The sequence below is a fragment of the Virgibacillus aidingensis genome (assembly GCF_010994035.1).
Classification (GTDB): domain Bacteria; phylum Bacillota; class Bacilli; order Bacillales; family Amphibacillaceae; genus Virgibacillus_N.
The window spans coordinates 1-57,671 of sequence record NZ_WIXN01000017.1; the positions used below are offsets into that span (position 1 = coordinate 1).

Annotated in this window: 60 protein-coding genes and 1 riboswitch; of the genes, 28 read left to right on the plus strand and 32 right to left on the minus strand. The window is 39.0% G+C overall.

Annotated features, from left to right (window positions below):
* Nucleotides 1–71: 71 nt before the first annotated feature.
* Both GHD25_RS13885 and GHD25_RS13890 read right to left on the minus strand, forming a co-directional pair.
* Nucleotides 72–188, minus strand: a complete 117-nt coding sequence (locus GHD25_RS13885) for a GapA-binding peptide SR1P (RefSeq protein ID WP_164217845.1) — start codon at nt 186–188, stop codon at nt 72–74.
* 448 nt (nt 189–636) lie between these two features.
* The gene (locus GHD25_RS13890; protein WP_164217847.1) at nt 637–1,503 is read right to left on the minus strand and encodes a polysaccharide deacetylase family protein; all 867 of its coding nucleotides are present in this window, start codon (nt 1,501–1,503) and stop codon (nt 637–639) included.
* A gap of 236 nt (nt 1,504–1,739) precedes the next feature.
* Here GHD25_RS13890 and GHD25_RS13895 point away from each other — a divergent pair, with 236 nt between their 5' ends.
* Both GHD25_RS13895 and GHD25_RS13900 read left to right on the plus strand, forming a co-directional pair.
* Complete coding sequence (locus GHD25_RS13895) at nt 1,740–3,266, plus strand: glycine betaine uptake BCCT transporter (protein WP_164217849.1); 1,527 nt, start codon at nt 1,740–1,742, stop codon at nt 3,264–3,266.
* A 329-nt stretch (nt 3,267–3,595) separates the two neighbouring features.
* On the plus strand, nt 3,596–3,973 hold the full coding sequence (locus tag GHD25_RS13900) for a pilin (RefSeq protein WP_164217851.1): 378 nt from the start codon (nt 3,596–3,598) through the stop codon (nt 3,971–3,973).
* Between the two features lie 215 nt (nt 3,974–4,188).
* On the opposite strand, the gene lpdA is transcribed toward GHD25_RS13900, so the two are convergent.
* From lpdA to GHD25_RS13925, 5 genes are all read right to left on the minus strand, one after another.
* Nucleotides 4,189–5,598 (minus strand): dihydrolipoyl dehydrogenase, encoded by a 1,410-nt coding sequence (gene lpdA, locus GHD25_RS13905; RefSeq protein ID WP_164217853.1) that lies wholly within the window; start codon nt 5,596–5,598, stop codon nt 4,189–4,191.
* A 4-nt stretch (nt 5,599–5,602) separates the two neighbouring features.
* Nucleotides 5,603–6,886 carry a dihydrolipoamide acetyltransferase family protein gene (locus GHD25_RS13910; protein ID WP_164217855.1) on the minus strand — a complete coding sequence of 428 codons (1,284 nt, stop codon included), beginning with the start codon at nt 6,884–6,886 and terminating at the stop codon, nt 5,603–5,605.
* 24 nt (nt 6,887–6,910) lie between these two features.
* Nucleotides 6,911–7,888, minus strand: coding sequence for an alpha-ketoacid dehydrogenase subunit beta (locus GHD25_RS13915; protein ID WP_164217857.1), 978 nt, complete (start codon nt 7,886–7,888; stop codon nt 6,911–6,913).
* A 3-nt stretch (nt 7,889–7,891) separates the two neighbouring features.
* Complete coding sequence (gene pdhA, locus GHD25_RS13920; RefSeq protein ID WP_164217859.1) at nt 7,892–8,974, minus strand: pyruvate dehydrogenase (acetyl-transferring) E1 component subunit alpha; 1,083 nt, start codon at nt 8,972–8,974, stop codon at nt 7,892–7,894.
* Nucleotides 8,975–9,510: 536 nt separating this feature from the next.
* A complete protein-coding gene (locus GHD25_RS13925) occupies nt 9,511–10,209 on the minus strand; it encodes a YkyA family protein (RefSeq protein ID WP_164217861.1) in 699 nt (232 codons plus the stop codon).
* 300 nt (nt 10,210–10,509) lie between these two features.
* Here GHD25_RS13925 and def point away from each other — a divergent pair, with 300 nt between their 5' ends.
* The 3 genes from def to rnjA all read left to right on the plus strand — a co-directional run bounded on the left by def (nt 10,510) and on the right by rnjA (nt 13,684).
* On the plus strand, nt 10,510–11,061 hold the full coding sequence (def, locus tag GHD25_RS13930) for a peptide deformylase (RefSeq protein ID WP_164217863.1): 552 nt from the start codon (nt 10,510–10,512) through the stop codon (nt 11,059–11,061).
* Between the two features lie 742 nt (nt 11,062–11,803).
* Nucleotides 11,804–12,013, plus strand: coding sequence for a DNA-dependent RNA polymerase subunit epsilon (locus GHD25_RS13935; protein ID WP_164217865.1), 210 nt, complete (start codon nt 11,804–11,806; stop codon nt 12,011–12,013).
* 3 nt (nt 12,014–12,016) lie between these two features.
* Nucleotides 12,017–13,684, plus strand: a complete 1,668-nt coding sequence (rnjA, locus tag GHD25_RS13940; RefSeq protein ID WP_164217867.1) for a ribonuclease J1 — start codon at nt 12,017–12,019, stop codon at nt 13,682–13,684.
* 192 nt (nt 13,685–13,876) lie between these two features.
* On the opposite strand, the gene GHD25_RS13945 is transcribed toward rnjA, so the two are convergent.
* From GHD25_RS13945 to cbpB, 6 genes are all read right to left on the minus strand, one after another.
* Nucleotides 13,877–15,607, minus strand: a complete 1,731-nt coding sequence (locus GHD25_RS13945; protein ID WP_462943811.1) for an ABC transporter ATP-binding protein — start codon at nt 15,605–15,607, stop codon at nt 13,877–13,879.
* A 111-nt stretch (nt 15,608–15,718) separates the two neighbouring features.
* On the minus strand, nt 15,719–17,470 hold the full coding sequence (locus GHD25_RS13950; protein ID WP_164217871.1) for an ABC transporter ATP-binding protein: 1,752 nt from the start codon (nt 17,468–17,470) through the stop codon (nt 15,719–15,721).
* A gap of 270 nt (nt 17,471–17,740) precedes the next feature.
* Nucleotides 17,741–18,181: a TlpA family protein disulfide reductase gene (locus GHD25_RS13955; protein ID WP_164217873.1), complete on the minus strand. Its 441-nt coding sequence runs from the start codon at nt 18,179–18,181 to the stop codon at nt 17,741–17,743.
* A gap of 398 nt (nt 18,182–18,579) precedes the next feature.
* Nucleotides 18,580–18,822, minus strand: a complete 243-nt coding sequence (locus tag GHD25_RS13960) for a YkuS family protein (protein ID WP_164217875.1) — start codon at nt 18,820–18,822, stop codon at nt 18,580–18,582.
* Nucleotides 18,823–18,994: 172 nt separating this feature from the next.
* Nucleotides 18,995–19,981 (minus strand): diaminopimelate dehydrogenase, encoded by a 987-nt coding sequence (locus tag GHD25_RS13965; RefSeq protein WP_164217877.1) that lies wholly within the window; start codon nt 19,979–19,981, stop codon nt 18,995–18,997.
* Between the two features lie 435 nt (nt 19,982–20,416).
* Nucleotides 20,417–20,869 (minus strand): cyclic-di-AMP-binding protein CbpB, encoded by a 453-nt coding sequence (gene cbpB, locus GHD25_RS13970; protein WP_164217879.1) that lies wholly within the window; start codon nt 20,867–20,869, stop codon nt 20,417–20,419.
* Between the two features lie 581 nt (nt 20,870–21,450).
* Here cbpB and GHD25_RS13975 point away from each other — a divergent pair.
* The 4 genes from GHD25_RS13975 to GHD25_RS13990 all read left to right on the plus strand — a co-directional run bounded on the left by GHD25_RS13975 (nt 21,451) and on the right by GHD25_RS13990 (nt 24,079).
* The gene (locus tag GHD25_RS13975; RefSeq protein ID WP_164217881.1) at nt 21,451–22,311 is read left to right on the plus strand and encodes a metallophosphoesterase; all 861 of its coding nucleotides are present in this window, start codon (nt 21,451–21,453) and stop codon (nt 22,309–22,311) included.
* Between the two features lie 97 nt (nt 22,312–22,408).
* Nucleotides 22,409–22,996 carry an SCO family protein gene (locus tag GHD25_RS13980; RefSeq protein ID WP_164217884.1) on the plus strand — a complete coding sequence of 196 codons (588 nt, stop codon included), beginning with the start codon at nt 22,409–22,411 and terminating at the stop codon, nt 22,994–22,996.
* Between the two features lie 302 nt (nt 22,997–23,298).
* Nucleotides 23,299–23,772 carry a YkyB family protein gene (locus GHD25_RS13985; RefSeq protein WP_164217886.1) on the plus strand — a complete coding sequence of 158 codons (474 nt, stop codon included), beginning with the start codon at nt 23,299–23,301 and terminating at the stop codon, nt 23,770–23,772.
* A gap of 82 nt (nt 23,773–23,854) precedes the next feature.
* The gene (locus GHD25_RS13990) at nt 23,855–24,079 is read left to right on the plus strand and encodes a hypothetical protein (RefSeq protein ID WP_164217888.1); all 225 of its coding nucleotides are present in this window, start codon (nt 23,855–23,857) and stop codon (nt 24,077–24,079) included.
* Between the two features lie 234 nt (nt 24,080–24,313).
* Here the strand turns inward: GHD25_RS13990 and GHD25_RS13995 are convergent, their stop codons facing one another.
* Nucleotides 24,314–24,523, minus strand: coding sequence for a hypothetical protein (locus GHD25_RS13995; protein ID WP_164217889.1), 210 nt, complete (start codon nt 24,521–24,523; stop codon nt 24,314–24,316).
* Nucleotides 24,524–24,750: 227 nt separating this feature from the next.
* Here GHD25_RS13995 and GHD25_RS14000 point away from each other — a divergent pair, with 227 nt between their 5' ends.
* Nucleotides 24,751–25,656 (plus strand): DMT family transporter, encoded by a 906-nt coding sequence (locus tag GHD25_RS14000; protein ID WP_164217891.1) that lies wholly within the window; start codon nt 24,751–24,753, stop codon nt 25,654–25,656.
* A gap of 83 nt (nt 25,657–25,739) precedes the next feature.
* A complete protein-coding gene (ric, locus tag GHD25_RS14005) occupies nt 25,740–26,432 on the plus strand; it encodes an iron-sulfur cluster repair di-iron protein (RefSeq protein WP_164217893.1) in 693 nt (230 codons plus the stop codon).
* 107 nt (nt 26,433–26,539) lie between these two features.
* Here ric and GHD25_RS14010 read toward each other — a convergent pair whose 3' ends face one another.
* On the minus strand, nt 26,540–26,695 hold the full coding sequence (locus tag GHD25_RS14010) for an FbpB family small basic protein (RefSeq protein ID WP_164217895.1): 156 nt from the start codon (nt 26,693–26,695) through the stop codon (nt 26,540–26,542).
* A 493-nt stretch (nt 26,696–27,188) separates the two neighbouring features.
* Nucleotides 27,189–27,350 (minus strand): aspartyl-phosphate phosphatase Spo0E family protein, encoded by a 162-nt coding sequence (locus tag GHD25_RS14015; protein WP_164217897.1) that lies wholly within the window; start codon nt 27,348–27,350, stop codon nt 27,189–27,191.
* A 313-nt stretch (nt 27,351–27,663) separates the two neighbouring features.
* Here GHD25_RS14015 and lepB point away from each other — a divergent pair, with 313 nt between their 5' ends.
* The 4 genes from lepB to GHD25_RS20200 all read left to right on the plus strand — a co-directional run bounded on the left by lepB (nt 27,664) and on the right by GHD25_RS20200 (nt 31,719).
* Complete coding sequence (lepB, locus tag GHD25_RS14020; RefSeq protein ID WP_164218015.1) at nt 27,664–28,194, plus strand: signal peptidase I; 531 nt, start codon at nt 27,664–27,666, stop codon at nt 28,192–28,194.
* Nucleotides 28,195–29,075: 881 nt separating this feature from the next.
* Nucleotides 29,076–30,143, plus strand: a complete 1,068-nt coding sequence (locus tag GHD25_RS14025) for a zinc ribbon domain-containing protein (RefSeq protein ID WP_240452371.1) — start codon at nt 29,076–29,078, stop codon at nt 30,141–30,143.
* Between the two features lie 166 nt (nt 30,144–30,309).
* Nucleotides 30,310–31,443, plus strand: a complete 1,134-nt coding sequence (locus GHD25_RS14030) for a S1C family serine protease (RefSeq protein ID WP_164217901.1) — start codon at nt 30,310–30,312, stop codon at nt 31,441–31,443.
* 156 nt (nt 31,444–31,599) lie between these two features.
* Nucleotides 31,600–31,719: a YjcZ family sporulation protein gene (locus GHD25_RS20200; RefSeq protein ID WP_164217903.1), complete on the plus strand. Its 120-nt coding sequence runs from the start codon at nt 31,600–31,602 to the stop codon at nt 31,717–31,719.
* A gap of 40 nt (nt 31,720–31,759) precedes the next feature.
* On the opposite strand, the gene GHD25_RS14040 is transcribed toward GHD25_RS20200, so the two are convergent.
* The 4 genes from GHD25_RS14040 to GHD25_RS14055 all read right to left on the minus strand — a co-directional run bounded on the left by GHD25_RS14040 (nt 31,760) and on the right by GHD25_RS14055 (nt 35,722).
* Nucleotides 31,760–32,521: a putative bifunctional diguanylate cyclase/phosphodiesterase gene (locus GHD25_RS14040; protein WP_164217905.1), complete on the minus strand. Its 762-nt coding sequence runs from the start codon at nt 32,519–32,521 to the stop codon at nt 31,760–31,762.
* A gap of 297 nt (nt 32,522–32,818) precedes the next feature.
* On the minus strand, nt 32,819–33,232 hold the full coding sequence (locus tag GHD25_RS14045; protein ID WP_164217907.1) for a YwpF family protein: 414 nt from the start codon (nt 33,230–33,232) through the stop codon (nt 32,819–32,821).
* A gap of 185 nt (nt 33,233–33,417) precedes the next feature.
* A complete protein-coding gene (gene moaA / locus GHD25_RS14050; RefSeq protein ID WP_164217909.1) occupies nt 33,418–34,440 on the minus strand; it encodes a GTP 3',8-cyclase MoaA in 1,023 nt (340 codons plus the stop codon).
* Nucleotides 34,441–34,453: 13 nt separating this feature from the next.
* Nucleotides 34,454–35,722 (minus strand): molybdopterin molybdotransferase MoeA, encoded by a 1,269-nt coding sequence (locus tag GHD25_RS14055; protein ID WP_276207831.1) that lies wholly within the window; start codon nt 35,720–35,722, stop codon nt 34,454–34,456.
* 212 nt (nt 35,723–35,934) lie between these two features.
* On the opposite strand from GHD25_RS14055, the gene GHD25_RS14060 reads away from it, so the two are divergent.
* On the plus strand, nt 35,935–36,255 hold the full coding sequence (locus GHD25_RS14060) for a hypothetical protein (RefSeq protein ID WP_164217910.1): 321 nt from the start codon (nt 35,935–35,937) through the stop codon (nt 36,253–36,255).
* 494 nt (nt 36,256–36,749) lie between these two features.
* Entirely contained in the window at nt 36,750–37,499 is a 750-nt protein-coding gene (locus GHD25_RS14065) for a hypothetical protein (RefSeq protein ID WP_164217912.1), read from the plus strand.
* A 436-nt stretch (nt 37,500–37,935) separates the two neighbouring features.
* Here GHD25_RS14065 and GHD25_RS14070 read toward each other — a convergent pair whose 3' ends face one another.
* Nucleotides 37,936–38,385: a hypothetical protein gene (locus GHD25_RS14070; protein WP_164217914.1), complete on the minus strand. Its 450-nt coding sequence runs from the start codon at nt 38,383–38,385 to the stop codon at nt 37,936–37,938.
* Between the two features lie 164 nt (nt 38,386–38,549).
* On the opposite strand from GHD25_RS14070, the gene GHD25_RS14075 reads away from it, so the two are divergent.
* From GHD25_RS14075 to GHD25_RS14105, 7 genes are all read left to right on the plus strand, one after another.
* The gene (locus GHD25_RS14075; protein ID WP_164217916.1) at nt 38,550–38,756 is read left to right on the plus strand and encodes a DUF1657 domain-containing protein; all 207 of its coding nucleotides are present in this window, start codon (nt 38,550–38,552) and stop codon (nt 38,754–38,756) included.
* A 132-nt stretch (nt 38,757–38,888) separates the two neighbouring features.
* On the plus strand, nt 38,889–39,359 hold the full coding sequence (locus GHD25_RS14080) for a YhcN/YlaJ family sporulation lipoprotein (protein ID WP_164217918.1): 471 nt from the start codon (nt 38,889–38,891) through the stop codon (nt 39,357–39,359).
* Nucleotides 39,360–39,374: 15 nt separating this feature from the next.
* Nucleotides 39,375–39,854, plus strand: a complete 480-nt coding sequence (gene spoVAC / locus GHD25_RS14085; RefSeq protein ID WP_164217920.1) for a stage V sporulation protein AC — start codon at nt 39,375–39,377, stop codon at nt 39,852–39,854.
* Nucleotides 39,855–40,871: a stage V sporulation protein AD gene (spoVAD, locus tag GHD25_RS14090; RefSeq protein WP_164217922.1), complete on the plus strand. Its 1,017-nt coding sequence runs from the start codon at nt 39,855–39,857 to the stop codon at nt 40,869–40,871.
* Nucleotides 40,868–41,218, plus strand: coding sequence for a stage V sporulation protein AE (spoVAE, locus tag GHD25_RS14095; RefSeq protein WP_164217923.1), 351 nt, complete (start codon nt 40,868–40,870; stop codon nt 41,216–41,218). Before spoVAD ends, spoVAE begins: the two co-directional genes overlap by 4 nt.
* Nucleotides 41,219–41,230: 12 nt before the next feature.
* Nucleotides 41,231–41,431: a DUF1657 domain-containing protein gene (locus GHD25_RS14100; protein ID WP_164217925.1), complete on the plus strand. Its 201-nt coding sequence runs from the start codon at nt 41,231–41,233 to the stop codon at nt 41,429–41,431.
* Nucleotides 41,432–41,455: 24 nt separating this feature from the next.
* On the plus strand, nt 41,456–42,313 hold the full coding sequence (locus GHD25_RS14105; RefSeq protein WP_164217927.1) for a DUF421 domain-containing protein: 858 nt from the start codon (nt 41,456–41,458) through the stop codon (nt 42,311–42,313).
* A gap of 57 nt (nt 42,314–42,370) precedes the next feature.
* Here GHD25_RS14105 and GHD25_RS14110 read toward each other — a convergent pair whose 3' ends face one another.
* From GHD25_RS14110 to GHD25_RS14135, 6 genes are all read right to left on the minus strand, one after another.
* Entirely contained in the window at nt 42,371–43,348 is a 978-nt protein-coding gene (locus tag GHD25_RS14110) for a zinc-binding dehydrogenase (protein ID WP_164217929.1), read from the minus strand.
* Nucleotides 43,349–43,392: 44 nt separating this feature from the next.
* Nucleotides 43,393–44,334, minus strand: a complete 942-nt coding sequence (locus tag GHD25_RS14115; RefSeq protein ID WP_164217931.1) for an ArsA family ATPase — start codon at nt 44,332–44,334, stop codon at nt 43,393–43,395.
* A 42-nt stretch (nt 44,335–44,376) separates the two neighbouring features.
* On the minus strand, nt 44,377–44,634 hold the full coding sequence (locus GHD25_RS14120) for a cory-CC-star protein (protein ID WP_164217933.1): 258 nt from the start codon (nt 44,632–44,634) through the stop codon (nt 44,377–44,379).
* A gap of 112 nt (nt 44,635–44,746) precedes the next feature.
* Nucleotides 44,747–46,483 carry a carbon starvation CstA family protein gene (locus GHD25_RS14125; protein WP_164217935.1) on the minus strand — a complete coding sequence of 579 codons (1,737 nt, stop codon included), beginning with the start codon at nt 46,481–46,483 and terminating at the stop codon, nt 44,747–44,749.
* A gap of 374 nt (nt 46,484–46,857) precedes the next feature.
* On the minus strand, nt 46,858–48,237 hold the full coding sequence (locus GHD25_RS14130; protein WP_164217937.1) for a Glu/Leu/Phe/Val family dehydrogenase: 1,380 nt from the start codon (nt 48,235–48,237) through the stop codon (nt 46,858–46,860).
* 88 nt (nt 48,238–48,325) lie between these two features.
* Entirely contained in the window at nt 48,326–49,747 is a 1,422-nt protein-coding gene (locus GHD25_RS14135; RefSeq protein ID WP_164217939.1) for a hypothetical protein, read from the minus strand.
* A gap of 147 nt (nt 49,748–49,894) precedes the next feature.
* On the opposite strand from GHD25_RS14135, the gene GHD25_RS14140 reads away from it, so the two are divergent.
* Nucleotides 49,895–50,239 (plus strand): YflT domain-containing protein, encoded by a 345-nt coding sequence (locus GHD25_RS14140; RefSeq protein WP_164217941.1) that lies wholly within the window; start codon nt 49,895–49,897, stop codon nt 50,237–50,239.
* A 132-nt stretch (nt 50,240–50,371) separates the two neighbouring features.
* Here the strand turns inward: GHD25_RS14140 and thiT are convergent, their stop codons facing one another.
* Both thiT and GHD25_RS14150 read right to left on the minus strand, forming a co-directional pair.
* Entirely contained in the window at nt 50,372–50,944 is a 573-nt protein-coding gene (thiT, locus tag GHD25_RS14145; RefSeq protein WP_164217943.1) for an energy-coupled thiamine transporter ThiT, read from the minus strand.
* An 89-nt stretch (nt 50,945–51,033) separates the two neighbouring features.
* Nucleotides 51,034–51,138: riboswitch (TPP riboswitch) on the minus strand.
* Between the two features lie 127 nt (nt 51,139–51,265).
* A complete protein-coding gene (locus GHD25_RS14150) occupies nt 51,266–53,053 on the minus strand; it encodes a M3 family oligoendopeptidase (protein WP_164217945.1) in 1,788 nt (595 codons plus the stop codon).
* Between the two features lie 404 nt (nt 53,054–53,457).
* Between GHD25_RS14150 and GHD25_RS14155 the strand changes: the two genes are divergently transcribed.
* Nucleotides 53,458–53,994 carry a YceI family protein gene (locus GHD25_RS14155; RefSeq protein WP_164217947.1) on the plus strand — a complete coding sequence of 179 codons (537 nt, stop codon included), beginning with the start codon at nt 53,458–53,460 and terminating at the stop codon, nt 53,992–53,994.
* 282 nt (nt 53,995–54,276) lie between these two features.
* On the opposite strand, the gene GHD25_RS14160 is transcribed toward GHD25_RS14155, so the two are convergent.
* Nucleotides 54,277–55,419 (minus strand): tetratricopeptide repeat protein, encoded by a 1,143-nt coding sequence (locus tag GHD25_RS14160; protein ID WP_164217949.1) that lies wholly within the window; start codon nt 55,417–55,419, stop codon nt 54,277–54,279.
* 206 nt (nt 55,420–55,625) lie between these two features.
* Between GHD25_RS14160 and GHD25_RS14165 the strand changes: the two genes are divergently transcribed.
* Both GHD25_RS14165 and GHD25_RS14170 read left to right on the plus strand, forming a co-directional pair.
* Entirely contained in the window at nt 55,626–55,766 is a 141-nt protein-coding gene (locus GHD25_RS14165; protein ID WP_164217951.1) for a hypothetical protein, read from the plus strand.
* Between the two features lie 49 nt (nt 55,767–55,815).
* Nucleotides 55,816–56,169 (plus strand): thiol-disulfide oxidoreductase DCC family protein, encoded by a 354-nt coding sequence (locus GHD25_RS14170; RefSeq protein WP_164217953.1) that lies wholly within the window; start codon nt 55,816–55,818, stop codon nt 56,167–56,169.
* Nucleotides 56,170–56,171: 2 nt separating this feature from the next.
* On the opposite strand, the gene GHD25_RS14175 is transcribed toward GHD25_RS14170, so the two are convergent.
* Both GHD25_RS14175 and GHD25_RS14180 read right to left on the minus strand, forming a co-directional pair.
* Nucleotides 56,172–57,038: a VanW family protein gene (locus tag GHD25_RS14175; protein ID WP_164217955.1), complete on the minus strand. Its 867-nt coding sequence runs from the start codon at nt 57,036–57,038 to the stop codon at nt 56,172–56,174.
* Nucleotides 57,039–57,106: 68 nt separating this feature from the next.
* Entirely contained in the window at nt 57,107–57,361 is a 255-nt protein-coding gene (locus tag GHD25_RS14180; RefSeq protein ID WP_164217957.1) for a hypothetical protein, read from the minus strand.
* Nucleotides 57,362–57,671 lie beyond the last annotated feature (310 nt).

A 57,671-nucleotide genomic window follows, 5' to 3' on the forward strand; every position in this document is an offset into this window, starting at 1 on the left:
AAAACTCCCCCTAAGATAGAAACAGATTTTTATTTTTAATCTGTCTACCTTAAGGGGAGCATATCAGCCCTTTATTTTTTGGATTTATTTTCATTGCAAGTTGGACAAGTACTATATAGTGTAGTTACCTTCACTTCATTATAATGTTCGATAACCTTTTGACAATCCTGACAAACGATCGTACCCATGGAGGCCAACTCCTTTTTAATTAGAATAGCTTAATAACATTATATGATGTATTATTATGAAAATCAACCCCGATTAGTGTATCACAATTAATATATATGATATTTTATTTACCTATTATAAATCACCGCTATTCCCGTCCGCCATAAACATTTGGGTTGCGGGACAGCTGTTCCTCGTCCCACCATAAACATTTGGGACTGCGGGACAGCTGTTCCTCGTCCCACCATAAACATTTGGGACTGCGGGACAGCTGTTCCTCGTCCCACCATAAACATTTGCTACATTGTTGCTATATTGTTGCTGTATTGTTGCTGAAATTTTATACTCCTTAGTGTTCAAATAAAAAACCGATGGGTATATAAAAATATTTCCCATCAGTTTTTTGGATAGATTCATTTCGGCTGTTGCCGGTTATGTTTATCTGATTTTCCTGATTACCCGGAAAAATCATTCAATTAAACCCGGGTCAACAATTTCATAGCCTTGGTCCCTGAGACCATGAACAATGTCACCAAGCGCTTTGGCTGTCCATTCTCTGTCATGCATGAGCAGGTTTGCACCGTTGCCCAACAGTTCTGTATTGACCATAATATCCGCTATAGCACCGCTAGACATATATTCCTCTTCCCAATCATATCCGTATGACCAGTTCATTAAAGTCATACCCTCTTCCTCGACTAAATCTATCACGTGCTCAGTGTTGGCTCCATTAGGTGCCCTGAAAAACCTCGGCCTCTCCCCAACAATTTCTTCAATGCGGTCACTCAGACCAATAATCTCTTCTGTCTGTTCACCTTCCGGAATATCAGGCAAAAATGGATGCGTGTTTGTATGGTTACCTATATGGAATCCCATATCATGAATTTTTTTTAGGATTTCCTCGTCTTCTGGTGTATTTAAGAAATGACCATTAACAAAAAAGATAGCATTTGCATCTAATTCGTATAAGGTTTCAGCCATTTGAAGTGCATGTCCATCAGGTGCATCATCAATCGTCAGCAATACCACTTTTTCCTCTGCATCATCTTTGGGAACAATGGACCAAGTATCTGAAACCATGTATTGCGGTGCAGCTGGACTTTCGCTATTATCATCGCTGTTTTTACTCTCTTCCGGCCCTTCATCGTTTTTTTCCTCTGTTCCTGAAACTTCTTCTTCCTCTGGGAACTCATCCGCATTCTCTTCACTTTGTTCCACAGTTCCTTGGTTTTTCAGTTCGGGAGACTTCCCCTTTTCCTGTTCTTGGGACGGGTTGGCGCAGGCTGCAATCGTAAGTCCTATAGTAAAAATAAGAATAAAAAGTAATTGTTTCATTGTCTTTCCTCCGATGTGTAAGTGTGAATGTGGGTCTTTCTACAGTTTACATCATTCTATTATTCTTTCATAATATTTTTCCGGAACTCATTTCCCATCGTTTCATTTTGATTAAAGCTGGATTGATTTTATTTATATGGGGAACAGTATGTATAGCACTTAGTTGAAGCACATTTTATCTTATGTTTAAATACGGAAAGGATTACATAAATAATTTGCAGAAAGGATGTTTAAATATGAAAAAAGTTACAGTTGTATTTTATATTTCAGCAATCATTGCTTTTCTTTTTATTATCTGGGGCATCATTCCTGAAAGCATACTCCCAAACGCAAATCTGGATAATGTAACAACTATCATTCAGGATTTTCTTGTTAGCGAATTTGGCTGGTTTTATTTAATGAGTGCTTCCATATTTGTCGTATTTGCAGTTTACTTAATTTTTTCGAAATACGGGAAAATTAAGCTTGGAAAGGCGAATGATAAGCCGGAGTATAATTATCTAACCTGGTTTGCCATGCTTTTTAGTGCAGGAATGGGAATTGGTTTAGTCTTTTGGGGGGCAGCTGAGCCTCTTTCACATTTTCATGATCCTCCTTATGGGGAAGCAGGTACAATTGAAGCTGCTAAAACAGCAATGCAATACAGTTTTTTTCATTGGGGATTTCATCCTTGGGCAACCTATGCCACACTAGCATTGGCATTAGCCTACTTCAAATTCCGCAGGCAATCATCCGGTGTGGTCAGTGCAACTTTGGAGCCCCTGTTTGGAAAACATATAAAAGGCGGCTGGGGAACAACAGTTGATGTCATTGTTGTATTCGCCACCATATTCGGTGTTGCTACGTCGCTTGGTCTCGGGGCTATTCAAATCAGTGGAGGTGTCTCCTCTGTATTTAATATAGAACAATCTTCTGTATTGCAATTAATTATTATTGCCATAGTAACCGTTTTATTTTTAACTTCCGCAATGACAGGTCTAAATAGAGGAATAAAGTATTTAAGCAACACAAATTTGGTCCTTGCATTATTACTCATGCTTTTTCTGCTGATTTTAGGACCGACAAATTTTATTATGAATCTGTTCACAAATACTTTTGGAACCTATTTGCAAAATCTGCCCAGCATGAGTTTTCGCATGACTCCTTTTAATGAGGACAATACCGATTGGATCAATGGCTGGACAATTTTTTACTGGGCATGGTGGATCGCATGGGCGCCTTTTGTTGGCACGTTTATTGCAAGGATTTCACGCGGGAGAACAGTCAGAGAATTTGTATCAGGCGTATTATTGGTACCAGCCATCGTTGGCGGGTTTTGGTTCTCCGTCTTTGGCGGTTCCGCATTAAATTTGGAGTTTTTTGAAGGCGCCAACATTATCCAACAGATTGAACAAACCGGGGAGGAAGCAGCTTTATTTGCTGTATTGGAATATTTTCCATTGAGTACATTAGTATCAGCCATTGCCATTCTTCTTATAAGCACATTCTTTATTACTTCTGCAGACTCTGCGACATTTGTGCTCGGCATGCAAACAACGGGAGGAAGCCTTTACCCTCCAAATAGTGTTAAGTTTGTTTGGGGGCTTATTCAATCAGGTGCAGCTGCCGTTCTCCTTTGGCAGGGAGGTTTGATTGCTTTGCAGACAGCATCAATTATTGTAGCATTCCCCTTTGCCATCATTATGCTGTTGATAATTATATCTTTAATGAAAGCATTCGGACAGGAAAAAGAGGCAATAGAAAACAACAAATCAAAAGGTTAGACCAGGTCTAACCTTTTTTTCAACTTAGGATTCAACGATAGAAGCCAGGCGTATAGTATAAGGATAACTACACACGGAGTGAATGTGAGTTTTCAGCCATCCATCCTTTTATGTTTATTCTATTTCCAACGCTACAATTGATTTTCAGTTTATTAACAGTTTGATAACAAGTCCTGCTGTTACCTTTTTTTCTGTTAAACTAAATCACATAATAACAGAGATGGTTTATCACAACCAGATACCTGACTTTACTCCAATTTCTAAATTATGAGCAATTATACAAGCTGGAGGAAGAAATTTTATATCGATTCTATAAAAGAAAGGTGACCGTGATGCTGCAGAAAACTGCTTTCCTTTTAGTCCTTTTTTTACTCTTTCTTGCCTCATGTCAGCAACCCGCTGAAAAAATTGAGATAATTACCTTTCATCCGTCAGATTACGATGTTATTCTTTTAACGGATCAATCAAAAACAAACATGGAGGAAATATACTTAGACGCAATTATTGAATTGAAGGCAAAATATCCCTCGGAATTTAATCAGGTTTCATCTAAAGCAACATCAACACATGAAACGAATTTCTCTGTCGGCAATGATGAAAATCCAACATTACTAATCACAAAAAATGGACAGACTGTGAAGGAATTGTCAGGAAAAACCCCAAAAAAAGAGATAATTAAGCATTTGGAACTGACGATGGAGAAATAGTAAGTTCTGTCCATTGTCATATACATTTACTCAGAGAAAGTCATTCCTCCAATACTGGTGTTAAACCGAAAACCATCCTTGAATTGGCTGTTTAAAGATATTTAACTGCCGCCATATTTAGCTATTTTCCAGGGTAAACGAAAAAACCGGTGAGAAAATAAAATTTTCCCGCCGGTTTTCATTTATTCTGATACTGCTGAACTAGTATTTATCATTTATTTCATTGTATGAATTGGCGTTCCCAGCGCTACTTCTGCTGCTTCCATTGTAATTTCGCCCAATGTTGGATGTGCGTGGATGGTTAGAGCAATGTCTTCTGCAGTCATTCCCGCCTCAATTGCCAGCCCGACTTCAGCAATCATGTCACTGGCATTAGCCCCTGCAATTTGGGCTCCTATTACCAGACCGTCTTCTTCACGGGTTATCAGTTTAAGAAATCCGTCAGTACTGTTTAGTGAAAGGGCTCTTCCGTTTGCAGCAAACGGGAACTTGGAAGCTTTCACTTTATACCCTGCATCTTTGGCTTCTTTTTCATTGTAGCCAACCGTTGCAAGTTCCGGGTCCGTGAATGCTACTGCAGGGATTCCGAGATAGTCGATCACTGATTTTTCCCCGCTGATCACTTCTGCTGCTACCTTCCCTTCATAGGAAGCTTTATGTGCAAGTGCAGGCCCGGCGACAACGTCACCGATAGCATAGATATTATCGACACTTGTACGGCACTGTTCATCTATTTTAATAAGACCTTTATCATCTTTTTCTATTCCAACCTGCTCAAGGCCAATCTCTTCAGTATTCGGACGGCGGCCTACTGTTACCAGTACGTAGTCGGCATCCACTGTTTCATCTTTTCCTTTTACTTCATACGTTACTGTGACACCGTCATCTTTTTCTTCTACACCTTTGGCCATGGCCTCGGTAACGATTTGAACATCTTTCTTCTTCAGATGTTTCTTAACAACCTGTGTCATTTGTTTTTCAAAACCGCCAAGAATATCTTTGGCACCTTCCAGAATAGTTACTTTCGTGCCAAAGTTTGCATATGCTGAGCCAAGCTCGGTTCCTACATATCCTCCGCCAATGACCACCATTTTTTCTGGAATCTCCTCCAGGTTGAGCGCACCTGTTGAATCCAGAACCCGGCCGGAGAACTTAAAGCTGGGAATTTCAATCGGCGAAGACCCTGTTGCAATAATACAGTTATTAAATGTATAGGTTTGTGAGTTTTTTTCATCCATTACTTTTGCTGTGTTTTTATCAACAAAATAAACTTCTCCATTTAAAATATCCACTTTATTTCCTTTAAGCAGGCCTTCCACACCGGAAGTCAATTTGTTCACAATGCCGCCTTTCCATTCCTGAACTTTTGCAAAATCAATGGTTACATTTTCTGTTTTAATGCCCAAATCTTCATTTCCAAAAGCATTTTGCGCCATATGACCTGCCTCAATTAAAGCTTTAGAAGGAATACATCCAACGTTTAAACAAACTCCGCCAAGCGCTTCCTTATCGACAATGGTTACTTTTTGTCCGAGCTGAGCAGCCCGAATAGCAGCTACATAGCCGCCCGGACCAGCTCCAACCACTAATGTGTCTACCTCAATCGGAAAATCTCCTACTACCATAATTTTACGCCTCCATCATTATTAATTGTGGATCGTTCAGCAATCGTTTAATTTGATTTAGAGCAAGTTGAGCGGTTGCTCCATCAATAATACGATGATCAAATACAAATGATAATGCAAGTACTGGTGCAACTACAACCTCACCGTTTCGGACAATTGGCTTCTCTGCGATACGTCCAATACCCAAAATAACAGCTTCAGGGTAATTCAGTACAGGCGTAAACCACTGCCCTCCTGCTGAACCAATATTTGTTATTGTATTTGAAGCACCTTTCATCTCTTCAGATGTTAGTTTACCACTTCGGGCTTTTTCTGCCAATTCATTGATTTCGCTTGAAATATCAAAGATAGATTTACGATCGGCATCTTTTACTACCGGTACTAATAATCCTCTATCTGTATCTGCCGCAATACCGATATTGTAGTAATGTTTATGAATGATTTCCTCTTTTTCATCATCCATGGCAGCATTAAGAATTGGATATTTTTTGGAAGCGGAAATCAGCGCTTTTACAACATATGGTAAATAGGTTAATTTAATGTCCTGCTCTGCTGCAATTTCTTTAAATTTCTTGCGGTGTGCCACCAGCTCGGTTACATCTACTTCATCAATTAATGTAACATGTGGTGCCTTCGTTTTTGAGTTAACCATTGCATTTGCAATTGTTTTGCGGATTCCTGACATTTTCTCACGGGTTTCAGGATATGCACCTTCTGGAACTGCAGCTGCCGCTGATGCTGTTTCTTTCTCTTTATCCGCTGCGTCTGAAACTGCTGCAGGTTTTTCTCCGCTCAGGAATTGATCTACATCTTCTTTTGTAATGCGGCCATTTTTCCCTGTGCCTTCTACTTCTTTAATATTTACATCGTTATCACGGGCATATTTTCTTACAGATGGCATGGCGATGACGCGTTTATCTTCCCCGTCGTCTGATTTGGGCTTGGATTCTGTCTCTTTTTTTGTATCAGCATCCGGTTCTTCATTTTTTTCTTCTTTTTGATCAGCTTCTTCAGATGCCCCCTCATCATCGGCGTCCTGATCTTCATATCCTTCTGCGTCAAAGGTGATCAGTGTGTCGCCCACAATGGCTACAGTGCCCTCTTCCACATGCAATTTTTCTACCGTTCCATCTACAGGGGAAGGGATTTCTACGACTGCTTTATCATTTTGCACTTCACACAGCACGTCATCTTCTTTTACTTCATCGCCTTCTTTGACGAACCATTTAACAATTTCACCTTCGTGAATTCCCTCACCGATATCAGGGAGTTTGAAATTAAAAGCCATGTTTTCTGCCTCCTATCTCATTTTTTAAAAGTTCATTACTGCATTGACTTTTTCTATGACGTCTTTGTGATTTGGCAGCCATACTTCTTCCGCTTCGGAAAATGCATAAACTGTATCAGGAGCTGTAACACGTAATACCGGTGCTTCCAGATGGAGAATTGCTCTTTCCTGAATTTCAGATACTACATTTGCAGCAACTCCCGCTTGACGCTGTGCTTCCTGAACAACTACAGCACGATTTGTTTTTTGCACAGATTCAATAATCGTTTCGATATCAATTGGTGAAACAGTGCGAAGGTCGATCACTTCTGCATCCACACCATCTTTTTCAAGCTCTTCTGCAGCTTTCAGGGCAGTATGAACCATTGCTCCATAGGCAATTAATGTTACATCTTTCCCTTCGCGTTTCACTTTTGCCTTACCAAGTTCAATAGTATATTCCTCTTCCGGAACCTCTTCCCGGAAAGACCGATACAGCTTCATATGCTCCAGAAATACTACCGGGTCGTTATCACGGATAGAAGATATCAACAATCCTTTCGCCTCATAAGGCGTAGAAGGAATGACAACTTTAATTCCCGGCTGCTGGGCTATAAGTCCTTCAAGTGAATCTGCATGCAATTCAGGTGTATGAACACCGCCTCCAAATGGAGAACGAATGGTGATTGGCGAAGTCCATCTTCCTCCTGAACGATAGCGCATACGGGCCATCTGTCCATTTATGGAGTCCATCGTTTCATATACGAAGCCGAAGAATTGAATTTCGGGTACAGGACGATAGCCTTGCAATGCCAAACCGATGGCCAAGCCATTAATGCCTGATTCAGCCAGCGGTGTATCAAAAACACGTTCTTCCCCGAATTCTTTCTGAAGTCCTTCCGTTGCACGGAAGACTCCGCCGTTTTGACCGACGTCTTCGCCAAATACAAGCACGTTTTCATCATTTTTCAATTCGGTGCGCATCGCATCCGTGATTGCTTGAATCATTGTCATTTGTGCCATGATTTACTTCGACTCCTTTTCTTTATATTCTTCCATTTGCTCTTCCAGATTTGCCGGAAGCTCTTCAAACATATTTTCGATCAGATCCGTTACTTTCTGTTTCGGATACTCATCCGCTTTTTTAATCGCTTTTTTAATATCCTCTTTCGCGCCTTCGATTACTTCATTCTCTTCTTCTTCAGACCAAAGATTTTTTTCCTCTAAATATTTACGGAAGCGGACAATCGGATCTTTTTTCTCCCATTCATTATCAAGGTCTTCTGTACGGTACCTTGTAGGATCATCCCCAGCCATGGTATGCGGACCATAACGATAGGTTAGAGTCTCAATCAGCATTGGACCTTCACCGTTAATTGCGCGCTCACGGGCGTGCTTTGTAACTGCATAAACAGCCAGCGGATCCATGCCGTCCACCTGAATGCCTTCTATACCTGCCGCTACAGATTTCTGGGCAAGGGTTTTTGCTGCTGTCTGCAGTTCTACCGGCACGGAGATAGCGAAATAGTTGTTCTGAACAAAGAAAATTGCCGGAGCATTATATGCACCTGCCATGTTAATTCCTTCATAGAAATCGCCCTGGGATGTTCCGCCATCCCCTGTATACGTAACAGCAACGTTTTTCTTGCCGCGTTTTTTCATGCCCAGCGCTACACCTGCAGCCTGTACATACTGCGCTCCGATAATAATCTGCGGGCTTAATGCCTGGAGGTCTTCCGGCATCTGATTTCCATGAAAATGCCCTCTGGAGAATAGAAATGCCTGATACAATGGCAGTCCTTGCCAGATTAGCTGGGGAACATCACGGTATCCGGGCAGGATAAAATCTTCTTTTTCCAAAGCAAACTGACTTGCAAGCTGTGATGCTTCCTGACCTGCAGTAGGCGCATAAAATCCGAGGCGTCCCTGACGGTTTAAAGCAATGGAACGCTGATCAAGTATGCGGGTATATACCATCCGTTTCATCAGCTCTTTTAGCTCATCATCACTTAAATCAGGAACATCCTCTTTATTGACTATTTTTCCATCTTCATTCAGAATCTGGTACATCTCAAATTGTTTTTCCACATTTTCCAATACTGGTTTCAAAATGGGTCACCTCTTCCTTTCTTTTACCTTATAGTGATATATTATTTTCTAGCTTCCCCAAAACCCGAAAAAATCTGTACACAATCCTTCTATTCTTTTACCCTTTTTCATTTTGCACTAATCCCGAATAGCTTCTCTGCATAAAACTGTTATATAAATAAAGCAAAATGAATTAGTACAATTTGAATCTAATTTTAATAGTAGTATATTCATCACAATAGGTCAATTAGTTTGATTCAATTTATTTACTTGCCAATTAAATATCGAAAGCGCTTTATTTTAACTGTTACAGCCGGTTTGTATGGCTGTATTAATATTTGACTAAAATTATTCCCATAGAAAAACTCGCCTTCAGCCGGCTTTAAATGAATGCGTCAATTTTTCTTTTTTTCTTATAATTGGGACCTGAAAATCCAGTTGCTTCGAGCCACTTCTCAGCTGGAATTTTACATATTTTTATTGTATAAAAAAAACGGATCATGGACGCTTCCTGGTCCTGATCCGAAAAAATATAAAGATACCGCTTCGGGAGAGGATTAATTTTCTTCCTCCTCTTCCGGTTCTTCAGTCTCATTTTCTTCATAGGTAACATTGAGATCTGCCTCGTCATAAAACTCCTGTTTTAATTCATTATATTCCACTGTATATTCATTAAACTGGTCATTATAATCAAGTACAGACTGATAGCTTTCATTAATGCTGTTAATCTGCTCGTTTAGCGATTCCTGTTCCGTATCTTCCTGCTGCAGCATTTCATACATTTCTCTTTCCAATTCGAGGGAGTTCATATAGGCATCAAACAGATTGTAATAAGCAGTATAACGGCTTTCCATCACGTTATACATTTCCTCCCCTTTTTCTTTTACATCTTCATCCAGTTCCGCAATTAAGTCTTCTGTCATTTGAAAAGTTTCATGTGAGGATGCTATACTTTCCCTTTCCTGGGTTATTTTGTCCGCACGTTCATCGATAACTTCAAGTGCTTCTTCTGAAAGTTCCTGAATTTGATCAAATTCTTCCATATCAAGCTGGATTATTTCATTGTATAATTCCTGTTCCCTCTGCTCCAATTCAGTAATTTGCCCTTGCTGCTCTTCAAATTCTGCTTCTTGAGCAACCGCTTCTTCTAAATGATTATGTATTTGCTCTTCGGTACTCTCGCTGCAGGCGGATAACAGAACAAACGCACCAGCTATGACCAACAATAAGATTTTCTTCAGTAAGGTTTTCTTCATATATTTTCCCCCTTTATTTCCCGCATACCCTAACTCATTTTCACAGTATAACATGTTTTTCCATGATATAATATAGAGAAATATATTGAAAATACAAAGCAGTTCTATTGCAAATCTGTAATTAATATATGTTTAATATGTTAGAATATGAAATGTTAAAAAGAAAGCAATTTGATGTTTTTATTTTTTCAAGAGAGAAAGTATAATTTTTTTAGGTCTTAAGTATAAGAACACATCATTAATAGATGTGCGAATGAAAAAATGTGCGAATGCGAAATTTCTGATCGGGAGTGACTTTGTATGATTACAATGGAAGATATTGTTCGGGAAGGACATCCTTCTTTAACAGCGGTTGCTGAGGAAGTATCAGTTCCTATAAGTGATGAAGATAAACATTTATTAGAGGAAATGCTGACTTTTTTAAAAAATAGCCAGAATGAGGAAATTGCTGAAAAATACAGTTTGCGCCCCGGAGTCGGACTGGCGGCGCCACAGCTGGGCATCAATAAACGGCTGATCGCTGTACATTTTGATGATTTAAACGGGAAGCATTACAGCTATGGGATGGTTAATCCGAAAATTATCAGTCATTCTGTGGAAAAGGCTTACTTGGCCGGAGGAGAAGGATGTTTATCTGTTGACCGCAATGTAGAAGGGTATGTTCCCAGATACGCACGGATTACAGTAAAAGCCACGGACCAGAACGGCGAAACAGTAAAACTCCGCTTAAAAGGTTACGCAGCAATCGTTGTACAGCATGAAATTGATCATCTAAACGGAATTATGTTTTATGACCATATAAATAATGAAACCCCTTATGCAGTACCGGATAATGCAAAACCGATTGAGTAGTAAAAACATCAGCAGCCGTTTTCTCTTTTCTTTTTGGAAGAATGGTGTATAAGAATCTTATCGATGTAAAAAATAAATATACAGTAGTCGAAATGCAGGTTTTCAGCGATAATTAATAAATTTTTATTACAAATGACGTGTTTTTATTTCCATATTCCACAAATCATACTATACTATATAGTAAGAGGGATTGGATCGGTAGAACGTTTTTGTTGCTTTTCTTAAAAAGTTGAAAGGAGCGTATGGTGATGCTAAAACGCCTGAAAGAAAAGCTCAAGAAACGCTGGAAAGATTTTATTGGCCGTGGACGGGTACCTACAACTTGTAAAAAAACTACCATGGATTTTACCAATCATTAAAAAACTCGGTTATTCGCTAAAAGGATTATTGAAAGTGTATTTACCTTTATGAAAAGACTTCATACGCTGGAGTGCGATTACAGCGAATGCCTTGTTTACATTCTTGCAGAAAGCAGGTCTTATGCTTTTTAACCGCTGCTAATTGGGGTACTATGATGATAGATGCTTACGGATGTGAATTAATAAACGGAAATTAATTCAAAGTCATGCGCAGCCAGTCATATTGATAATGCCCCTGTCTTTGCCATTTCAATTCAGGGGTGCAATTTAAGATGATGGCAGGCGCCAAAACAAAAATTGGTGCAGATGGGAAACAAATTTTCCATCTGCTAAATAGTATACCAATTTAAGAATACAAGAAATTTGTTAGGAGAGGGATAATTTTGATTTTTAAAGTATTATACCAGGAACTGAAAGATGAAATTCCTGTAAGAGAACGTACAAAAGCCTTTTATGTAGAGGCAGACACTATAAGAGAAGTCCGTGAAAAAATTAATGACCACAATGTTAATATCGAGTATATCCATGCATTAAATGACGCACATTTAGCTTATGAAAAACAATCCGAAAACTTTACCCTGGAGAATGTCTAGAAAATGAAATTTGTAAAAAATGATCAGGCAGCTGTTTTCGCGATTGGCGGATTGGGTGAGATCGGAAAAAACACCTATGGAGTTCAATTTCAGGATGAAATCATCATTATTGATGCAGGGATGAAATTCCCTGAAGATGAATTGCTTGGAATTGACTACGTTATTCCGGATTATACGTACCTCGTCCAAAATCAGGATAAAATTAAAGGTCTGTTCATAACCCATGGTCATGAAGACCATATCGGAGGTATTCCTTACCTTCTCAGAGAAATAAATGTGCCTATTTATGCAGGTAAACTCGCAATCGGACTAATTAAAAATAAACTCGAGGAACATGGATTATTAAGAAGTACAAAACTAAATACTATTCAGGAAGACGATGTCATTAAATTCCGTAAAACATCCGTTGGGTTTTTCCGTACAACTCATAGTATCCCAGATGCATTCGGCATTGTTGTTAAAACCCCACCGGGAAATATCGTGCATACCGGTGACTTTAAATTTGACTTCACCCCGGTCGGTGAAGCGGCTAATTTAACAAAAATGGCCGAAATAGGCAAAGAAGGCGTGCTTTGTCTGCTTTCAGACAGTACAAATAGTGAAGTGCCCGGTTTTACAATGTCTGAAAGAGTGGTAGGAGAAAGTATTAATGAAATTTTCAGCCGGGTAGATGGCAGATTAATATTTGCAACCTTTGCCTCAAATATTTACCGGCTTCAACAGGTTATTGAGTCCGCGGTAAAATATAACCGCAAAGTGGCTGTATTCGGCCGGAGTATGGAATCCGCCATTAATCTCGGACAGGAAATGGGCTATATTCAGGCTCCGAAAGACACCTTTGTAGACTCCAATGAATTGAACCGCCTCCCTGCGCATGAAGTAACCATCCTTTGTACAGGCTCTCAAGGCGAGGCAATGGCAGCACTTTCCAGAATTGCCAATGGCACGCATCGGCAGATCCAGCTTATTCCCGGCGATACCGTCGTATTTTCCTCATCTCCAATCCCTGGAAACACGGTGAGTGTAAGTAAAACGATTAATAAGCTGTATCGTGCTGGAGCAGATGTGATTCATGGCAAATTAAATAATATTCACACTTCCGGTCATGGAAGTCAGGAAGAACAAAAGTTGATGCTCCGATTAATGAAACCAAAATTCTTTATGCCAATTCATGGTGAATACCGGATGTTAAAGGAGCATACCAAGCTTGCCACAGCCTGTGATGTAAAACCGGAAAACTCTTTTGTTATGGATAATGGAGATGTACTGGCACTCGGGAAGGATCAGGCCATTATTGCCGGAAAAATCCCTTCCGGTTCTGTGTATGTGGATGGCAGCGGAATCGGTGATATCGGCAATATTGTACTAAGAGACCGGCGCATATTATCAGAAGAAGGTCTGGTTATCGTTGTTGTAAGCATTAATATGAAGGAATTCAAACTTGCTTCCGGTCCGGATATTATTTCACGCGGCTTTGTATATATGCGGGAATCGGAAGACCTAATAAATGAAGCACAAAAGCTTGTTCATTCCCATCTGAATAAACTGATGGAACGAAGAACCAACCAATGGTCTGAAATCAAGAATGAGATTACAGACACCATTGCACCATTTCTTTACGAAAGAACTAAACGCAGACCTATGGTACTGCCAATCATTATGGAAGTCTAAAATACAAAAATGGACCGGCTGACCAACCGGGACAAGATAAAAAAGTCACAGTATGCTTATTTGGCACTGTGGCTTTTTCTCTTTTTGAGAAGCCCATAATTTCCCAAATTATTGAAGGTGGGAGAAGTTCTATTCCCATGAAACAAAGCAAAAAAATAAGGAGCAGTCCTTTTTGAACTGCCCCTTTTTATTTTACATCGCATCAAGCATTTGAAATTGGGATTTAACCAACCCATAGTATTCCCCGCGTTTTTCCATTAGTTCAGCATGATTGCCGTTTTCCAGTATTTTACCATTTTCCAGTACATAAATATTGTCGGACTCTCTAATCGTGGACAATCTATGTGCAATAATAATTGCGGTTCTTCCTTTCAGCAGTTTTCCCAATGCTTCCTGGATTTTCACTTCCGTTTCCGTATCGATGCTTGCTGTTGCTTCGTCAAGAATGAGGATACTGGGATCAGCCAGCAAAGCCCTTGCAAAAGACAACAATTGTCTTTCTCCTGCAGATAGAATATTCCCTCTTTCCTCTACTTCCGTTTCATAGCCATCACCCATCCGCAGAATGAAATCATCAGCTCCTACAACTTTTGCTGCATTTATTACTTCCTGATCCGTAGCATCCGGTCTTCCGAAGCGAATATTTTCCATAATCGTTCCGGAAAATATAAAGGTATCCTGCAGGACAACACTTATTTTTTTTCGAAGACTGTCAAGTTTAACATCTTTTAAATCGTGACCATCAATTTTAACTGCACCTTTTGTAGGGTCGTAAAATCGGCTGATCAGATTTGCAATGGTGGATTTTCCGCTTCCCGTATGGCCAACAAGCGCAATGGTTTGACCTTCCTTTATTTCCAACGATATTTCATGCAATGCGATTCTATCTTGATCATAGGAAAATTGTACCCTGTCAAACGTAATTCTTCCCTGCATCTTTTTAAACACATGGGCATTTTCCTTTTCCTCTACATTTGGTTCTTCATCCAGAAATTCAAATATCCGCTCTGAAGCCGACATTGCCATTAACAGCTGATTATAAGCCTGGCCGAGACGGGAGATCGGCTCCCAGAACATACCAAGGAAAAATGCAAAGGTAACAAAGGTTCCGATTTCAATCCCGCCATTCAGAATTAAGTATGCTCCGTAGGAAATGAGGATGATGGTGCCAATGGCATTACTCATTTCCACAAATGGACGAAACATGGCACTTTTCTTTGTTGCAGTTTTCCAGCTGCTGTAATTTGCTTCATTTACGCCTGCGAAATATGCAGCATTTTCTTTTTCCTGCGTAAAGGATTGCGTAATCCGCATACCCTGTAGTCCTTCATTTAAATGGGAATTCATCCGGGATTGCTGGATGCGCACGTCCTGCCATGACCGGCGGATGTTTCTTCTCAGCTTGGTGGAAATATAAAACATTAATGGCAGCACAATCATCACTGCTATCGCGAGATTTGGACTAAGCACAAATAAAATAACAATAATCCCTGTCAAGGTAATAATATCCATCAGCAGATTAATGATTCCGTTAGTAAACAGCTCCTGCAATGAATTGATATCATTCATGATTCTTACTAATATGGAGCCTGCTGAGCGTGAATCGAAAAAACGATGCGACAAGTGCTGGACATGGGAAAATAAATGCTGCCTTAGATCATAAATTACATTCTGGCCGAGTATGTTGACCCATTTTATCCGATATACATTGCCTGCATAACTTATTAAATAAAGGATTCCTATGCCAATAACCAAATACGTAAGCATGGTTACATCTTCGTTCGCTATTGCTACATCGATAGCAACCTTACCAATTAATATTGGTACAACTAATCGAACAATGGTAGAAACGAGCATTGCAATAATTGCAGCGGGCAAGTAGGTTTTGGAATAAGGTTTTAAATAAATAAGCAGCCGCCACATTTGCTGCCAGTTAAATGGCTTTTCTACGGCATGATCCAATGTATAGTGAAACCGTTCAAGATGTTTGCTTTCATTTGATTTATTTATCCTTTGAGCCAATTATATCCCCCCTTAAAGTGCTGCTGTATTCATAATTTCTTTCCTGTCCTGATATTGAATATTATAGATCCTTTCATAAGTCCCATTATTATGAATCAGTTCTTCATGCGTTCCTCTCTCCGCAATGCTTCCTTCTTCCAGTACAAGGATTTCATCCGCATGCTTTAAGGAAGAAATTCGGTGAGCAATGATAAATGACGTCCGCCCTTTCATTACTTCTTTTAATGCTTTTTGTATTTTAAATTCTGTTTCCATATCTACAGCAGAAGTAGCATCGTCCAGCACTAAAATACTCGGATTGATGCATATAGCTCTTGCAATGGCAATCCGCTGTTTCTGACCGCCGGATAACCCCATCCCCCGCTCGCCCAGCATGGTATCATAACCTTTTGGCATTTCCATAATGAACTCATGAGCCTGTGCCCGTTTTGCCGCATCAATAATTTGTGCATTTGAAGCTTCAGGATTTCCATAAGCAATATTTTCCTTAATTGTAGTGGAAAATAAAAAAGGTTCCTGCAATACAAAACCGATTCCATTACGCAAAACTTTTAAATCATATTCTGCAACAGGGTTTCCATCGACAAGCACTTCGCCCTTTTCCGGTTCATAAAAGCGGGTAATAAGCTGGGTAATACTTGTTTTACCAGCACCCGTAGCACCAATCAACCCGATTACTTTTCCCGGCGGTGCATCAAAGGAGATATTTTTTAAAGCTGCATCATCATCTTCGGTATATGTCAGTGTAACATCGTTAAAGGTCACATGACCTGTAATCGGCTGACTGATGGCATTTTCTTTTTCCACAATATCTTCTTTGGCATCCAAAATTTCAAGCAGCCGTTCTGCCGAGGCTTTTGCCTGGGAGAACAAGTTAATAATAAACCCAAGGTTCATCAGCGGACCTAATATATACCAAACTAAGCTAAAAAAGGCCACTAATGCGCCGGGAGTAAGCCCCCCGCTAATCACAAGATATCCGCCATATGCCAATAATGCAACAGCACACACATTACCGATAAATTCCATTAACGGAAAATACCTCGACCATATTTTTGCTGTATTTAAATATTTCTGCCGGTAATGATCATTACTTGAAGAAAAGCGGTCTATTTCAAAATCCTCTCTGGATAATGATTTCACTGTGTTCATGCCGCTGATGTTTTCCTGTACGCGTGTATTCAGTTGCCCCATGGACTTTCTGATCTTCCGGAATGCCGGATGAACCCGTTTATCAAACCGATACACAACCAACGCCAAAAATGGCATTGCGGCCATTGTTACAATCGCAAGCGGTACGGAATAATAGAACATTACACTCAGGCTTATCAGGATTAATAACACAATCCGCAACAGTTCTGCAAAGCCAAGTGAAAGAAAAAACCGAAACCCTTCTACATCCTGTGTAAGCCGTGACATAATATCACCAGTTCTGGCGTTGTCATAATATTTAAAAGACAGGACCTGGAGTTTATCATATAAAGCTTCCCGCAATTTATACACTGACGTTACACCAAATAAATCACCCAAATACTGATGATAAAATGTTGCAATCCCTTTAATAAACATTAAAACAAAAAAGATACCGGAAATATAAGGTATTAATTCGTATTGATCTGCAAGTACAACGTTATCGATTGTCTGCTGCAATACAATGGGATATACAACAGTAATTGAGGTTATAAATAGTAAAAAAAACAAAGATAAAAAGAAATACTTTTTATAAGGCCAGTAAAATTCTTTCAGTTTTTTAAATGTATCCAAAGAGATTTCCCCCTCCGATGCTTATACGTAATTACTAATATAACGGTTTCCGAAATAAATATCTATAGTTTTTGCTAAATTTTTTTAATTTTATTTTTAAATGTGCATGTACATATTTTCACAAAAGAAATATACTTAATTATCCAATGCCTGTACCGCTTTTGCAAGTAAAATTATATTTATCTTTTACATGCTGGTGAAAAAGTTATGATCTTTAAACAGGCAAACACCAGTGTTTTTAAATAACACCGGTGCCAATTTTAAGCGTATTTATTTGACCAGCCGTTCCAGACGATTCTTTAACATTTGAACGTTCCCGCTTCCCTTTTGAAGATAGCGCAGGCTTCCCCCGGCATCAAATAAGTAAAAGGAAGGTACCTGGCGATTTGCGAATGCTTTTGTAAGCTTTTCTTCCCCATCTACAAATACCGGTTCAGTCATCTTATTTGCTGCTGCTGTCTGTTTAATGAGATCCATATCCAAATCTTTCTCGGATCGCGGCATATGAACAGCTATGACTGCTAAATCATCCTTATATATGTTTCGCAGCTTTTGAATCCGTGGGATTGATCTTTTACATAAATCACAGCTTACAGACCAGAAATGAATTAATACCGGTTTATTTCCGATAAGCTCATCTTTTTTAATTTCTCTACTATTTAGCCATGCAGTTGCACCCGTCAAAGCAGGTAATTCATCTCTCAGTTTCATCCGTAACCTCCTCGTTTCCATTTACTTCTCTATTCCATTCATATTTATATATGTTTTTTTAAATAAAAAGTTTCTTCTATTCTGTATGGAAGAAAGGGGTTAAAGATATTGTTTTCTTTATGGAATAAGCTTGAAAAATTTCATGTAAATTAAACCTGCAGACCGCTTTCGGCAGAAGGCAGAATGCTTTTCTATATTTTTACACCGGATACGTATATCAATTTTGCTTTTTCATTCAATGATCCGCCTGAGAATTCCACCTGACTAAAATATGCTTGTGGCCCTTGTACACGACGCATCCAACCATCCTAATAACAACATTAAAAAATAACAGAAGGAATCCTCCTGTTATTTTTTAATGTTGTTCTCTATGTCGTTTTACAGGCAAACTTTTTTGTTTAACTCAGTTTGTCATTCACCATGTCGCATACTTCCTGAGCACTCGCTCCCTGCGCATTTATAACTGGTCCGGCAATGCTTGTGTCAGCCATACCCATCATATCTTTATCCTGGCCGGTAATAATACAGCAGTCACAGTAAGCTGCATCTTCACTGGAACGCAAAATAACCACTTCATGTCCCATTTCCATTAATGCTTCCTTCACATCTGTCAATGACTCCTCTATGCCTATACGTGCCATTTTATTGCCTCCTCTATACATGATTACCTATAGTTTTTACATTCATGCAGAAGATATACAATAACGATAATGACACTTTTTAATCAGGAGATGTATTCAAATGCAGGCATATATATCTTCCTTTTAATGTGTCAATCTATATAAGATAAAAGGGAGACTGCAGAGAATTTATTTACAGCAGTTCTTTCCTGAGCTGTTCCGGCGTCTTAGGTGATAATAGCCCGATTGGAACATCAAAAACGGTTTTCGCACCCTCGTCTCCGGATTTATTTAGTTTGTAGGCAGCCCGGGCGTAAGCTGCAAGCACGCTGGCCGTAAATTCCGGATTACTGTCAAGGTTTAAGGAATACTCAATCAGCTGGTCCGTATCCTCCCCGGTTTTCCCGCTGCGGATCACAAATCCGCCATGCACTTTTTTCCAATGATTTTCTGCAAGCTCTTCTTCTGTAATAAAATTTACTACAGTATTATATTCATCAAAATAATTCGGCATAGTTTTAATTTCTTCTTCAATTCTCTTTACATCTGCACCTTCTTCCGGTACAACATAGCATTCACGCAGATGTTTATCTCTTGTTGATAATTCCGGTTTTTCGCCATTTCTAACGCGGTCAACTGCTTCTTCAATTGGTATGGTATACTGAACAGCATCCTTTACACCATTTACCCTTCTGACTGCATCCGAGTGTCCCTGGCTAAGTCCTTTGCCCCAAAATGTATAAGTATCCCCTTCCGGAAGGATAGCTTCTCCCAGCAGGCGATTCATGGCAAACACGCCCGGATCCCAGCCGACGGAAATAATACTAATTTTATTTCCTGACTTTGAAGCCTCATCCATTACAGGGAAATATTCAGGTATCTTTGCATGAGTATCATAGCTGTCAATCGTATTAAACAGTTTTGCAAACTCCGGACCCTGTTCTGGCAGATCTGTTGCAGAACCCCCGCAAAGAATCATAACATCTATTTCATTTGTGTATTTTTCCGCCTCTGAAACATGCACGGCTTTCACTTCCGGATCCAGCAATTGAACTGTCTCAGGGTCTCTCCTTGTAAATACGGCAACAAGCTTCATATCGCTATTTTGCCGGATAGCCAATTCTACCCCTCTCCCTAAATTACCATAACCGTTGATTCCAATTCTTATTTTTTCTCCCATATGTCTACCTGGTTATCTAAAAGTGTTATAAATTATTTCGGACCGACTTAATTTAACCAGGTTTCACCTCCCATAAAAAATTTATAATCCGTAATCCCTGACGAATCCCGGAAAACTCTAGCCGAATTCACAACTAAATTCATAAATAAAAATAACAGCTTGTACAAATTTTGGCTAATCATTTTACTTGAAGCTTTGAAAACTGTTTTCCCGAGACCATAATGCTGTGGTATTTACAATGCTGATTGCGGTAATCCGGCTTGCCGCTAAAAGAGTTATTTGCCTTGTTTTTGTGTGTAAAACGTAATGGCGGCAAGCATTTGCTCAACAATTTTTACTGTGCAGTGCTGCTTTCGAAGCTTTTTTGTCCAAGTTTAGGAAGAGTACTCCTATATATATGTTTAAAACTTTATGAATCAGCAAGTATGCAACATTTTATTCTGTCTCTTTTTTTGCAGTATATATATCCTTTTTAATTTGTTTTAAGATTGCTCTTCTGGTCAAAATGCCATCAAAATAGCCATCTTTGTCCCGAACACATACAAACGGGTAATTGATTAATGTGTTCATGCCTTTCACCAATGTATCCTCTTTTGTTAATTGTGGTATATCCTTACTCATAACTTCATGTACACGCATATCCGAGAGCTTTTCAAATTCAAAACGTTCCAGTCCCAGTATTTGATTTAATATAACCGTTTTTCCGATAATGCCTACCAGCCGGTAGGAAGAATCCAGAACCGGTACAGCGGAATAGCCAGATTTAACAAGTACCAGAAGTGCATGCTCCAGAGGATTATTCACTTGAACATGCGCAACTTTTTCCGAGGAGATCATTAAGTCTCCAACCATGGTGGATGCTAAATGTTGTTCCTGTAACGTACTCATCATAAGCGCCCCCTTATTTTCTTTCACCCATCTAAATTTGTATTTGGACACAGATTAAATAGCGTGATTACCAAAGTACATATATTTCAATGAACAGATTTAAGTATTTTTTTATCACCATATTTAGTTTACCATATATCATAGGTGAGCAAAAAAATAATGAGTGATTTTGGATGAATTTTGTCTTTATTTTAAGGAGATTGATTCAAGCAGATAACCAAATTTATCACCCCCTCAGACTTCTAAAAAAGAAAAACTTAGAACTTTTTAGAAAGCTGCCCAAAGTTAATTTTATTTACACAACAGCAGCTGACAGAATATGTATTTTTTACGGCAGTATTGCTCTGCCCCATTAAATATAAAAGAAATCTGCTTTACAGAAGTCTTACATTATTTGTTACAGATAAATTTCCTTTTTTTGTGACTTTAAATGTAATTTACCAAAATGATGCTTTTCACATGGATCATCTGTTTGTAATTAATATATGCTTAAACGGATAAATGGATACTGGGCAAACAATGCTGGTTTTGATCAATTCATGTTATAATTTTGTTTTATGGACCAGGAAAGGACTGAAATTATGAATAGACGGTCTTTCTTAAAAAAGGCTTTGGGAAGTGTGCTTGCCGTGTTTGGCTTAAGTGGATCAACTTATTATTATGCCAGGGAAATCGAGACTGGATTATTACATGTAAATGAAAATATAATTTCCTTCCCATCTATTTCACCGGCGTTTAATCAATTTAAAATTGTACAGTTTTCGGATACCCATCTTGGTTTTCAATATTCCCTGGATCAATTAAAAGAATTGGCAGGAACCATTAATGACCTGCAGCCGGACATAATCGTTTTTACTGGCGACCTGGTCGATTCTCCTCATTTGTATGACTGGAATCCCAGGCTCATTGATATTCTGGGATCACTGCGGGCGGGACATGGAAAGTATTGGATATACGGAAACCACGATCATGGCGGATATGGTACAGAAATTGTCCTTGATGTAATGAAGCAGGCTGATTTTACACTATTGCAAAACAGCCATGTGCTTATCGAAAAAGAAAATGAACGATTTATATTGGCAGGAATTGATGATGTACTGCTCGGCAAACCCGATATAGAAAAGGCCTTGCAAAATGGAAACCCTGATCTATTTACGATATTGCTGGCCCACGAACCGGATTATGCCGATAAAACCATAAAATTTCCCGTGGATGTCCAATTGTCGGGACATAGCCATGGCGGCCAAATACGCTTTCCCTTTCTTGGACATGTATACACTCCTGCCTATGCCGAAAAATATGTGGAAGGAAAATACACACTCCAAAATGGAAAGCTGGATTTATATGTAAATAAAGGAATAGGTACGACCAGGCTGCCATACAGATTTTTATGCCAGCCGGAAATTCACTTGTTTACACTGGAAAACAGCAGCTCATTGTAACAGTGCGGCATTACTAATTGTTAACAATTTATACATAGTATTTCCGGCCATTACATGATAAACTATGATAAAAATTTTACCGCGGAGCTGATAGAATATGATAAATAGAAATTTTTTCTCTATATTATTGCTGTTTCCCGGCATACTTCTTTTGTTAACCGCCTGTGGAGGCGAGCAGTATGAAGGTGAAATATCCTTTGAAATAGAAGATTTCACCTTCATTAATCAGGATAATGAAGAAGTAAGCAAAAGCGATTTGGATGGTGAATTTTGGGTTGCCAACTTTATCTTTACAAACTGTGAAACTGTTTGTCCGCCCATGACCTCCAATATGGCCAGTTTACAATCACAATTAAGTGAAGCCGGATTGGATGATGTTAAGCTCGTATCTTTTACAGCTGATCCGGAAAGAGACACACCGGAAGCTTTAAAGGAATTTGGGGAATCGAGGGGGGCGTCCTTTGATAATTGGCATTTCCTCACGGGTTACGACTTTGAAGAGATTCAGTCATTCTCCGTAGATAGTTTCAAATCTTCATTGGAAAAAGAACCGGATTCTGACCAAATGATGCACACAATACGTTTTTTCCTGATTTCACCGGAAGGCAATGCCATTAACATGTATACAGGCACGGAGGCTGCAGCCATGGAGCAAATTGTAGAAGATATCAGCAGTATGTATTAACTTTTCTTGACTATTCCATTGTATTTTTGGGATAGTCTTTTAAAATAGATTTTCCGGAACTGCCTTCAGGGGAATGCACCTCTTAATTTTTTGTTCAAATCATCTTTCCGGCAGCAAACTTTGATCAATTCAGTTTTTCGAACAATTTTCCGTAACTTTTGATAGGTACTTGCATAAGTAAACGCTTTACGATAGGATAAAGACAAGCTATGCCGTCATATTTTGATACTTCGGTAAATAAAAGCGGTTTGCCTCAAATATATTGGAAGGCTGACAGCTGAAGAAGGAAGGGGGATAACTGTATGTCGGAGGAAACGGCACTAAATGACATAGCTAAAGCATTATATACCATTAACCGTCACGCAAAAACAGCGCCAAACCCAAAACATTTATATTCCATGAAAAAAGAAGCAATAAGTCAACTGTTAAAAAAGAATCAGGCGGTAAAAATAGGACTTCACTTTTCCAATCATCCGAAATTGAGCAATCAGCACTCCACCCTGCTAGTTAAAGTAGATGAATATTATTTTCATATACCTCCAACAAAACAAGATTTTAAAGACCTTGACCATTTGGGATCTCTTGATAATAATTATAGAAATCCGCGAGCTAAAATGTCCTTGTCACAGGCAAAACGAGTAATCTACGACTATATCGGGTGGACTCCCCCAAAAACACAGGGTACGCAAGGAGCTAAGAAGCAATATTCTTCAGCATATTTTACTCCATCTTCTCTTGGCAAAATGGAATGGCCGCCAAGAAAAACTCATCGATAGACTAAAAGTATGACAAACCTTCCGAAACTGCATGTTTTACTTCTGTTGTTTTAGGTAATATACAGTAAAAGGAGGTAGCCATATGGAGGAGTTAAATGATTTTCTTTATGAGCTGAAAAAGTACGCGGGTCAGACACATACGCTTAAAGACAAATACGAAAAATTGAATGAAGCAGAAAAGAAAAAAGTAATGGATGCTGCACCGGACAACTTAAGTGCTCCGGATCAATTTTTCCAGCCGGTATTTGAATGGCTGGAGGCGATGTATGAATCTATGGATGTCAGAGAAGAAGAAATGAAAGGGTAAGATGCACTTATAGCAGCAGCAAACTGCCCTGTTTATTCTTAAGAGGAAATAAAACGCATGAGAAATTAAAATTCCATGCGTTTTTTTCTTGCAGTTTTACACCGTCGGAAATCGCTTTATTGTTGCTTTTTTATAAATCTTGTAAAAATAGAATGTCCCAGCAAAAAAATGCCAAGTACACTAAAACACTGGAGAGATATTTTCAATACGAGGTGTAATGACAGTCCTAACCTTTCATTGGTTATCGCTGCCGTAAAGATCAAAATGAGAAAGAGAAAACTGCTCATCATGTAGCTTAATAGTTTTGGTGACTGCAGAGAAATAAGCCAATGAACGAAAGGGTTCAAAACAAAATACAGCAGTCCCAGCAGAAATAGCAAGATAACGAAATAAATATGTTCCTCTTTCACTCCTAAAATATAAAGCTGTGTTAAATTTAACCACATAACTGTAAGCAAATTTAGCCCCCCTCCTCTATTTGTAAACTTAATAATAAGTCTCTACCTCTGTAAGTAAGTATATACGTAGAATAGGAATATCTTTTTCTTAAGGTGAATGATAAGGCTTGACTTTCACCCGATTGCTTCAGAAAATGGGGAGTATAATGAACTATGCTTTACTGTTTTAATAGACATTTCATTTTAACATATACGAAGAAAGGCGGGGATAAGTTGAATAAAGCTTTTTTATTCATCATTACCGGTGCTGCGCTATGGGGGACGATAGGCTGGTATGTAAATCATTTATATGATTATGGATTTACCCCAATGGAAGTTGTTACATTGCGGGCATGGACGTCAGCGATTTTGCTGCTCATATTCATGCTTATTGCTGCACCGAAAAAGATGAAGCTAAAATCCTTTACAGATATCAGATATTTTATCGGCACAGGAATATTCAGCATTATATTTTTTAATTACTGTTTGTTTACAGCTATAGAACTATCCACAATACCTATGGCAACTGCACTATTGTATACAGCTCCGGCATTTGTGATCATTATTTCCTTTTTCGTCTTTAGGGAGCCGCTTACCAGAGTTAAAATTATTTCTTTAATACTTACTTTATTTGGTACCGCATTGGTTGTTGGTCTTATACCGATAAATCTGCAAGCCATTCAGATCGGCAGCATTCTATTTGGTCTGGGATCCGGAATCGGGTATGCGCTTTACAGTATTTTCAGCAAGTTTGCTTTAAAAAAATACAGCAGTCTTATTATTACTACATATACTTTTACAGTAGCTGCTATTGCTTTGACCCCTTTTTTTCCATACAGTGAAAAAGGGCATTTATTAATGGATCCGACCGTCCTTCTTTATGCATTTGGTTTAGGTTTTCTTCCGACTGCGTTTGCCTATATTATTTATACATATGGTTTGAATCAGACGGAAGCATCGAATGCATCCATTTTATCGACAATCGAGCCTGTCGTTGCTTCACTGATAGGTGTATTCATATTCCAGGAAGCCTTTACTTTCATCCAGATGATTGGTATGGGCTGTATTATCGGAGCTGTGATCCTTGTTCAGTACAGAAGAAGACCTGAAGGCCGGAGTAAATCATATATGCAAAATTAACTTTCCTCACAGTGATGCATTTCACGGTATAGTTAAATGAAAATAGTTATCATTTAATTATACTGAAAATAGGAGGAATTAGCATGCAGTTATTTACAACTGAACATACACCGGCTGAAATTGTAAAATTATTTCCAAAAGCAAGCGATTTGTTCAAGAGCGAGAGAATTGATTTTTGCTGTGGAGGAAATCGTCCGCTTTATGAAGTCTTTGCGGAAAAAGACCTGGATCAAACAGTGATTATGTCTAATTTAAATAAAGCATATGAAGTATGGAGCAAAGAGGAGAATGAAACAATTGATTGGGATAAGATCCCTTTAGCCGACTTGGTGGATCATATTGTAGAAAGCCACCATGCTTATTTGCATGAAGAGCTCGCACCATTGAGTCAGTTCGTCACAAAGGTTTTCCGAAGGCATGGAGCAGACCATCCGCATCTTAAAGAATTACATCGTCTCTTTAACAATTTTAAAGTGGATATGGAAGAACATCTTGTGAACGAGGAAGACAATGTTTTTCCACTCATTAAAGAATATGAGAAAAGCCCGAGCGAAGACCTTAAGCAGCGGATTATTGAAGCAAATGGCGGTCTGGAAGACGATCATCAGGCTTCAGGAGATTTGCTAAAGCAGATGAGAGAAATTACTGAGGATTTCACCCCTCCATCCGGCGCTTGCAATTCTTATCGAATTACCTATGCAAGACTGGAAGAATTGGAATCAAATACTTTTCAGCATATCCATCTGGAAAACAACATTCTGTTTAAACGAATTTAATGCTGCTTAAACTAAAAACGACTTTATGTTAAATAGTAAAAAGGTCTGACCTTACAGACGAATTTAAATTCCTTTCGCCTGAAATGCCAGACCTTTTTTACTAGCCATTACATGCTCAGTTCCCTATTATTTTCTCTTAAAGCAGCTTCTTCCTGCCTTTTCTCCAAACGCATTTCTATATTGGAGATGCTCTTTTCATCCCGCATAAGTTCCTGTTTATTTTGCTGAACAAGCTGTTCAAAATTTAATGTTTTTGGTCTCATGTAATACACTCCTTTTAGGTATTCATTCTTACTATACCCCAATTTTCAGGTTATAAATCAAAACTGTTTGAACAATTTATAACATTTTCAACTTGTAAGTATGAATTTGTTTAATAAAACTTACAAATAAAAATATGGTAGTGTTTCTCGCATTCCGGGCAGGAGCGTGAATTTTGAATGTTTAGGTCATACCGCTATTTTTATACGTGAAGAAATATACTTCAACTTATTGTGAAATGTTGGAATTGGAAAGAGTAAAACCATTATGCTTCATGGTTATGTGATAAAACAGGGGCATATTTCACTTTCCCCAAAGCCTTGTCAGTCGTGGGGTAAACGTATCTTAAAAAAGGGTATCATGGCCATAGATCCTGGTCTCTACTTAAGACGAAGGATATATACGGCTTACATATACCTGTTTTTAACAAATCACTTTTGGGAAAGACTCAATCAATCGGAAGCTTTTAGCAGGAGAAAGAGATAAGAATTATCATTAATTTTTTTGCTTCATATCTTCATACAGGTTGAGCAAACGGTCCAATTCCTGACTGATTGCTATAGATTCAAAATCATTCAGGCCTTTTTCCATGGCCACCGATGTCATTTTGTTTCGCAAAAATTCTATACGTTGTAATACTTGATCAATTGCACACATGAGGGTTACGCTGACCTCCTTATTTAGTTAGATATACTAAATATAACATATTTTTGCAAAAATCAACAAGTTTTTATGTGTTACTTAGTACCTAATATATCCCTTTCTATAACAGACTGCGATTTTTATCTAAATGTTAAACTTTCTTCAACGTTTGACCAAGTACATGTTTCAGAATATATTGAATGTAATATCGAGTGAGCATAACCAACTAAAGCTCGAATAAATCTTCATGATGTGCTACTATAAAATAGTAATCAGCGGTATACTTAAATGAATACTACACTTGCTGATGAAAGATTTTCTGGAAGGGATGTCTCTGGTGAGTCAAACAAAGAAAAAAGAATGGCTTGAATGGACTAAAGCAATCATTATAGCGTTATTAATAGCTTTCTTTATAAGAACCTTTCTTTTCGCTACTTCTATTGTAGAAGGTGAAAGTATGGAGCCAACACTGGAAGACGGAGAAAGAGTGGTTTTTAATAAGCTTGTTTATTTTATTGATCAGCCCGAACGGGGCGATATTGTCATCATAGAAAGGCCAGTTCAAAACTATGTAAAACGAATTATTGGATTGCCCGGTGAAACAATCGAAGTAAATGATGGCAATTTATATATAAACAATGAAAAGTATGATCAAACTTTTATTTCAGATGAAACCAAAAGAAACACTGGAAGCCTGGGCCCCATCGAAATTCCTGAGGGCAGTTATTTTGTAATGGGCGATAACCGCGCAATCAGTTTAGACAGCAGAAATGGTCTCGGTTTTGTGGAAGAAGATAATATCATTGGAAGATCCGAATTTGTTATTTTCCCTTTCGATCAATGGGCAAGAACAAAATAGCCGGAGAAGCAGTCTGTTTGATTTCGTCCTCATGGTTTACAAAGTACATTGACTGAAACCGGCACCATACCGGCATCTCATTATATCCGGTGCTCAAAAAAACTGTCCTCCTGCTTTTTGGAAAAACTCGCATTCGCACATATTTTGGTGAATGTGTTAATGTTTCTTATCCTTAAAACTTAAAAGTTACCGTTTCCTCGTCCCACCATAAACATTTGGGACTGCGGTACGCCGTTCCTCCTCCCACCATAAACATTTGGGACTGCGGTACGCCGTTCCTCCTCCCACCATAAACATTTGGGACTGCGGTACGATCGTTCCTCGTCCAACCATAAACATTTGGGACTGCGGTACGATCGTTCCTCGTCCCACCATAAACATTTGCTGGAATTTTGATTTGCTTTACGGTAAAAAGGCTTGGTACCTTGCCAAGCCTTTTTGGCTGAACTGATGATCATCTAAATCACTTCAGCATGTATTTATTTTTCCCTGTCAAATATCATATATCCTATATTTAAAACAATAATTGCCAAAGCAGCTACCCCCAATGCCAATTCCCACATAAATATGCACCTCCTTAACAGTATCTATGTACAGATGTTTAAAATAGCTTAGCAAGATAGTAAAAACAAAGGGTAAATCATTATAACAATGTTCTTATGATCACTCATCCTTACACTATTATGGAACATTCTCTTCTATATCATACCAATTAATCCTCCCTAAATAAAGCAAAAATATGATATTATAAAGTGAAACATATTTTGATAAAGCAGGTGTTATGCCTTATGCATTGCCCTTATTGCGGTTCCTCCATAAAAGAGAATGAAAGCTTCTGCGTTATATGCGGCGAGAAGCTTCCTGAGGACTTAGAGCATCGGATGAATCCGAACAACAGGAAATTTAATAAACTTTGGCTTGTTCCGATAGGTGTTTTCACCTTTTTCCTGTTATCTTCCATCATCTTTTATATTTATTTGGAAAACCGTTCAACACAAGCTCAGGAACTTTATAATCAAGCCGAGGAAAAAGTGCTGCTTGGAGAATTTGCAGCTGGTGAACAATTTTTGAAAGAAGCACTGGACCTTAAGAGCAATTTCTCCCAGGCTGATACTTCATTGCTTTTCACCAGAAGAGCAATAGAGATACAATCCTCTTTGGCGGAAGCTGATAGCCTGCTTCAGGAAAAGAATTATTCAGAAGCATTATCCATCATTAATGGTGCTGAAAATAATATAGAGAATTTTTATGGACCGGCTGCCAGTGATCTAATCTCCGTAATTATCAGCCAAAGGAACGAGGTCAAAATGGAACAGTTGCAGGAAATGCTGCAAAATGATCCATCCATTGATGATTTAAAGTTATTATTATGGGAAGCAGATGCCATTGATGAAGAAAATGCCGAAGAGATAGCGAAATCTATCCGAAGCCAGATTGTCGATTATACATTTTCCAAGGCAAGTGAACAACTAAACGCAAAGCATTTTAATGATGCACTCCTCATTGTGGAAGATGGCTTAAAATACGCACCGGATTCGGAAAAGCTTCAAAGCCTGGAAACAACCATTAATAATGAGCAATCTTCCTTTGAAACTGCACAGCAGGAGCGTTTGGAACAGGCGATGAACACAGCCCAGGAAGAACGGGAAATGAATGAGTCCGATGCAGTGAATCTATTGGATATAGTTGTTGAAAATAATGAACAGGGAAATATCATGGTTAAAGGCGAAGTAAAAAGTGTTGCTACGGTTCCTATTAACTCTATTATTATTGACTACGTAATATTAAATAAAAATGAAGCAGAGATAGATTCAAATGAAGTTTTCGTTTATCCGGACAGATTATATCCAGATGAAAACGGCAATTTTGAGTTTACACATTTTGATATAAATGAAAGCAGTCAAAACCTGCAAGTTGAAGTAAACAAAATTACGTGGTATACAGATTAAATTTTAAATATGCTTGTTCATAAAGGATGACAAAAGGATCTTTCGGCTTAATGTTCCGGAAGCTGCAAATATTGTCGTCCATCATAAAGGGATGGGACTTGCTAAACGGTCGACATGTATTTTTAACTTTTTGGATTATCCTTATTAGGAAGAAGGGTGAACAAATTTGCGTGCAAAGCGGTATCCGCCTCTGCTATTATCCGTGTTCCTTTTTATAGCTGGAATCGTCAGCATTGCCTGGATTTATAATCACTGGCATGATGATGAATTGACAGTAAGAAATCCGGCTGTATCAAAGGCAGTGGTATCAGAGGAACCTGATTTAAAAACCATTATTCACGAGGCGGAAAAAAATGTGATTCAAATTGAAGGACAAACGGAATATAGTACGATTACAGGGTCAGGTTTCCTTTTTAATAATAAAGGAGATATTATCACGAACGCCCATGTTATTGAGAAAGCTGATTCGATATATGTACGGACTGCAGGTGCACAAATTTACCCGGCTGCCGTAATTGGAATTAGTAAAGATGTTGATATAGCTCTCCTTCGGGTTCCACAGCTGGCGAATCAGAGTTTAGATATGGCTGATGAAGCTTTTACAGAAATAGGGGATGAAGTCATTGCTTTAGGAAGCCCACACGGATTTCAAAATACTGTAACATTAGGAATAATTTCAGGTATGGAAAGACAATTTTCTGTTGATGGGTATGACTATTCCAATGTATATCAAATATCCGCTCAAATTACTCAGGGAAACAGTGGAGGACCCTTGATCGATCGAAAGACCGGGAAAGTAATTGGCATCAATTCCGCCGGTACGGAGGATGGTTTAATTGGTTTTAGCATTCCAATAAATGATGTCATCGAACAACTTGAACAATGGTCAAATGAAGCGCAAAATGATCAGCTGGATTTCCCCAGCACATCAGACATCATTCCCGATAACGATATAGAGCAGTTAACAGAGGATGCCAATTATTTAATCAGTTATTTTCTCGACAGCATTCAAGTTAGGGACTATGTAAGTGCGTATACTTTACTTGGAAGCAGCCTGCAGGGAGATATCTCCTATAGCGAATTCAGGGAAAATTACATTGATACTATATCACTGCATTACTCCGATTACTCCATCGGGACAGATGAGGAAAATGAAGTAACAGCAGATGTACAGGTGACTATAGAGAGCAACCTCCAAAACGAAGAAGATACAGAGGAAAACTTATATTTATACCGGTTTAATATCGGATATGAAAACGACCAGCTTAAAATTTTAAATATAAGCATGAATGAGGAATGAGTTCTCCTGAAAACAGGGGAACTTTTTTATGGAATAAAAAAGTGGGGTTTTGCTCCTTCCGTTTGCACATTAGCTGGGCAGAAGTCCATAAATTTCGTGATATATATCATAAATTATTACATAAGCACCTGGGGGTGAATTATATGGGCTACGGATATGGAGGGGTGGCGGCAGTGGTTTTCCTATCCGGCTGCCGGGAGGTTCAACAGGAATTTTGCCTTAATTGTTGTGCTTTTTATTTTGTTAATTATCGCAGGTGCAGCTTTCTATTACTAGTGCACCATGGAGGCTGCGCCCGCGGGACAGCCTCACTCCATTAACCGCTTCTAAGGAAAAATTGATTTAATTCATCTGGCGGCAGTGGTTTACTGAAATAATAACCCTGAATTTCATCACATTTTTCCCTTTCCAAAAATGCAAATTGCTCCTTCGTTTCTACACCTTCCGCAATTACTTTCATATTAAGGGCATGGGACAAATGAATAATCGATTTAACAATCGTCTTGTTATGCTCCCGGCTGCCATCTATAAACATTTTGTCGATTTTTATCTTTGTAATTGGATACAGGCTTAAATTCTTTAATGATGAATAACCTGTACCAAAATCGTCGATTGAAACACTGACACCGAGTTGATGAAAGCCATTAATTGTCTCTAATATGTTTTCCTCATTTGACATGGACATGCTTTCCGTTATTTCCAGTTCCAGGTACTCAGGATCCAAATCCGTGTTCTTTAAGATACATTTCACCTTTTCGATAAGGTTTGTTTGATCCAGTTGTACAGCGGATAAATTTACACTGACAACCATTGGATCATATCCATCTTCCTGCCATCTTTTATTTTGCCTGCAGGCCTCGTAAATAACCCATTCGCCTATTTCATTTATTAATCCCGTTCGTTCTGCAAGCGGAATAAAGTCCATTGGCGGAATGCTTCCTTTATCTGGGTGTTTCCAACGCAATAAAGCTTCCAAGCCCACGATTCTCCCGGATTTAACACTCTTTTGCGGCTGGTAATGAATCTCAAATTGTCTTTTCTTTAATGCATTTCGTAATTCATTTTCCATTGACTGCATGGATTATTCTCCTCTATAGACAGGTCAATTAACTTATAAATGTCTGGTATTTTGCCTGCAATCTCATGGAGCTTTTTCACAACAATCGAAGGGATTTTCCCCAATAAATGGGATTCGCTTTGGTTTAATATTGACCATTACTATTTTTTATATAACATAATTTTGTTTATCTATTGTTCTGCTTTACTTCATTCTATTACTAATACTCAAGCCCCTTTTACCCTTCTTCCTGTTATATCGGATTATATTGGAAATTTTCAAGGGTATCGGACAGATAGTGAACCGTCAGTTTTATTTTCAGGAAATTAAATCTTTAAACTTCTCCAGCAAATCATTTCCCTGGTACCCTTTCTCTATCAGGGAGGTAAGCATTTCTTCAATTTTATTGATCCGCCTGTCTACAATGGTGCCAACAAATAAAATGTTCATATTTTCCCCAATCTCATTAATACCCATGATAGAGGTAATAAATGTTGCTGGTTCATTGCTTTCCTTCGTTATTTTTACCTGGAGCATGATTTCCTCAGCTTCTTCCTTTAATTTCTCAAAAAAAGATAGATGAGATTTGTCTATAAATGCTTCTATCGTCCATTGATCCTGGTCATCTTCTCTGTTTATGATCAAACCGTCCAGCAATGGGATATTATGCTGCATAATTTCTTCTTCTTTTTGATCAAATACTTCCAGAGATTTTAATTTAAATGTTTTCACCTGTTGCGCCCCCCTTTTATCTTTTTAAAAAAACCTGCTAAGATTGATGGCTCACAATGCAGTTAACAGCTATGGACCTTCATTATTTTTCCTTTTCGGCTATAGACCCGTTCAATGGTTATTGACAGCGTTTCCTGAGGGCATTTTTCACATGTATTAAAATCATGGAAAATAACATATTGACATTATCCGCCAATATAGGACATCTCAATTTTCTTCTTTCTTACATAGTTTTCTCCATTCCGTTCATCTGAATACCGGTCTTTTCTGCTGCCCCATAAACCTGCCAAATCATCATTTAATTGTTTTTCAGTCAAGCCGCTCCGTATTTTTTCCTTTATATCGTAGCCGCCTGAAGCGAACAGGCATGTATAAAGCTTTCCATCTGCGGATAATCGAATGCGTGTGCAAGTACCGCAAAATGAATCTGTTACAGAGGAAATAACACCAATCTCCCCTCCCCCATCTTTATAACGGTATCTTGAGGCTACTTCGCCATAATAATTTTCCTCGGCAGGTTCAAGCGGCATCTCCTCATGAATCATATTAATAATATCTTTCTTGGAAATGACATGCTGCAAATCCCAGCCATTATGATTTCCTACATCCATAAATTCTATATACCTTAAAATAATATCTTTATCTTTAAAATACCTTGCCATTGGCAGGATTTGGTTTTCATTCATTCCCTTTTTTACAACCATATTCACTTTGATTTTCAAGCCTGCTTTTCTGGCTGCCTCAATTCCTTTTAAGACGGGAAGCGTGACAACTCCTCTCCCGTTTATTTTCTTAAATGCCTCGTCCTCTATTGCATCAAGACTGATGTTTACCCTTTGTAAACCGGCATCTTTTAACTTTTTAGCACGTTTTGGCAAAAGTATGGCGTTTGTCGTTAATGCAATGTCTTTTATTCCGGGGATTTCAGTAAGTCTTGCGATTAACAGGTGCAAATCTCTCCTCATTAACGGTTCCCCGCCGGTAAGGCGGATTTTTTCCACACCCAGCTGTGCAAATGAATTGGCCAGTCTTACAATTTCATCAAAGTTCAGTAATTCACTCTCCGGAAGAAAAGGATAATCCTCTCCAAATATTTCCTTTGGCATACAATAGGTGCAGCGCAGATTGCATTGGTCAATAACTGAAATACGTAAATCCTTTAGTGTTCTGCCGAAATGATCCTTAATTGGTGTAACTGTTCCTTCCATGCCATCACTCCTCTCATAGAAAATGCTGCTCTCCATCTGTATCATTCAGCAGCAGTACATCTACAATATCGTTACGCTTAAAACCTCTCGTGCCTCCAGGCAGGACCATTAATGCAGTAGCATTTGCCAGCGAAGATATTACATTCGATTTATCTATGCCGGACAAATGGGCATGCACTGTGGGACCATCATAAGAGATATAACTGCGTACAAACCTGGTAAAAGGGTTAGGCTTGGGGAAATCCTCCGCCAATACTGCTTTAATCCGTTTTAAGTATATATTCCTGTTGTATAAAGCATGCTGGATTACCGGCCGTACAAATAGTTCAAAACCAACATAACATGCTGATGGGTTGCCGGATAATCCATATAAAAGTTTCGATCCTTTCACCGCTGCCGTAGTCACACTTCCGGGGCGCATGGCAATTTTGTTAAACAGTACTTTTGCTCCAAGTTTTTTGTATATCTCTGGCATTAGATCGTAATCCCCAACCGATACACCGCCGGTAGTAATTAAAATATCCGCCTCTTCCAGTGTCAGTTTAATTTTTTCAAAACTTTCATCCAATTCATCAGGCAGCTTTCCAATATATTTTGCAGTTCCTCCTGCCCGCTCTATCTGCGAGGTGATCATATAAGCGTTGGAATTGCGGATTTTCCCCGGCTCAAGCGGCTCATTTACCTCAAGCAGCTCCGTCCCTGTAGCAATGACAGCAATGACTGGTTTTTTTGCAACCTTTACCATGTTATAACCAAATGTTGACAGAAGCGCTTTTACACCTGGGTTAATCCATGTACCTTTTTCCACTAGAACCTCCCCTTCAATTATTTCAGATCCTTTCTGTATAATATTTTGACCCGTTTGCATCTTCCGTTTTATGGACATATATGGTTTAGCATTCTTTTCATAAGATTGGCAGACTTCAAACATGGCAACGCAATCAGCGCCTTCCGGTATCTGTGCGCCTGTCATAATTCTTGTTGCCTGCCGTGGCTTTAACCTCTTTTTTGGTACATGTCCTGCGCCAATATGCTCTATAACTTCAAATTCGACCGGGTTATCCTGTGTAACATTCATGGTATCTTCAGATCGTAGCGCAAAACCATCATAAGGCGATTTATCAAAGGCAGGAACCGGATGTCTTGCCATTACCGGCTCAGCCAGCCTTCTATGATCACACGCTTGAATGGGAATGGTTTCACTGGAACCCTCCACCCGGTATCTCATCACCTTTTCTATTGCTTCTTCTACCGGGATCGGTTTACGTCTTTCTGCTTCCACCTGTTCCACTCCTTTATTATGTTGTTTGCATAAAATGTATCGTCATGCAAAGAAATGATGGTGTTCAGGCAAAACATTATGATATAGCCTTCCTATACTTCCCTAGTTTAACAAAAATTACTGACAATTGATATTATTTTCTAATGTTTCACATACCGATTTGGAGGGTATGGATTATCAAAACATCAATCCTACAGCATGAGGTGATTTTCATGGAAGAGATTTCTTCCTATAAAATTAAACTTAACAGGAAATTAGAAACCAAGGATATAATAAAAATCCATGAACTCGCTCTGAAATCCAACTTTTCTATTTATGTATATCGTGAAAGTTCTATTGCAGATGCAGAAAACCTGCCAAAACTTTTATCATTCTTCTTTTTTGCATCCAAAAATCATTCGCTTGTAATGATTATTGACGGACAACATGCGGAAAAAGGGTACCATCAAATAAAATCTCTCTTACGCAACACCATTAAAGGCGAATGGAGAGTCACCCATAAAATACAAAGTGATATTTCCGTCGCCATTTAAGATGTATAACTAAATAAAAAAGTGGTGCAAGCAAATCAGGACTAGAGTTTATCCAAAATACAACCTATCATCAGATTTCCCTTTGAAATATTTCAGCATGTTTTCCTTTGCCGCAGGGGGCTGAACCTTCCCCCTGCAGAAACCCCATATAAACAAAGTTATATCTGAGCCCCTTTTTAGCTTGTTAACCAATATAATTTGCCGAATATAGTTTAATAACCGCGAGTGTCTTACGACTTTAAGATCGAACGCTGCATTTTATCGGCCATTATCCATCAGTCGATACCTTCCATAATTCACTTCTTTGTCTGGCAAACCCGTACTTCGCTGAAAGGACAATAACCTCTTTATACTTGCCAAAATTAATAAAACTTTCTTATTTTAATATAAATTGCTATAAATTCATGTATAATTAATACAAAGATAGGAGTGATTTACCCTCATTCCGCTGAAAGGAGGAACTTCCCCTGATCTATTCAGGCCAGTAATTTAAAATGAAAAAACAACTACGTTTTACGGTGATTTTTATTATTATTTTTATCGTATCCTGTTCCAATGTGGAATCTGACATTGAAAATGTGATTCCTAATCCGGAAAACCAAAAGAGTGAACCGGAACTGATTGAAGAGATAACTGACGTGGAAGAGCCGGAGGAATATATTGAATTCTTTTTGGATGATGAACAGGTAACAATTAATTTGAAAGGGATGCCTATATTAAATAATTATCTAAAAGGTACTGCCAGCCGGAAACAATCCTTGGAAGAAATGGAACTTTCCCGAATCTATTCAGAGAATGAAAATATTTATCTGCTTGAATTTTCCTGTAATAACAGCTTATGTTCTTATATTTTACTTAATCAAAGCAGAGATAACCCATCCTTTCTTATTGCTGATTTGGCAAAACTATTGGAAATAAAGCCGTCACCGGATGATTCAAAGTTACTTTTCCTGTTCGAAAGGGATTCCGGCCCGTCCCAGGGGCTAAAGGACATCGCAGTCATCGATATCAAAGATTGGCAACAATTGCCATTAAGGAATGAAACAACTGATGATCAGATACTCGGCTACAAATGGCCGCTCGCCGAAGTTAAATGGCTTGATAATAACTCTATTAACGTTACTAAACCCGACTCAATTGAGCCGGAAGATCCGTCTGACAGACACGCCACTGAGGACACACCGGTAACTGACATCATTTTAAATATTGTGAATGAAGATGAATACACCGATATTCCGCAGTAACTTTTTTAATGCAAATAAAGCGCCTAAGACGGATAAGCATAGAAAAGACGAACAATCCATCATATTAGCTCCGGAAATATACGTAGACTCCTGGGACTATGGTACAGCGATTCCTCGTCCCACCGGAAAGATTTGCGGGAGCAAAGGCATCGGTAAGACCCTTAAAGACGAGTTAGCAATCTTTACTTGCAAGGAGTCCTGCACCACTTAGATAATTGCAACACGAAGCGCGCGAGGAGGCTTACCAGCCGCCCGCGGCAAAGCAGACACCGGGAAAACGACCAAAGGGAGTTTGATCGGATGTCGCACTTGTGAAAGTGGTAAAAGCGTAGTATATTTCCGGAGCGGGTTTTTAGCTTAGTGTATAAGGATGTTCGGGTCTGTTTACTAAAATTGTTTTGTACCGGCCACTTTTATTTTGGTTCAAACTCAGGGATTATTTAAATTCTAATGCCTCTACATGGTTAATAATTTTTATTTCTCCATCTACTTCAAATTTTGCCTTAATATATAGATTGCATTCATTTTTATTTGGGGAAGATAAAACGGCTGCTTTCTGGGGATGATATATATTTCCTTCTTCCATTTCTTTTTTCACGTAGCTTCCTGTGAAATCATGACCATGGTCAAAAAAGGAAACTGAAACCAGCGGGGATTGATGTTGGATTTCTACCCTCTCTTCACCATTATATTGAATAGAATATAGCACCTCTATCCCCTTCTCATCATCGTTTATCTGCACATGCAATATAAAGTCATCCGACTCTTTGGAAATCATCTTGTTTTCAGTTAACGTATTAGCATTTGACTTTTCAAATTGCCCGTATGTAAGCCCTAGTGAAATAATAATAATTAAAAATAAAAGCAATGCCACGCTCTTTCTCATCATATTCACCCTTGTTTTTATCCTATATTTATAAAACGAAACTAGAGGTTATTTTGTTTCACTTTTCCCGCATTTTTTTACAGGAAGGAAAAAAGTAGAAAGTATAAATACGTTTGTAAATATGAATGATAAAGAATGAAGTTAATCAAAAGGAGGATACTCTTATGACTGTGGGATCACAGGTGAAACAGACTATTGCCGGACTTAAAAGTGCACAGGCAAGCTTTGAACAATTTGCATTGCAAACAGAAAACAAACAAGCAAAACAGCTATATGAAAATGCCGCAAAACAAACTATGGCTATTTTACAATCCGTTGAACCGAGAATTCAGCAGATAGAACAGCAGGAACCGCAGTATAAAGGTTTTTAGTTTTTCATCATGTACTCGTTTCACCCAAATTCCTTAAGCGATTAAATATCCTAATTTTGTCTCTATATGTGATCTAAGACGGGGCGGGGGAACCTGCCTCCTTAAAAACCAGAAGAGAAATGAGTGAGGAATATGCCTGTAAAGAGATGGCTGCTCATTGCCAGTATGATTGCAGTAATTGCCGGGTGCAATACAGACGATTCGGTTTTGGAACCGGCAGGCTCACCAAATAATGATATTGAATTGATGAAAATATCAAAAGACCATCAACTTGATCAGCATATTTCCAATCAGGCAAAAGACAGTATGCGTAAATATGCTGAAGTAACTGCAGCTAAAGCAGTAAATACGGACAAAAAAATGCTTATGGCTGTAGAAGTAAAACATAATGAACGTTTTAATCTGGCTAACATAAAAAAACAGCTCAAAAAAGAAATGGAAGAACAATTCCCGCACATCACAGTAGAATTTTCCACAGATAAAAAAATAATTCTTGAACTTGATAGGCTGGAAAAAGAAATACAAAAAGACATTGCCTATTCCCCCAAAAAACTGGAAAAAGAACTGGATAAATTAATCAGCTTATCGAAAGAACAAACATAAAGGAATGAAAGCATTATGGCAGATAAAAAGAAAAAAAACTTGCCTCCTGATGCACAGGAATACCAGACATTTCATGATAAAAGAGAAGTAAAAAGACCTATCCTTAAAAATTGCATAAAAGCATTTCTTGTCGGCGGTTTTATTTGTTTTATCGGTCAGCTGATCACTACTTTTTATATTTATTTCTTTAACTTTACCGAACAAACTGCAGGAAGCCCGACTGTTGCCACACTAATATTTATTACAATGCTGCTGACAGGGTTTGGCGTGTATGACAGGATTGGACAATTTGCCGGCGCAGGAACTGCTGTCCCTGTTACCGGTTTTGGAAATGCAGTAATTTCTTCAGCTATTGAGTACCGCACAGAAGGATTTATTCTCGGGGTGGGCAGCAATATGCTTAAACTCGCCGGCCCGGTTATCGTATATGGTGTCTTTAGTGCATTTGTCATTGCGCTTATTAAAACAATTCTCATCCAATGGGGTGGACTATAAATGCTGACAGGTCATCAAACATGGACTTTTGCAAATAAACCGGTCATTATTTCCACTGGTACTGTAGGCGGACCATTTGAAGCGAAAGGAAATATCGCCAATGATTTTGATCTTTTGCATGAAGATATGTGGCTGGAACAGGATTCATTTGAAAAATCCCAGCAAACATTAATGGAGGAAGCATGTCAAATTGCTGTCAAAAAAACCAGCATTGAAAAAGAAGATGTTCAGTTTTTTATCAGCGGAGATTTAATAAATCAGATAACACCAACCAGTTTTGCTGCAAAAACAATGGGACTGCCGTATTTAGGCTTGTTTAGCGCATGTGCTACATCAACGGAAAGCCTAGCACTTGCTGCAGCCATTATTAACGCCAATGGAGCAGATTATATTTTAAGCGGAACTTCGAGTCATAATGCAGCAGCAGAAAAACAGTTCCGCTACCCGACTGAATATGGCGGACAAAAGCCGCCTACAGCCCAGTGGACTGTAACTGGAGCTGGCTGTGCACTTGTGGCTAAAGAAGGCAAGGGGCCTGTTATTACTTCAGCCACCATCGGAAAAATAGTCGACATGGGTATGACCGATCCATTTAATATGGGAGGTGCTATGGCGCCTGCAGCAGTCGATACCATCGAAACACATTTTAAGGAAACAAATCTGGATCCATCCCACTATGATTTAATTATTACAGGGGACCTCGGTCATATTGGCAGGGAAACTTCACTCGACCTGTTAAATAAAAGGGGACTTGTAATCCCGGAAGATAAATATGTTGACTGCGGACTGACAATTTATAGAGAGAGCCAGCCTGTATTGGCCGGGGCAAGCGGTCCGGCATGCTCTGCAATCGTTACATTCGGCCATTTTTTGAACCGCATGAAAAAAGGAGAGTTAAAACGAATACTTGTTGTAGCAACAGGCTCTCTTCATTCCCCATTAAGTGTACAGCAGAAAGATCCCATTCCCTGCATTGCCCATGCAGTTTCGATAGAGTCAGGAAGTGATATAGCATGATCTTTTTTTGGGCTTTTGTTATCGGAGGAATAATATGTGTGATCGGACAAATAATGTTTGACGTCTTTAAATTAAACCCGGGGCAAACATTGACGATCCTGGTTATTGCCGGTGCTGTGCTGGATGGTTTGGGACTGTATGAGCCATTAATTGACTTTGCAGGGGCAGGTGTCACCGTTCCAATTACCAGCTTCGGCAACCAACTAGTACACGGAGCTATGCAAGAAGCAGAAAAACATGGGTTAATCGGGGTTGTTACCGGGATGTTTGAAGTAACCAGTGCCGGTATATCAGCAGCAATTATCTTTGGGGTTATCGGTGCTATATTATTTAAACCTAAAGGCTAGGAGGCTTTTCATATGACTGTTGGTTCACAGGTAAAAAGCTGTTTTTCGTCCATCAAAAGTGCAGAAGCAACCATTCAGTTACTGGCCAGCAAAACGCAGAAGTATGAGGCGCATGCAAAGTTTAAGGAAGCAGAAAAAATCATGGCTAGTATTAAAAATGATCTGCAAAAACAAGTGATACAACTGACCAAAGAAGAACCACAATATAAGTAAGTTATAAGGAGGGACTAAAACCACATGCCCGGATGGATAACCTTGATTGTCAAATCACTCATTTTATTAGTGGCGTTATTTTTCCTCACCAAATGGCTTGGTAAAAAACATCTGTCACATATGAATATTTTCGAATATATTTCGGGGGTGGTCCTGGGCGGAATCGTTGCCATTCACACCGTCACTCCCGAGTCTAACATTATTTATGGGCTGATAGCTATGTTTATTTGGTTCATCATTCCATTTGGAGTAGAATTATTTTCCCTAAAAAGCAAAACCTTTCGTAATTTCACGCAAGGAAAAAGTACCGTGTTTATTCAGGACGGAAAAATTATGGAAGACAACTTAAAGAAAGAAGGATACTCCACTGATGATCTTCTCGAAAAACTGCGGGACAATAATATTTTTCTTGCATCAGATGTGGAATTTGCTGTTCTGGAGCCGACAGGAACATTAAGTGTATTGCCAAAAAGGGAAAACCGTCCCCTGACTGCAAAAGATTTGGGTTTAAATCTAGCACCCGACAAAGAACCGCAAACAGTAATTATGGACGGTAAAGTGCTGCTTGAACCTTTGGCAAATCTGAATTTAAACAAAAACTGGCTTGAAACGGAATTGGATAAAATGAACGTAAGCATAGAAAATGTTTTTTTGGGACAGGCAGATCATGATGGACAACTGTATGTTGATTTATATGACGATAAACTTGTCGTGCCTGAGCCATCGGAAAAACCGCTCCTGCTTGCAACTATGAAAAAATGCCAGGCTGATCTGGAACTCTTTGCCCTGGCCACCGAAAACGTGGAATCAAAAGAACTATATGAAAGAAACAGCAGGAAGCTTCAACACGCAACAGAACTGATACGTCCCTTCTTAAAATAATAAACTGCTCCTTACATTGTCTTATATGTAAAGAGCAGTTTTTGCCGGAAGTCACCGTTACATTTTTATAGCGACTTTTCCAAATTGCTTGTTTTCCTTTAAATAATTAAATGCATCCTGAATATTTTCAAGAGGGAATGTTTTGTCAACAACAGGATGCATTTGAAAATTGTCCATATGGTTCAATAGTGCGTGAAGCTCCTGTCTGCTTCCCATCGTGGAGCCAATAAGCTGATACTGTCCGTAAAAGAAGGAACGTAAATCAAAATCAATCACATCTTCAGTTGTAGCACCAAACACAACCATTTTACCGCCCTTTTTCAAAACTTCCAAAGAACGGTTAAAGGTCGCCCTGCCAACACTGTCAATAACTATGTCCACTGTTTCTTTTTCCAGTTCCTGTTTCCAGTCACTGTTTGTATGAAGAACAATATCTGCGCCCAACGCTTTCGCTTTTTCCAGCTTCTCCTCACTTCGGGATGTTACAATTACCCTGGCACCTGCATTTTTAGCAAAGTTGATTAAATATGTGGAAACTCCGCTTCCCGCTCCCGGAATAAATACAGTATCCCCTTCCTTTACCTGCGCTCTGGTAAACAGAGCACGATAGCCTGTTAAAGCGGATAAACTGAGGACACCTGCCTCCTCCCAGGAAATATGTCCCGGCTTTTTCTCCACCTGTTCCTCGGAAATGGCAATTTTTTCAGCAAAGGTACCGTGGTCCGGCATGCCTAAAATATCAAATTCTTTAGGCGGTGCATCACTATTTTCATACCATCTCAGTGCAGGGTTAATGATCACTTCATCCCCCGGTTTAAAGGCGGTAACTCCTGCTCCAACTGTTTCAATTTCACCGGCACCGTCTGAACCAAGGATGAGAGCATCCTTGGTGTCGCCTCTTCGCTTGGGAATCATTAGATCACGGCGGTTTAAACCTGCAGTTTTTAATTGAATAACAACTTCCCCTTCTTTAGCAGTTGGCTCATCCATTTCCTTGATTTTCAATTCTCCGAATTCATGTACAAATGCTTTCATTGCTAATCCCCTTTCTATTAAAAAGCCTGGCTTCCGCCGGATTTTCAGACGGAAACGCCGTTGCCAAGATGTTTACTGAATAACTCTAAGTGTTGTTTGCTCGCAATGTCCTGAGGAAGTAAAGGAATATAGATCAAATGTTTATCTGAAAATGTTTCTTCTATTAAATCCACATACTGTTTCTCATGTTTTTTCCGTTCGGCAAAAAATGCTCCTTCTGCTTCTTCCGGCAGCATTTTATTTACAATCAGTGTTTTTACATTCAATTTATACTGATCAAGCAGTTTAATTGCTTTTTTTGTCTCGGCAATCGGCAGCCTTTCCGGATTCAGAACAAAGATAAACCCCGTCATATTTGGATCAAGCAAAATTTCTCTTGCCTTGGAAAAACGCTCCTGCCGTTCCCTTAACACATTGTAAATAGGATCCTCAACCGGTTCGCCATCATTTAACAGCCGGGTATAATTCTCATTCGTCTTTCGGCGTTTCTGCAGCAGGCCTTCTATCCAGACGCCCATTAATTCAGGCAGAGAAAGCAGCCGGATCGTATGACCGGTAGGTGCAGTATCAAAAATAATTTTGTCATATTTTTTTCTTTCTTCCAATATGATGGAGATCAGTTTGTCAAACAGCGCTGCTTCATCTGCCCCGGGGGAGGCCTTTGCTGTATCCAGCTGCCGATGAACCTCTTCCATCATTCCTGAATGTACTGTACCCTTTATATTATCTTTTACACTATTAATATAATTAGTCGTCTCGATTTCAGGGTCAATTTCAAGTGCGGATAATGAACTGGTAACTTTTTTTATCCTGCCGCCGATCGATTGTCCGAAAATATCTCCCAGATTATGTGCAGGATCTGTGGACACAAGCAGTGTTTTATTATCTTCCTCAGCCAGTTTCCAGGCAAGACTTGCAGCTGAAGTGGACTTGCCTACGCCCCCCTTTCCTCCCAGGAAGATTATTTTGCGATTTAATTCCTTCATTGATCATTCACCTTTTCCATTCAAAATCAAAGTAAGTTTAAATCAGCAGCATCGTATGCCTGTCAGAGGGGATTTCTCCATCCCCATCCTGAGATGCCAGTCATGAAATTTTTCAATCATATATGGATAAAGTTCCAGCGTATAATAATAAACCGGATTCGGTATGCCAATCATCTCGGAATATAAGAGCAGCAGAAATAAATCATCTTCATCCCTCAGTTCACGGGCAACTTCCTGGCGATGCGGCATACTCAATACTTCTTCATAAAATTCTATTAGCTTTTTGACTTTATCCAGCATATGATTCACCTCGTGTTTGAATAGTATACCTATTTTCTAAATTATCATTAACCCGGTGATATATACAAGAAAAGGGACCTATTATATGATCCCTTTTCTTCACCTAATCCTTTTAATGATCACTATCAAGGGGTTTGTCATATTTCCCTGTCATCACCTGGACAGCCGTCAGGATAATCCATATCGCAAATACAAAAATAATGGATCCCAGAATAAATAACAATGTGTTTGATTCCGTGCCGAACCATGACCATTCGAATATTACCTGCTGGAACATGGCCCATAAAGTCATTGCCATGACGAAAATCATTGGAATGATTACGGCAATATAATTACGTCCCAATCGTTTCAGCCAAACCGCAATCAGCATTAAACTGATAGCTGCAAGCAATTGATTTGACGTACCGAATAATGGCCAGAGCAAGTATCCGCCGGAACCGAAACCTTGCGGCCCTTCCGGCAGCAATACAAGTGCAGCGCTTGTTCCTACTGCAATAGATGTTGCTACATGTTTTTTATTTAATGTTGGTACTTTATACTCTATACCTAATTCACCAATAATATAACGCATTAACCTTACCGATGTATCCAGTGATGTTGCAGCAAAACTGATAACCATAATGGAAACCAGCGTTGTTGCAATATCGGGAGGTATCGCCAGCCCTCCGGCAAGGACGGAAGCCCCTTCAATGAAAACACCCAGCCCTGCTTCATTGGCATCCACAAAGCTCCCATAAGTTGCAAAGAAATCACTTTGGGTAGCAAAAAAGGTTCCTACTGCAATAATGGAAAGAAGTGCTAAAATCCCTTCGCCAACTGCTCCTGCATACCCGACAAACCGTGCTTCCGTCTCATTGTTTAACTGTTTGGCAGAAGTTCCCGAAGAAACAAGCCCGTGAAAACCGGATATTGCCCCGCAGGCAATGGTAATGAACAGCAACGGCAGCCATGGCGTGTCTGCACCTGAATTTGTTACAGGTGCTGTCATTTGGGGGTTTGTTAAAAATAGACCTATATATAGAATAACCAATCCTAATACAAGCTGGTGGGAATTGATGAAATCCCTTGGCTGCAAAAGCTTCCAAACCGGCAGCGTAGAAGCTATATATACATATATCATGAGAATAATTATCCAAATAAAGAAAGCAGAAGACACCGCACCCAGTCCAAAAATTCCCGCAGCGCCTTCGCCACCAAAATATTGAACAATGTCTATTTGCAGAAACTCTACCCTGCTTGCGATAATAGCAACCCCGTACATCACTGCCAGCGCAAGCAAAGAGGGGATTAGCATCTTTGTTTTGCCTTTATAGACTACATAACCAATCCAAACAGCTAGTGGAATTTGGATAAATACAGGCAGTACACTTGATGGGTAAGAGATAAATAAATTGGCAACTACCCAGGCAAACACAGCATTTACCATTAAAACGAGAATCAGGATAATAAATAAAAATAGAATTTTGGCTCTTTGACCGACTAATCGGTGGGCTAATGTACCAACCGACTGGCCCTTATTTCTGACAGATAAGACGAGAGTTCCAAAGTCATGAACCCCTGCAGCAAAAACTGTTCCTAAAACCACCCAGAGCAGTGCAGGCAGCCACCCCCAATAGAGGGCGATGGCCGGTCCGAGGATGGGAGCTGCACCGGCTATGGAAGAGAAATGATGTCCCCAAAGTACAAACTTGTTTGTAGGTACAAAATCCACTCCATCTTTGTATTTGTGCGCAGGAGTAACATAATTAGGGTCAAGCCTGAAGATCTTTTCTGCTATGAACTTGGAATAGTATCGATAACCGAGTGCGAAAACTGCCATCCCTATAAGTGCAATTAAAATACCTGACAAACTTTACTACCTCCCTTTAGTTTATTTTGTCCGCTAACAGACAAGCTTCTTCCCTCATAAAAATTATGTACGGGAATGTATATTTATTACAATTTTATATTAATTTATAATTTAATAAATTACAATACTTTTAAATTACCTTTAAAGAACGAGAGTGCAAGAGACCGTTTAGCGACGTACAGACCTGCGACTCGCCTAGCCATGCAGACCAGCTTTGCCTTAAGAATCGGCGTTTAAAGCTGATCATTCAGACGCAGATAATAGTATGAATTTGTTTTTTACGAATGTAAATTCTTTGTGAATCATATCATTTCCTGGGCCAGAACAAAAAAATCGACAGGATTTTTGCATTCCTGTCGATTTTCTTCTTTACTTTAATATAATTTACCCTGTCGATACAGAACGGTAGAAAGCTTCGTTACTGCATGAATATAACAATTTTCCCGCAAGGAATACGCATCACCGAAATATTGGGGGTAAACTTTGTCACATGTTTCACGGAACTTCTCAAATAGCCGATCGTATACTTCCTCTTCCGTATAAAATTGTGTCTCCCTGCCTTGCAGCCATTCTAAATAAGATACGATCACCCCGCCGGCATTCGCCAGTATATCCGGAATAATCACTTTTCCCTTTTCTTTTAAATTGGCATCAGCTTCTCCGGTAGTGGGCGCATTTGCTCCCTCAACAATAATGTCCGCTTGGATATCATCCATATTTTCACTATGAATCTGGTCTTCAAGTGCCGCCAAAAATAAAACATCTACTTCCAAAGTCAATAGATCATCCCGATCCAAAATGGTTGCTTTTACTTCTGCTTCAGTTAATTGTTCGTGGCTGACCGGTAAATCTCCATTATTTTTTTTGACATACTGAACAAGACTTGGAATATCCAATCCATCGGAATTATAAAGCGTTACATTTTGATCGCTGACAGAAACCACTTTATTATTCAGGAGATTACAATTATGTGCTTCCAGTGCAACTACGGAACCCACATTCCCAAAACCCTGCACTGCAAGCTTCAGCGGCTTTCCATAATAATTCAGTATTGTTTTTGCAAAAGGGTTCTCCCTTTCAACCATCCACTTATATTGCTTTTCCATAAAATCATGAAGCAGGTAGCGGAAAGAAAAATAAACACCCTTTCCTGTTGCATCCTTTCTCCCTAAAGAACCACCATTATCCACACTCTTACCTGTAAAGCTTCCCAGGTAGCTTTGACCCGGGTGAATACTTTTATATTCCCCCATCATCCAATCCATTTCCCGTTCGCCGGTTCCTACGTCCGGAGCTGGAATATCTTTATCCGGTCCCAATATCCCGCTGAAGTATTGCACATATTTTTTGCAAACAAGATTCAGTTCCTTATTGCTGAAATTTCGTGGATTAATCACAACACCGCCTTTGCCGCCGCCAAAAGGCACATCATGCAAAGCATTTTTTAGTGTCATCAAGGATGCAAGGTTACTCGTTTCCTCCTCACTCACGGACTCATGAAAACGGATTCCGCCTTTATACGGACCTAATATGTTGTTATGCTGTATACGAAAAGCAGGAATACGTACTACTTTCTTGTTATCCAGCGCAATCCTCAAAAAAGATTTATTGACATGATTAGGTGTAGACAGGATAGAAACCAATGATGAAAAAGCTTTCTCCCTGATCTCCGCTTTCAGGTCAGGTAAGAATGTTTGATCATCCATTAAGGCTTGAAGTGATTCTTCTACAATTGTTCCGGTTGAACCAGACATCGTGCTGCCTCCTTTGCTGCTTTCATTAAACTTATTTAAAAGTAAGTGTAGCAAAAGGAAACAGCAAATAACAAGGAAACACCTTTTTCTATAAAAACATAACAGCAATTATGGTGCAGAAAAGGAGTCCTGCTATAACAGGTATAAAGTTTTTGCGTACCAGATCCATTACGGGTATACCACAGAATCCGGCAATGGCGATCAGCGAGGACCAGGCAACAATTGTTCCGCCGCCTGTCCAGATCGACCCCATTTGCCCAATTGCAGCAAGTGTACCGGCATCAATGGAAGCATTTGCAAGAGAAGCAGACAGTGCACCTGTCAACGGCAGACCGGAGAAACCTGATCCATCAAGTCCGGTTATAATTCCGACGATTAAAATGCTGAGTGCCGCCAATAGAGCACTATGTGGAATATAATCCTGTGAAGCTTCCACAAGATCGAATAAAAAGGCCGGGGCATTCTCTTCCATACCTAGAATACTTCCCGCAAAATCAGGACTTCCCAGAAAGAAAAAGCCGGCAATTGGTATTACTGGTCCCATCGCTTTAAAGGCAAAAGTAAAACCATCTGTAATATGTGTGCTGATATATTCAAGGGCATGCTGTTTTCCGAAAGCTATTGTAGACAGTAAAAGCAGAATCACTGCAACACCACCCACGAGTGCTGCGCCATCTCCGCCTTCCAGTCCACTCATTCTTCCACTCATCAGCTTTTCATAAACCATATAAATAACAACACTTAAAAGCGTTAATGGCACGAGAATGGCAAATATCCTGCTCCATTTATCCAAATTTTTTGTTCCCTGTTTTTTATCCGTACGAGAAGCGTATTGCATATTTTGTACTTCAATTTCATTTCTTTCATCATCCCTGGAGCGTATATTTTTTCTGTACAGCAAATAAGCAAGCAAAATGGCAACTCCACCTGATACGATAGATAATATCAGTGCTTTATCTGCAACGGCAGCCGTATCAACACCTGCAGCTATCGCTGACAAGCTTGGTGCAACCTGGACAATATAGTCGGAAGAAAGAGCCATACCCTGGCCGGCGATAGCAATGGCAACAGCAGCCGTCATAACAGGTAATCCGGCACGTACTGCGGCAGGTACGAGAAGCGCGCAAATCAACGGCACTGCCGGCGTCGGCCAAAAAAACAGTGAAATAACATAGGTGACACCGACTAAGACAAAGAAGGATATATGGCCATTTGTCATCATTCTCTGAATCGGCTGGATCATTTTTCTGTCGGCACCTAAATCTTTTAAAGAATTTAACAGAGCAAGCATAAAGGTAATGATTAAAAATATGTTAAATAATTCTTGGGCAGCAACCAGATTAGCCTGAAATATTGCCGTGAATCCGTCAATTATATTACCCTGATAAGCCCAGGCAACAATAAATGTTCCGAATAAAGTAGGCATTACGACGCCTTTGCGAAAAATCATGGTAGCAATGATAACTAATGTAATCAAACCATATAACCAATGGGGCAGCGTAAGCTCCATATTCTTCCCTTCCTTTCTTCATTGGTCATATAGCCTATGCAAAATTCATGTGTTTAGTTCGTATACATACGGGAATGAAATAAATGAGCAGTTGGGAGCGGGATAAATACATTTCCCGCCATAAAATCATCCAAGGAGGTATTTTAAATGAAACCATTTATCAAGGAATATACGAATGATGAACAGCTTGTTACTGATGTAAGCATCTTGAAGGACCGTGGTGTCGATAAGAACAATGTCTATGTCATTTCCCATGACAATGACCGTACAGACCGCATTGCAGGCAATGCTGATGCAAATACAATCGGAATGAAAGAAATGGATTTCGGAAATGCAGTCGGAAACCTCTTCAGCAGCAAAGGGGACGAATTACGCACAAAACTGAATGAAATAGGATTATCCGAGGAAGAAGCAAACAAATACGAAGAAGAGATGGATGAAGGTAAAGTATTATTAATCGTAACAGATGAAGATGTTAACTATTTATTGTAATCCACGGAAGGGAAGCCGGCTGCTGCCGTTTTCCCTTTCCTATTGCAGATTTCAATCAAGAAAATCATTTCACGCACAGTACAGAAAAGGTAACCTCGTTCATGGAGATTACCTTGTGAGCGGCTTATTGATTTATGCTGCATTAATGAGTGTTCTTGGCTGCTTATGAAATAAGAAAAATACAAGTACCGTACATAAAACAAATGATGGCAGCATATAGGAAGCATTATAGATTAATGAATAAAGCCATGCCGGCTGCCCTTCGACGGCAGAACCGAAAAAGACCATGCCTGCTGTAAAATGTGCAAGGAATCGAAGTGCACTGCCTAATAAGACCCCCAATGTAATATAAGTTAAATATGTTTTGGTTTCACCGTTTTTCACAGATTGCTGCACTGTTTTGGCAAACACACCCGCCACACCAATCACCGTGAAAGCCAGCGCATAATCGAGAATGCCCTGAACCGGATGCAGAATATAAGCTGTTCCGGCGGCAACCTGCAATAATCCCAATAAAAATCCGGAAAGCAAACCGCCCTTTAACCCCCAGCGGAAGGCAACAATAAATATTGGAATCATGGCAAACGAAACAGATCCTCCCTGTGCCCAAATTTTAAATGATAAAAACGGTAAAATGTCCAATAGCAGCGCCAATGCCGTAAAAATAGCCACTTCAATTAAAAATAAGATTCTCCTTGAACGCATATAAAATTACCTCCCCTTTTTATAAAAGCAAAAAAAGCAATGCCAAGGGGAAGACTTCCTGATGGGAAATCCGCTCACATTACTTTTTCCATCAAAAAAGCCATCATCCCTACGCTAGTACTAACTAACAGGTTCTAAGGGTAAGAACATGCACCATGTTCACTCTCAGCCAAAAGGCTCCCCCTGCAGGCTTTCAATATTCTGCTTTTTTTACTCAACCATATTTTATACCAGACTTAAGGAAACTTCAATCTATTTAGACGCCTCATGCAATTTTTTCACTAGCTATGGAGATGGAGATACAAATTTCTGGCCCGCATTTTAATCTGCCAAGGTTAAAAATTCCTTCACATCTGCTATACATAATTTAAGTGCGGATTCCCAAAACTCCGGCTTTGTTAAATCAACATGTAAATGTTTATCAGCCAGTTCCTCGACATTCATTTTTCCGGTATCACGAAGCAGCGCAATATAATCATCCTCAAAGTCATCCCCCTGCTCTTTAGCTGCCGCGTAGATTCCCAGACTGAATAAATAGCCAAAGGTGTATGGAAAATTATAAAATGGAACTCCTGTAATATGAAAATGAAGCTTGGAAGACCAGAAATTTTCATCATACTCCTCCAATGCGTCACAATAAGCTTCCTTTTGTGCTTCAACCATCAGTTCATTTAAGCGGTCAACAGGAACCAGTCCCTGCTTCCGTTCCTCGTAAAACCAAGTTTCAAAAAGAAATCTGGCATGAATATTCATGAAAAACGCCACACTTCTCTGTATTTTATCTTCCAGTAAAGCCAATTTTTCTTCAGCATTTCGCGCATTCTTTACGGCAGCATCAGCAACAATCATTTCTGCAAATGTAGATGCAGTCTCGGCAACATTCATCGCATAACGCTGATTAAGACCATTCACATCATTCATCACATGCTGATGATAAGCATGCCCCAATTCATGTGCCAGTGTTGCAATATTGGAGGATGTTCCTGAATACGTCATAAATATACGTGTTTGTTCACTGTCCGGAAAGCTCGTGCAAAATCCGCCCGGCCGTTTACCTGCCCGATCTTCAGCTTCTATCCAGCGTTTTTCAAAAGCCATTTTTGCAAAATCGGCCATTTTGGGGCTGAATTTGCCAAACTGTTCTATAATAAAATCTGCGCCTTGCGTATATGGCATTTTTTTCACTGATTCGGAAACAGGCGCGCTTATATCATACATACTGAGTTTTTCAATACCCAAGAGTTCTGCTTTCTTATTTAAAAATTCAACAAAGTACTGTTTATTGTTAGTAATGGCCTTCCACATCGCATCCAATGTTTCTTTTTGCATACGGTTGATTGCCAATGGTTCCTTTAAAACGTCGTCCCATCCCCGATGTCTATATTTCTGCAGTCGAAAACCGGCCAAATGATTTAATGTCTGCCCGAATAAATCCGCATTTTCCTTCCAGGCTTTACTTATTTGGCTAAACACATGTTTACGTATATTCCGATCCGGATTTACGATTTTGTTGGCGGCCTGACCAACAGAATATACATTTGTTTTTCCGTGTTCTTCGAGTTCAACCTGCATGTCCCCTACGATAGTATCATACATTTGACCCCATCCATGATACCCATCCACTTCCAGGTCATTGATCAGTACTTCCTCATCAACAGAAAGACGTTCCTCCGCCCTTTCCCTATTTTCATTTAGTACAAAAGATACTTCCTGGAGGGCGTCCGATTTTAACATATCACTCCATGCTGCTTCATCGATTTGGATAAATTTTTGTTCCAGGTTTGTCTGAATGGCATCCAATTTTGCTTTTATTTCACTTCGTTTTCCAACAAGCAGGCTCGCCTTTGTATCATTAACATCCTGAGCGCTTAAGCAACTGATAAAAGCAAAAGCTTCTCTTGCCTTTTTTGTAATCTTTTCCATATGTTCGACAATGTTCTCCAGCCCCGTCATTCCGTTGGGCTGTTCAGGAGAATAACTGTCCACTTCAGCAGTCAGTTTTACTATTTCTTTTTCAATGTCTGACAAATATGTATGAAATGCTTTTGATTCACTTCCTCCGGGGAAAAGGATATCTAAATCCCAGGTAGGATCATAGGTTTTTTGCATGCAATCTCTCCTTAATGAAAACGTTGGATTTCGGTAATTTTCTTACCCTGAGACTTATTATACCAAAAAATCTGAATTTTTCCAGTATATTTCCAAAATTTGTTGAAATCCTTGTACTTTTTAATCATTTTTTATATAGACAAACTAAAAGGATGAGGAATGCCTATTAATATTAGGAATTTGAATTGTTTGCTTTTCCCATCAATCGGGTAAGCTATTACAAACCGGTATAATAATTAATTCACTGTATCATTTCACGCTATCTCGGTAAAAGACAAAGATCCTTTAAAAATTAATAAGAGAATTTTAACAAGAATCATTACTTGACATTACTCATTTATGATTTTATACTAAGTAACATAAAGTAACTATAGTGTTACATAATTATAAAGGAGGACTTTGAAATGGCAAAAACAGTTTGGAAAGTAGATACAGTCCACAGTGAAATCGGATTTTCTGTAAAACATATGATGATTTCAAAAGCGAAAGGAACTTTTAACGATTTTGATGCTGTCCTTGAAGCGGATGTGGATGATTTAACCGATTCAAAAATTGAAATAACCATTGACGCAGCAAGTATAGACACAAAAAATAAAGACCGTGACGATCATCTTCGTTCTGCCGATTTTTTCGATGTGGAAAATCACCCAAAAATTACTTTTACTGCAACAGATATTAAGAAGAAATCAGAAAATAATTATGAGGTTACCGGAGACCTTACCTTACACGGTACAACTAAGCCGGTAGTACTTGATGTGAATTTTGAAGGGCAAAGCAAAGATCCGATGAGTGGAAACCAAGTTGCCGGTTTCAGTGGAGAAACAACTATTAACCGTAAAGATTTCGGCCTCACATGGAATGCAGCTGTTGAAACCGGCGGCGTGCTTGTGGGGGAAGAAGTAACAATTAACTTTGAAATTGAAGCACATAAAGAGGCCTAAAAAGGAATTTTAAAGGGCTGTCCCCTAAGCTGTGAACGGCTTAGGCAGGGCAGTCCTTTTTTCAGCTTAGAAAACGGCTAATTTGTTCTGTGGGTAAATTGGCAAAATTATTTCACATCGCCCCGGCAAGCGTGCGGAAACCGGCAAAATAATTACGGTGGGACGAGCATTTAGCGCAGTCCCAATACTGATCCTCTGACCCGGCCGGGTGCAGTCTGTAATTCACCGACCGGAACCTCACGCCTTTGTTTTTATTCCTTTATACCTTACTGCCTGGTTTTCCTATTCCATTACCTTATCAGCATTGGTATTTGTCAATTTAACAAATTTATTTTCATAATATCTTTTCTTTTTTGTGTTTTTTCTTTGGTCAAAGAAAGAAATAACATCTGCAAGTGCATTTTCAAGCAGCTCCCGGTCATTTGATTTCTCCAGCTCATGCACCGCAAATTCGTAATTTCTTCCTGCGAGGGAAAAGTTTCTATTCTGTTTATGTTCAAGACAATAGGCATATTGCATATAAATCATGCCGATTTTTCTCGCAGAATACGTTGTGAGGCCGCGATAAATATGAATTGCTTGTTCATAATACGGAATAGCCTCCTCCAGACGGGATTGGTTAAAATAATAAAACGCCATCTCAGTTAAAGCTTCTGCATGGACCATCCTGTTCTTCAGACTGGAATTCTCCAATAAAGGTATTGCCTTTGATAAATATTCATAGGCTTTATCATCTTTTTCCATGCTGCCGTATGTTTTTGCAATACTTACAAGGCTGTTGATTTTAATATCTTTATGGGGTTCTCCTGCCAATTCAATGGTTTTATCCAAATAATAAATTGCATCCTCCGGTTTATTAATGGTTGAATGCAGCACTCCTAATTTAAAATGCAAAAATAATATCATATATTGATCCCGTTTATCGCTTTCTTCAAAACAGTTTAATCCTTTTTTATAATAGGTGACGGCACGCTTGAATTTTTCCAGATTTTCCTCTGCTTCACCAAGTACCAGATAGCCGCGGGCAAGCTTAATTCTATCCTCCTCAATATCATTTTCCATTCGTTTTACTGCTTCGCTCAAAATCCTCCTTGACAACTTATAATCACTTAAAAAGGCCAATTCGCCCAATTCAATTAACCCGTCCACTGTGTGCCCGCTTGGATTATGGTACAGGCTGGATATAACTTCCGCAGATTCTTTTGCTGCTCCGATTTGAGCCAGGCTGATTGCTTCAACGAGCAATGCAAAAGCAGAAATTTTTTCTTTCTTATATTTTCCCCTGAATGCTCTTGCCTTTGTCACTACATTCGGATAATGACCTGCTTTAAACTCATGCACGATTTCTTCCAATTCCTTTTTATTTTCTTCGTCCAGGATTGTATCTTTTTTTTCATCTATATCAAAAATAATATTTGTAGACACATTTATTACCTCCTCTCTATTCTTTTCCTTAGTTTAACAGTATTTTCTAATTTTCCAAATGATAAACATACCTCAAGCAGCAATGAATTTGTATGTGTAAAATAGTTCTCGGTGATAATTCTACAAAATCCTAGCCAAAAAAGAAGAGGCACTCTATCATAAATGTATGCTTACCACGGCAAATACATTTAGAAAGAGGCCTCTTCATGAATACTATTATATCAAAATTATACACATTAATACACCAAACAGGCAATCTTATTGATTTTGAAGAAACCGTTCGTAACCTGATGTATGAGGTGTTTGCTTCACTGGTGGGGGACGTATTCACCAATTTTCTGCAGTAAAAAATAGTCCGTATATATGTTACAATGAACTTAAGCGGAGGTGACAGCATTGATCGTTTATTACGATGGTGATTGTTCCATGTGTAAGACATCAAAGACGGCTTGGCAAAAAGTGGATTGGGGAAGGAAACTGACATTTCAGTCGTTTCGTGAACTATCTTCCTATGCAAAAGCAATGGAAAAAAGCCTCCATGTTTTTCATAAAGGCAAATGGTTTCAGGGTTATCAGGCTTTAATTGAAATAGCAAAACAATTACCAGTCATGTGGCTTCTTCTGCCATTCATGTATCTTGTAAAATGGAGCGGACTTGGGGAGAGAATATACCAATTCACAGCCAAAAACCGGAAAATCGTTCCTGTCGGTCAATGTACGGGTGATGCGTGCCGCACGGATAAAACGTGAAATTAATCACCCTTAAAAAAATCTGCTGTATCGGAAGAGTAGATAGAAACCATAAGGTTCCCGTTCTTTGCTGCTGCACGAATTAATAACGGCTGATTATATATGTTTTTAAATACAAAATCAGGTCCCCACCAGCTGACTGCAGCATCTTTTCCCGGAGGCACATAGGGTACCTCTTTGGAATGTGCATATCTTTCAATAATTTGAATTCCTTTTAAATCAACTGCATTAAAAAGCGTGGAAGACACCTGACATATTCCTCCGCCAATATCTTCTGCAAGCTCTCCTTTTACAATAACCGGCGCACGTTTATACCCCTTTTCCATCGTCCGTTCCCCGACAACTTCATTGAAAGAAAAAGATTCACCGGGAAAAACCACATAATTGTTAATGGCTTCTGCTGCTAAAGAAATATTATGTGAACGTTCTTTATTGTTTTGATTAAAAGATGTGTAATAGCTGCCGAGTTTATTCGAACTAATATCTTCGAGCAACTCCCGGTTCACTTTTGGAAAGACATCTTTTACCGGGATATCCAGCACTTTTTCCTGTTGATCACTATAAAATGCCTCCCTGAATGTTCGGTGGAATTCTTCCTTATCCAGCATGGTTCCCGGCTCCCCATCAATAATTTCACCTGTTTCATTTATCCTTGCATTTTCTGGGGCTATATAAACCTTTTTCTCCAGACTGGCCACCAATTGTTTTAGCTTGCCCTCATCGATAAAAAGAGACTCAACAGGATTTAGTGAGTATTGCTCAATTTCCACTTTTTCCATTTTTGGTATATCTTCATCAGCATCTAAATTTGCTGATGCTGCAGGAATGGGAAAGATTAATATTAAAACAAATAATGTAAGAAATTTCATTTTCATGCCTCCCATTTTTAGTATGGGAAAAAAGCAAAAAATTAACCAGGAATTCTCCTGGCATACGTTTATAAAATTAAATAAATAACAAAAGCCAATAACGATAAAAATATGGCAATTGAATAAATCCAAAGCTGAATAGGAACATTTGATTTTAAAGAACTTTTTTCATAATCAAGGGAACGTTTTATTTCATCCTGGGGTGTGACCCCTTCTTCTTCATATCTTTTGATTTTATTTTCCTCTTGCCTAAAAGCAAAAAATGTGCCGGCCAATGCTGCGGCAAATAATACTATTAAAAATATAACGATTCCTGTATTCATATACATCCCTCCATCGCTATCATACCAAAAAACTTTATATTATATCTATGACGAAAAACACTCTTTATTAAAAAACATTGATTATTCTTTCCGACTATTCACCTTGTTAAAAAGGCCGCCTAACTGCAGCTAGGCGGCCTTTCATTCTTATCGGAAATCTCTTGTATCTTCCAGGTAATCACTCAGCAGGCGATAACCGACTAAAGAAGCAATGACTAATAAAAAACTCCAAAATGTTTTATTTTTCATATGTTTAACCTCCCGATTTCAATGCAAGATAAGGTTTTCGCAATACAGGTTCTTTTAAAAA

What these genes read in the sequence shown, in the direction of transcription:
- GHD25_RS13885 (WP_164217845.1), bottom strand. Translation starts at nt 188, where the DNA reads ATGGGTACGATCGTTTGTCAGGATTGTCAAAAGGTTATCGAACATTAT.
- GHD25_RS13890 (WP_164217847.1), bottom strand. Translation starts at nt 1,503, where the DNA reads ATGAAACAATTACTTTTTATTCTTATTTTTACTATAGGACTTACGATT.
- GHD25_RS13895 (WP_164217849.1), top strand. Translation starts at nt 1,740, where the DNA reads ATGAAAAAAGTTACAGTTGTATTTTATATTTCAGCAATCATTGCTTTT.
- lpdA (WP_164217853.1), bottom strand. Translation starts at nt 5,598, where the DNA reads ATGGTAGTAGGAGATTTTCCGATTGAGGTAGACACATTAGTGGTTGGA.
- GHD25_RS13910 (WP_164217855.1), bottom strand. Translation starts at nt 6,886, where the DNA reads ATGGCTTTTAATTTCAAACTCCCTGATATCGGTGAGGGAATTCACGAA.
- GHD25_RS13915 (WP_164217857.1), bottom strand. Translation starts at nt 7,888, where the DNA reads ATGGCACAAATGACAATGATTCAAGCAATCACGGATGCGATGCGCACC.
- GHD25_RS13925 (WP_164217861.1), bottom strand. Translation starts at nt 10,209, where the DNA reads ATGAAGAAAACCTTACTGAAGAAAATCTTATTGTTGGTCATAGCTGGT.
- def (WP_164217863.1), top strand. Translation starts at nt 10,510, where the DNA reads ATGATTACAATGGAAGATATTGTTCGGGAAGGACATCCTTCTTTAACA.
- rnjA (WP_164217867.1), top strand. Translation starts at nt 12,017, where the DNA reads ATGAAATTTGTAAAAAATGATCAGGCAGCTGTTTTCGCGATTGGCGGA.
- GHD25_RS13945 (WP_462943811.1), bottom strand. Translation starts at nt 15,607, where the DNA reads ATGTGGCGGCTGCTTATTTATTTAAAACCTTATTCCAAAACCTACTTG.
- GHD25_RS13955 (WP_164217873.1), bottom strand. Translation starts at nt 18,181, where the DNA reads ATGAAACTGAGAGATGAATTACCTGCTTTGACGGGTGCAACTGCATGG.
- GHD25_RS13960 (WP_164217875.1), bottom strand. Translation starts at nt 18,822, where the DNA reads ATGGCACGTATAGGCATAGAGGAGTCATTGACAGATGTGAAGGAAGCA.
- GHD25_RS13965 (WP_164217877.1), bottom strand. Translation starts at nt 19,981, where the DNA reads ATGGGAGAAAAAATAAGAATTGGAATCAACGGTTATGGTAATTTAGGG.
- cbpB (WP_164217879.1), bottom strand. Translation starts at nt 20,869, where the DNA reads ATGAGTACGTTACAGGAACAACATTTAGCATCCACCATGGTTGGAGAC.
- GHD25_RS13975 (WP_164217881.1), top strand. Translation starts at nt 21,451, where the DNA reads ATGAATAGACGGTCTTTCTTAAAAAAGGCTTTGGGAAGTGTGCTTGCC.
- GHD25_RS13980 (WP_164217884.1), top strand. Translation starts at nt 22,409, where the DNA reads ATGATAAATAGAAATTTTTTCTCTATATTATTGCTGTTTCCCGGCATA.
- GHD25_RS13985 (WP_164217886.1), top strand. Translation starts at nt 23,299, where the DNA reads ATGTCGGAGGAAACGGCACTAAATGACATAGCTAAAGCATTATATACC.
- GHD25_RS13990 (WP_164217888.1), top strand. Translation starts at nt 23,855, where the DNA reads ATGGAGGAGTTAAATGATTTTCTTTATGAGCTGAAAAAGTACGCGGGT.
- ric (WP_164217893.1), top strand. Translation starts at nt 25,740, where the DNA reads ATGCAGTTATTTACAACTGAACATACACCGGCTGAAATTGTAAAATTA.
- GHD25_RS14010 (WP_164217895.1), bottom strand. Translation starts at nt 26,695, where the DNA reads ATGAGACCAAAAACATTAAATTTTGAACAGCTTGTTCAGCAAAATAAA.
- GHD25_RS14015 (WP_164217897.1), bottom strand. Translation starts at nt 27,350, where the DNA reads ATGTGTGCAATTGATCAAGTATTACAACGTATAGAATTTTTGCGAAAC.
- lepB (WP_164218015.1), top strand. Translation starts at nt 27,664, where the DNA reads ATGTCTCTGGTGAGTCAAACAAAGAAAAAAGAATGGCTTGAATGGACT.
- GHD25_RS14025 (WP_240452371.1), top strand. Translation starts at nt 29,076, where the DNA reads ATGAATCCGAACAACAGGAAATTTAATAAACTTTGGCTTGTTCCGATA.
- GHD25_RS20200 (WP_164217903.1), top strand. Translation starts at nt 31,600, where the DNA reads ATGGAGGGGTGGCGGCAGTGGTTTTCCTATCCGGCTGCCGGGAGGTTC.
- GHD25_RS14040 (WP_164217905.1), bottom strand. Translation starts at nt 32,521, where the DNA reads ATGCAGTCAATGGAAAATGAATTACGAAATGCATTAAAGAAAAGACAA.
- moaA (WP_164217909.1), bottom strand. Translation starts at nt 34,440, where the DNA reads ATGGAAGGAACAGTTACACCAATTAAGGATCATTTCGGCAGAACACTA.
- GHD25_RS14060 (WP_164217910.1), top strand. Translation starts at nt 35,935, where the DNA reads ATGGAAGAGATTTCTTCCTATAAAATTAAACTTAACAGGAAATTAGAA.
- GHD25_RS14065 (WP_164217912.1), top strand. Translation starts at nt 36,750, where the DNA reads ATGAAAAAACAACTACGTTTTACGGTGATTTTTATTATTATTTTTATC.
- GHD25_RS14070 (WP_164217914.1), bottom strand. Translation starts at nt 38,385, where the DNA reads ATGAGAAAGAGCGTGGCATTGCTTTTATTTTTAATTATTATTATTTCA.
- GHD25_RS14075 (WP_164217916.1), top strand. Translation starts at nt 38,550, where the DNA reads ATGACTGTGGGATCACAGGTGAAACAGACTATTGCCGGACTTAAAAGT.
- GHD25_RS14080 (WP_164217918.1), top strand. Translation starts at nt 38,889, where the DNA reads ATGCCTGTAAAGAGATGGCTGCTCATTGCCAGTATGATTGCAGTAATT.
- spoVAC (WP_164217920.1), top strand. Translation starts at nt 39,375, where the DNA reads ATGGCAGATAAAAAGAAAAAAAACTTGCCTCCTGATGCACAGGAATAC.
- spoVAD (WP_164217922.1), top strand. Translation starts at nt 39,855, where the DNA reads ATGCTGACAGGTCATCAAACATGGACTTTTGCAAATAAACCGGTCATT.
- spoVAE (WP_164217923.1), top strand. Translation starts at nt 40,868, where the DNA reads ATGATCTTTTTTTGGGCTTTTGTTATCGGAGGAATAATATGTGTGATC.
- GHD25_RS14100 (WP_164217925.1), top strand. Translation starts at nt 41,231, where the DNA reads ATGACTGTTGGTTCACAGGTAAAAAGCTGTTTTTCGTCCATCAAAAGT.
- GHD25_RS14105 (WP_164217927.1), top strand. Translation starts at nt 41,456, where the DNA reads ATGCCCGGATGGATAACCTTGATTGTCAAATCACTCATTTTATTAGTG.
- GHD25_RS14110 (WP_164217929.1), bottom strand. Translation starts at nt 43,348, where the DNA reads ATGAAAGCATTTGTACATGAATTCGGAGAATTGAAAATCAAGGAAATG.
- GHD25_RS14115 (WP_164217931.1), bottom strand. Translation starts at nt 44,334, where the DNA reads ATGAAGGAATTAAATCGCAAAATAATCTTCCTGGGAGGAAAGGGGGGC.
- GHD25_RS14120 (WP_164217933.1), bottom strand. Translation starts at nt 44,634, where the DNA reads ATGCTGGATAAAGTCAAAAAGCTAATAGAATTTTATGAAGAAGTATTG.
- GHD25_RS14130 (WP_164217937.1), bottom strand. Translation starts at nt 48,237, where the DNA reads ATGTCTGGTTCAACCGGAACAATTGTAGAAGAATCACTTCAAGCCTTA.
- GHD25_RS14135 (WP_164217939.1), bottom strand. Translation starts at nt 49,747, where the DNA reads ATGGAGCTTACGCTGCCCCATTGGTTATATGGTTTGATTACATTAGTT.
- GHD25_RS14140 (WP_164217941.1), top strand. Translation starts at nt 49,895, where the DNA reads ATGAAACCATTTATCAAGGAATATACGAATGATGAACAGCTTGTTACT.
- thiT (WP_164217943.1), bottom strand. Translation starts at nt 50,944, where the DNA reads ATGCGTTCAAGGAGAATCTTATTTTTAATTGAAGTGGCTATTTTTACG.
- GHD25_RS14150 (WP_164217945.1), bottom strand. Translation starts at nt 53,053, where the DNA reads ATGCAAAAAACCTATGATCCTACCTGGGATTTAGATATCCTTTTCCCC.
- GHD25_RS14155 (WP_164217947.1), top strand. Translation starts at nt 53,458, where the DNA reads ATGGCAAAAACAGTTTGGAAAGTAGATACAGTCCACAGTGAAATCGGA.
- GHD25_RS14165 (WP_164217951.1), top strand. Translation starts at nt 55,626, where the DNA reads ATGAATACTATTATATCAAAATTATACACATTAATACACCAAACAGGC.
- GHD25_RS14175 (WP_164217955.1), bottom strand. Translation starts at nt 57,038, where the DNA reads ATGAAATTTCTTACATTATTTGTTTTAATATTAATCTTTCCCATTCCT.
- GHD25_RS14180 (WP_164217957.1), bottom strand. Translation starts at nt 57,361, where the DNA reads ATGAATACAGGAATCGTTATATTTTTAATAGTATTATTTGCCGCAGCA.